Origin of the sequence: Marinobacter shengliensis (assembly GCF_003007715.1) — a bacterium.
GTDB classification, from domain to species: domain Bacteria; phylum Pseudomonadota; class Gammaproteobacteria; order Pseudomonadales; family Oleiphilaceae; genus Marinobacter; species Marinobacter shengliensis.
The window spans coordinates 1-57,671 of record NZ_PXNO01000027.1 but is presented as its reverse complement, the minus strand read 5'-3'; the positions used below and the strand labels follow the sequence as shown (position 1 = coordinate 57,671).

At 56.4% G+C, this 57,671-nt stretch carries 44 protein-coding genes (1 of these 44 running past the window's edge); 23 read left to right on the top strand and 21 right to left on the bottom strand.

Going from position 1 to position 57,671, the window contains the following annotated elements:
* The 4 genes from C7H10_RS13490 to C7H10_RS13475 all read left to right on the top strand — a co-directional run.
* Window positions 1–1,848, top strand: the 3' portion of a protein-coding gene (locus C7H10_RS13490; RefSeq protein ID WP_106695308.1) for an AAA family ATPase. Its footprint begins 135 nt before the window's first position; only the last 1,848 of its 1,983 coding nucleotides appear in the window; the start codon falls outside the window, past its left edge; its stop codon occupies window positions 1,846–1,848.
* Window positions 1,845–3,575, top strand: a complete 1,731-nt coding sequence (locus C7H10_RS13485) for an McrC family protein (RefSeq protein ID WP_106695307.1) — start codon at window positions 1,845–1,847, stop codon at window positions 3,573–3,575. Before C7H10_RS13490 ends, C7H10_RS13485 begins: the two co-directional genes overlap by 4 nt.
* 250 nt (window positions 3,576–3,825) lie before the next feature.
* A complete protein-coding gene (locus tag C7H10_RS13480; RefSeq protein ID WP_244178285.1) occupies window positions 3,826–5,568 on the top strand; it encodes an AAA family ATPase in 1,743 nt (580 codons plus the stop codon).
* Window positions 5,565–7,046, top strand: a complete 1,482-nt coding sequence (locus tag C7H10_RS13475) for a VWA domain-containing protein (protein WP_167392911.1) — start codon at window positions 5,565–5,567, stop codon at window positions 7,044–7,046. The genes C7H10_RS13480 and C7H10_RS13475 overlap by 4 nt, the downstream gene beginning before the upstream one ends.
* Window positions 7,047–7,075: 29 nt before the next feature.
* Here C7H10_RS13475 and C7H10_RS13470 read toward each other — a convergent pair whose 3' ends face one another.
* The 3 genes from C7H10_RS13470 to C7H10_RS13460 form a co-directional block, all read right to left on the bottom strand.
* A complete protein-coding gene (locus C7H10_RS13470; RefSeq protein WP_106695305.1) occupies window positions 7,076–7,636 on the bottom strand; it encodes a HEPN domain-containing protein in 561 nt (186 codons plus the stop codon).
* A gap of 186 nt (window positions 7,637–7,822) precedes the next feature.
* Window positions 7,823–8,548, bottom strand: coding sequence for an Abi-alpha family protein (locus tag C7H10_RS13465; RefSeq protein ID WP_106695304.1), 726 nt, complete (start codon window positions 8,546–8,548; stop codon window positions 7,823–7,825).
* Complete coding sequence (locus C7H10_RS13460; RefSeq protein WP_106695303.1) at window positions 8,541–8,804, bottom strand: type II toxin-antitoxin system Phd/YefM family antitoxin; 264 nt, start codon at window positions 8,802–8,804, stop codon at window positions 8,541–8,543. The genes C7H10_RS13465 and C7H10_RS13460 overlap by 8 nt, the downstream gene beginning before the upstream one ends.
* Before the next feature lie 856 nt (window positions 8,805–9,660).
* On the opposite strand from C7H10_RS13460, the gene C7H10_RS13455 reads away from it, so the two are divergent.
* On the top strand, window positions 9,661–10,929 hold the full coding sequence (locus tag C7H10_RS13455) for a hypothetical protein (RefSeq protein WP_106695302.1): 1,269 nt from the start codon (window positions 9,661–9,663) through the stop codon (window positions 10,927–10,929).
* Between the two features lie 260 nt (window positions 10,930–11,189).
* Here C7H10_RS13455 and C7H10_RS13450 read toward each other — a convergent pair whose 3' ends face one another.
* From C7H10_RS13450 to alkB, 4 genes are all read right to left on the bottom strand, one after another.
* A complete protein-coding gene (locus C7H10_RS13450) occupies window positions 11,190–12,749 on the bottom strand; it encodes a phospholipase D family protein (protein WP_244178284.1) in 1,560 nt (519 codons plus the stop codon).
* A 17-nt stretch (window positions 12,750–12,766) separates the two neighbouring features.
* On the bottom strand, window positions 12,767–13,618 hold the full coding sequence (locus C7H10_RS13445; RefSeq protein ID WP_244178329.1) for a universal stress protein: 852 nt from the start codon (window positions 13,616–13,618) through the stop codon (window positions 12,767–12,769).
* Between the two features lie 77 nt (window positions 13,619–13,695).
* Window positions 13,696–15,183, bottom strand: a complete 1,488-nt coding sequence (locus C7H10_RS13440) for a SulP family inorganic anion transporter (protein WP_106695300.1) — start codon at window positions 15,181–15,183, stop codon at window positions 13,696–13,698.
* Between the two features lie 255 nt (window positions 15,184–15,438).
* The gene (gene alkB / locus C7H10_RS13435; protein ID WP_106695990.1) at window positions 15,439–16,089 is read right to left on the bottom strand and encodes a DNA oxidative demethylase AlkB; all 651 of its coding nucleotides are present in this window, start codon (window positions 16,087–16,089) and stop codon (window positions 15,439–15,441) included.
* 86 nt (window positions 16,090–16,175) lie between these two features.
* Between alkB and C7H10_RS13430 the strand changes: the two genes are divergently transcribed.
* Both C7H10_RS13430 and djlA read left to right on the top strand, forming a co-directional pair.
* Window positions 16,176–18,977 carry an HD domain-containing phosphohydrolase gene (locus C7H10_RS13430; RefSeq protein ID WP_106695299.1) on the top strand — a complete coding sequence of 934 codons (2,802 nt, stop codon included), beginning with the start codon at window positions 16,176–16,178 and terminating at the stop codon, window positions 18,975–18,977.
* Window positions 18,978–19,027: 50 nt separating this feature from the next.
* Window positions 19,028–19,810: a co-chaperone DjlA gene (djlA, locus tag C7H10_RS13425; RefSeq protein WP_058093084.1), complete on the top strand. Its 783-nt coding sequence runs from the start codon at window positions 19,028–19,030 to the stop codon at window positions 19,808–19,810.
* 9 nt (window positions 19,811–19,819) lie between these two features.
* On the opposite strand, the gene C7H10_RS13420 is transcribed toward djlA, so the two are convergent.
* The gene (locus C7H10_RS13420; protein ID WP_106695298.1) at window positions 19,820–20,428 is read right to left on the bottom strand and encodes a methyltransferase family protein; all 609 of its coding nucleotides are present in this window, start codon (window positions 20,426–20,428) and stop codon (window positions 19,820–19,822) included.
* Between the two features lie 184 nt (window positions 20,429–20,612).
* Here C7H10_RS13420 and C7H10_RS13415 point away from each other — a divergent pair, with 184 nt between their 5' ends.
* Window positions 20,613–22,079, top strand: coding sequence for an amidase (locus tag C7H10_RS13415; protein WP_106695297.1), 1,467 nt, complete (start codon window positions 20,613–20,615; stop codon window positions 22,077–22,079).
* On the opposite strand, the gene C7H10_RS13410 is transcribed toward C7H10_RS13415, so the two are convergent.
* The 4 genes from C7H10_RS13410 to C7H10_RS13395 form a co-directional block, all read right to left on the bottom strand.
* Window positions 22,049–23,917 (bottom strand): sensor domain-containing diguanylate cyclase, encoded by a 1,869-nt coding sequence (locus tag C7H10_RS13410; RefSeq protein WP_106695296.1) that lies wholly within the window; start codon window positions 23,915–23,917, stop codon window positions 22,049–22,051. The two genes, C7H10_RS13415 and C7H10_RS13410, sit on opposite strands and share 31 nt — an antisense overlap.
* Before the next feature lie 128 nt (window positions 23,918–24,045).
* On the bottom strand, window positions 24,046–24,804 hold the full coding sequence (locus tag C7H10_RS13405) for a pseudouridine synthase (protein ID WP_106695295.1): 759 nt from the start codon (window positions 24,802–24,804) through the stop codon (window positions 24,046–24,048).
* Complete coding sequence (locus tag C7H10_RS13400; RefSeq protein WP_106695294.1) at window positions 24,804–27,881, bottom strand: efflux RND transporter permease subunit; 3,078 nt, start codon at window positions 27,879–27,881, stop codon at window positions 24,804–24,806. Before C7H10_RS13400 ends, C7H10_RS13405 begins: the two co-directional genes overlap by 1 nt.
* Before the next feature lie 5 nt (window positions 27,882–27,886).
* Window positions 27,887–28,969, bottom strand: coding sequence for an efflux RND transporter periplasmic adaptor subunit (locus C7H10_RS13395; RefSeq protein ID WP_106695293.1), 1,083 nt, complete (start codon window positions 28,967–28,969; stop codon window positions 27,887–27,889).
* Window positions 28,970–29,312: 343 nt separating this feature from the next.
* Here C7H10_RS13395 and ilvG point away from each other — a divergent pair, with 343 nt between their 5' ends.
* The 3 genes from ilvG (at window position 29,313) to ilvD (ending at window position 33,215) form a co-directional block, all read left to right on the top strand.
* Window positions 29,313–31,010 (top strand): acetolactate synthase 2 catalytic subunit, encoded by a 1,698-nt coding sequence (gene ilvG, locus C7H10_RS13390; RefSeq protein ID WP_106695292.1) that lies wholly within the window; start codon window positions 29,313–29,315, stop codon window positions 31,008–31,010.
* Window positions 31,007–31,288 (top strand): ACT domain-containing protein, encoded by a 282-nt coding sequence (locus C7H10_RS13385; RefSeq protein WP_106695291.1) that lies wholly within the window; start codon window positions 31,007–31,009, stop codon window positions 31,286–31,288. The genes ilvG and C7H10_RS13385 overlap by 4 nt, the downstream gene beginning before the upstream one ends.
* Window positions 31,289–31,538: 250 nt before the next feature.
* Entirely contained in the window at window positions 31,539–33,215 is a 1,677-nt protein-coding gene (ilvD, locus tag C7H10_RS13380; protein ID WP_106695989.1) for a dihydroxy-acid dehydratase, read from the top strand.
* A 494-nt stretch (window positions 33,216–33,709) separates the two neighbouring features.
* On the opposite strand, the gene cynS is transcribed toward ilvD, so the two are convergent.
* The 5 genes from cynS to C7H10_RS13360 are packed head-to-tail and all read right to left on the bottom strand — an operon-like array spanning window position 33,710 to window position 37,402.
* Window positions 33,710–34,153, bottom strand: coding sequence for a cyanase (gene cynS, locus C7H10_RS13375; RefSeq protein ID WP_106695290.1), 444 nt, complete (start codon window positions 34,151–34,153; stop codon window positions 33,710–33,712).
* A 28-nt stretch (window positions 34,154–34,181) separates the two neighbouring features.
* Window positions 34,182–35,090 (bottom strand): ABC transporter ATP-binding protein, encoded by a 909-nt coding sequence (locus C7H10_RS13370; RefSeq protein WP_106695289.1) that lies wholly within the window; start codon window positions 35,088–35,090, stop codon window positions 34,182–34,184.
* A 57-nt stretch (window positions 35,091–35,147) separates the two neighbouring features.
* Window positions 35,148–35,975 carry a nitrate ABC transporter permease gene (gene ntrB, locus C7H10_RS13365; protein WP_058093073.1) on the bottom strand — a complete coding sequence of 276 codons (828 nt, stop codon included), beginning with the start codon at window positions 35,973–35,975 and terminating at the stop codon, window positions 35,148–35,150.
* A 2-nt stretch (window positions 35,976–35,977) separates the two neighbouring features.
* The gene (locus C7H10_RS19350; protein ID WP_244178283.1) at window positions 35,978–36,187 is read right to left on the bottom strand and encodes a hypothetical protein; all 210 of its coding nucleotides are present in this window, start codon (window positions 36,185–36,187) and stop codon (window positions 35,978–35,980) included.
* A 12-nt stretch (window positions 36,188–36,199) separates the two neighbouring features.
* The gene (locus tag C7H10_RS13360; protein WP_244178282.1) at window positions 36,200–37,402 is read right to left on the bottom strand and encodes an ABC transporter substrate-binding protein; all 1,203 of its coding nucleotides are present in this window, start codon (window positions 37,400–37,402) and stop codon (window positions 36,200–36,202) included.
* A 302-nt stretch (window positions 37,403–37,704) separates the two neighbouring features.
* On the opposite strand from C7H10_RS13360, the gene C7H10_RS13355 reads away from it, so the two are divergent.
* A complete protein-coding gene (locus tag C7H10_RS13355) occupies window positions 37,705–39,603 on the top strand; it encodes a sigma 54-interacting transcriptional regulator (RefSeq protein ID WP_106695288.1) in 1,899 nt (632 codons plus the stop codon).
* A gap of 451 nt (window positions 39,604–40,054) precedes the next feature.
* Here C7H10_RS13355 and C7H10_RS13350 read toward each other — a convergent pair whose 3' ends face one another.
* On the bottom strand, window positions 40,055–41,386 hold the full coding sequence (locus C7H10_RS13350) for a sodium-dependent transporter (RefSeq protein ID WP_106695287.1): 1,332 nt from the start codon (window positions 41,384–41,386) through the stop codon (window positions 40,055–40,057).
* A 175-nt stretch (window positions 41,387–41,561) separates the two neighbouring features.
* On the opposite strand from C7H10_RS13350, the gene C7H10_RS19115 reads away from it, so the two are divergent.
* Window positions 41,562–41,912 carry a hypothetical protein gene (locus C7H10_RS19115; RefSeq protein WP_146136819.1) on the top strand — a complete coding sequence of 117 codons (351 nt, stop codon included), beginning with the start codon at window positions 41,562–41,564 and terminating at the stop codon, window positions 41,910–41,912.
* 88 nt (window positions 41,913–42,000) lie between these two features.
* Here the strand turns inward: C7H10_RS19115 and C7H10_RS13345 are convergent, their stop codons facing one another.
* The 3 genes from C7H10_RS13345 to C7H10_RS13335 form a co-directional block, all read right to left on the bottom strand.
* On the bottom strand, window positions 42,001–43,179 hold the full coding sequence (locus C7H10_RS13345; protein WP_106695286.1) for an acetyl-CoA C-acyltransferase: 1,179 nt from the start codon (window positions 43,177–43,179) through the stop codon (window positions 42,001–42,003).
* Between the two features lie 395 nt (window positions 43,180–43,574).
* The gene (locus C7H10_RS13340; RefSeq protein WP_061331659.1) at window positions 43,575–44,723 is read right to left on the bottom strand and encodes an acyl-CoA dehydrogenase family protein; all 1,149 of its coding nucleotides are present in this window, start codon (window positions 44,721–44,723) and stop codon (window positions 43,575–43,577) included.
* 80 nt (window positions 44,724–44,803) lie between these two features.
* A complete protein-coding gene (locus C7H10_RS13335; protein ID WP_106695285.1) occupies window positions 44,804–45,565 on the bottom strand; it encodes a 3-hydroxyacyl-CoA dehydrogenase in 762 nt (253 codons plus the stop codon).
* Window positions 45,566–45,669: 104 nt separating this feature from the next.
* Here C7H10_RS13335 and C7H10_RS13330 point away from each other — a divergent pair, with 104 nt between their 5' ends.
* The 10 genes from C7H10_RS13330 to C7H10_RS13280 all read left to right on the top strand — a co-directional run bounded on the left by C7H10_RS13330 (window position 45,670) and on the right by C7H10_RS13280 (window position 57,588).
* Entirely contained in the window at window positions 45,670–46,110 is a 441-nt protein-coding gene (locus C7H10_RS13330; RefSeq protein WP_106695284.1) for a MerR family transcriptional regulator, read from the top strand.
* Window positions 46,111–46,159: 49 nt separating this feature from the next.
* Window positions 46,160–47,326 (top strand): isovaleryl-CoA dehydrogenase, encoded by a 1,167-nt coding sequence (locus tag C7H10_RS13325; protein WP_106695283.1) that lies wholly within the window; start codon window positions 46,160–46,162, stop codon window positions 47,324–47,326.
* Window positions 47,327–47,559: 233 nt separating this feature from the next.
* On the top strand, window positions 47,560–49,167 hold the full coding sequence (locus tag C7H10_RS13320) for a carboxyl transferase domain-containing protein (RefSeq protein WP_106695282.1): 1,608 nt from the start codon (window positions 47,560–47,562) through the stop codon (window positions 49,165–49,167).
* A gap of 14 nt (window positions 49,168–49,181) precedes the next feature.
* Entirely contained in the window at window positions 49,182–49,985 is an 804-nt protein-coding gene (locus C7H10_RS13315) for an enoyl-CoA hydratase-related protein (protein WP_106695988.1), read from the top strand.
* 2 nt (window positions 49,986–49,987) lie between these two features.
* Window positions 49,988–51,985, top strand: coding sequence for an acetyl/propionyl/methylcrotonyl-CoA carboxylase subunit alpha (locus C7H10_RS13310; protein WP_106695281.1), 1,998 nt, complete (start codon window positions 49,988–49,990; stop codon window positions 51,983–51,985).
* Entirely contained in the window at window positions 51,985–52,893 is a 909-nt protein-coding gene (locus C7H10_RS13305) for a hydroxymethylglutaryl-CoA lyase (protein WP_106695280.1), read from the top strand. Before C7H10_RS13310 ends, C7H10_RS13305 begins: the two co-directional genes overlap by 1 nt.
* Window positions 52,894–53,035: 142 nt before the next feature.
* On the top strand, window positions 53,036–53,614 hold the full coding sequence (locus C7H10_RS13300; RefSeq protein ID WP_091991975.1) for a peroxidase-related enzyme: 579 nt from the start codon (window positions 53,036–53,038) through the stop codon (window positions 53,612–53,614).
* Window positions 53,615–53,667: 53 nt separating this feature from the next.
* The gene (locus C7H10_RS13295) at window positions 53,668–55,356 is read left to right on the top strand and encodes an AMP-binding protein (RefSeq protein ID WP_106695279.1); all 1,689 of its coding nucleotides are present in this window, start codon (window positions 53,668–53,670) and stop codon (window positions 55,354–55,356) included.
* An 816-nt stretch (window positions 55,357–56,172) separates the two neighbouring features.
* Window positions 56,173–56,715 (top strand): hypothetical protein, encoded by a 543-nt coding sequence (locus C7H10_RS13285; protein WP_106695277.1) that lies wholly within the window; start codon window positions 56,173–56,175, stop codon window positions 56,713–56,715.
* 93 nt (window positions 56,716–56,808) lie between these two features.
* A complete protein-coding gene (locus C7H10_RS13280; RefSeq protein ID WP_106693775.1) occupies window positions 56,809–57,588 on the top strand; it encodes a hypothetical protein in 780 nt (259 codons plus the stop codon).
* The last annotated feature ends 83 nt before the right edge of the window (window positions 57,589–57,671 follow it).

The window sequence follows — 57,671 nt, the reverse complement described above, 5'->3', positions numbered from 1 at the left end:
AAGAAGGAACCGCTTGTTCTTCCGCCTCGAGGTGGACAGATAGGCCGTGATTTAAGAAATATTGCGGGCCTACATATTTCAGCCCAACCGAGCAAGAACTCCAACTATCGTCGTTTCCCGAGGCGCAATGGGCAGTCACAATTTGGTTATCCCGCAGAGGTAGCTAATGCTGATGTGTTGAAGGAAGTTGTGAGCATTTTAAGAGGCCAGCAAACCGATTCTTCTCTTACAGAGAGAGACGATGTTCAGCCAAATAAGGAAGACGCAATGCAATTTCCTCTCAATCAAATTCTCTTTGGTCCTCCCGGCACTGGAAAGACCTACCGCACAACCGACTTAGCTGTTCAGATCGCCGATCCAAAATGGTATGTGGAGAACGGCAACCAATCTGACTCAGAGGATAATCGGGCTGCTCTCAAAGCGCGATTTGACGAGTTAGTCCAGGAAGAGCGAATCAGGTTTACGACTTTTCACCAGAGCTTCGCCTATGAAGACTTTATCGAGGGTATCCGAGCTGAGAGCGATCCTGAAACGGGCGAACTTCACTATCCAGTGCGAGACGGCGTTTTCAAGACGCTGTGTAAGAACGCCGACAAACGGGTCATCGCCCATCAAACGATTTCACCAGACAGCCTCGCCGATAGAGCTGTCTGGAAAATGTCTTTAGGCAACTCTCAAACGGCAGAAGCCGGTGAGGTTTTCACAGAGTGTCTCGAAAACGACTACGTTCTTCTTGGATGGGGCGAAGATGCGAATTTCTCAGGTTGTGACGATTTCGAATCGGTTAAAAAACGATATCTAGAGCACAACCCGTCTGAAAAGCAGGAGTACGCCTTTCGTGCCGTAAACACCTTCCGAAACCACGTAAAGGAGGGTGACCTGCTGGTTATCTCAGATGGGAACTCCCGCTTCCGAGCCATAGCCGAAGTTACTGGCCCCCATCGAACACTTGAGGAGAAGCCAGATTGCTTCCATCAAGCCCGCAACGTTAAATGGCTTCAGGTTTACGAAAGCTCTCGTCCAGTTAGTGAGTTATATGATAGCCAGTTTACTCAGATGACCTTATACAAACTGAAGCCCTCGAAACTGAAGACAAACCGATTACTGGAGATGGTATCGACAGATTCTCCTGAAGAAAACGCACCACCGCATGTTCTGATCATCGATGAGATCAACCGAGGCAACATCGCCCGAATTTTTGGCGAATTAATAACACTCCTTGAACCGAGCAAACGAGCTGGAGCTTCTGACGCGCAGTCGGTGACACTGCCATATTCAAAAGAGCAGTTCTCAGTGCCGTCCAACGTTTTCGTCATTGGTACGATGAACACAGCCGACAAATCCCTGGCCCAACTGGACCTGGCACTTCGTAGGCGTTTTAGCTTCGTTGAAATGCTTCCTGATCCCGGCAGCTTGTCCGACATCAGGGTTCACGACATTCGGCTTGATACGCTTTTGGATATGATCAACCAGCGCATCGAAGTCCTGCTGGACTCTGACCATCAGATCGGCCACGCCTATTTCATAGAATTAGCAGGCATGGAATCGGAGTCAGAACGACAGGCGGCTCTCCGGCACATATTCCGCGACAAAGTCATCCCTCTGCTTCAGGAATACTTTTTTGAGGATTATGAGCGTATCGGTTGGGTCCTGAACGATCCTGCCAAAGCTCCCGAGCATAAATTCATTATTCCAGGAACAACTGGTGCTAATGCCTTTACGCGCAACTTAACCGATCTTTTCCCAGGGGAAATTGCAGAACAGTTGACCGATAACAGGTTCAAGATCAACGAAAGCGCTTTCGATGAAGCAGAAGCGTATCAACAGATCGTTGGAATGCATCGGTGATTCAGGTTCGCGAGTATGCCGTCCTCACCGCTGATCCTGAGGCCAACGCGAGTATGGATGTTGGGCGGGTCTCAGGTGCAACGTTTGAGTGGCTTATCGACCTGCACAATCAGTGGGAGCAAGATTCCAAGTTTGTCATGCGGAACGGCAAGAAATACCTAAAGCTGGGGAGCTACGTCGGTTACCTCCAAAGCCCCTCCGGTGAAGGCATCGAGATTCTGCCAAAAACTGAATTTGCCTCGCCAGAAGAGCCTGAGTCGCTGCGTATGCTTTTGCAGGATATGCTTGGATGCTCTGCGTCACTGGATGGCCGTGAAGGGGACTCAGCAGATCTCAAGCGCGCTGAGCTACCCATTCACGAATGGATTATTGCCCAGTTTCTCAATCAGCTGACCCACCTCGTGAAGCGAGGTCTCCGATTCGATTACGAAACCGTCGAAGAGGAAAGCAGGTTTATTCGCGGTCAGTTGGATGTAGGCAGACAAAGTCGACAATCCCCAGCACGGGCGACTTGGTTCAATATCCGCCATGACGTATTCACCCCAAATAGAACCGAAAATCGTCTGCTGAGAACCGCACTGGATTACGTGCTAAAGCTCACCAAGAACGGACAGAACTGGCGGGTGGCAAACACGCTGTCTCACCAACTGTCCGTTATCGAGCCTTTCAGAAAGCCCCTGCCACAAATCGGTCAATGGCAGAACACCAAGTTGATGCAGCCTTACAAAGCCATAAAGCCCTGGTGTGTTTTGGTTCTCGAACGGCTAAACCCCAACTTTCAACACGGCCTGCACAGCGGCATTGCGATGCTGTTCCCGATGGAACAGCTTTTCGAAAACTATGTGGCTCACCACATCAAAAAGCGGATGCGCTCTGGTTCGTCACTGACCTCTCAAGCGGCAAGCCAATGGTTGATACAACACTCTTCGGATGGGGGCCCTGAGAAAACCTGGTTCCAGTTGAAACCTGATCTGCTGGTGACTTATCTCAGTCGCAAGAGCGTGATGGACGCCAAATGGAAGCTTTTGGACTCGACTCAGAACACATCGGCTGAGAAGTACGGCATTAAACAGGCTGACCTTTACCAACTTTTCGCTTATGGGCACAAATACCAGAACGGATATGGCCATATGCTTCTGGTTTATCCCAAGCATGCGGCATTTCAGGAACCTTTGCCAAAGTTCAGTTTCAGCGAAGACCTTCACCTATGGTGTGTGCCGTTCGACTTGCATGAAAAGCAGTTAGAGGTTGGCGAGTGGTCTCGTTTTTTCCCGGCGTTGACTCATCGCGAGTCAACGGGGGCGGACAGTGCTCTAAATCAGATGCTGGAATCAATCGACGATGTTGCACGAGCACTGGGAGGGAAAGGTAGCTCAGACCTTGCACACCGGCTCCAGCTTCACCTCGGCCTCGAGGGGACGCTCACTCTGCTTAGAGGGGACCAGATTCACAAACACTCTGGTGATCAATTCAACGACTGGTCAGATCAGAATCAAGTAGTCGGTTTCTTCTATGACGTTCCAGTTCCTACAAGTAACCAGAGCGTTGGGACCGGGATGCTCTTACTCCCTCTCCGAACCGACCAATTGCTCCGCAGGCTGGAGTTGTTGCTCAAACGGTATCAGCGACAGGTTTCGGGCGCGGTCCCAATCAATTTAAACGGCGTCATGGCCAGAGTAGAAGAAGCACTTCGACTTTCGCTCGCTAAGAAAGAGCCGAAATCCTAGACCATACGTCCAATCGGATAGGAGGAACTCTGGCGAGGATATTCTAGGAGTCACCGGTGGAAACGTTGTTGAGCGTGTTTGCAATACACAGCAAAGTGCTTCCCGTGCGCACCCAATATCTGTAAATTCATAGACTTAAATTAGTGATTAATGCCCTGTTACAGCAGGCGGAGCAGCCGTGACGACCGGAGCGCTACGACGGTTAGGAATCTGCTTTATGTAGAACCGAGCAACAAGGATTAATTGAAGTATGGGACTGATGTTTAACGGTAGTTTTGATGAGCTTGCCACCCGACTATCTCCGCTGGATGGCGAATGGGACGAGACTCAACAAGACCGAAAAGTTTTTCGCCTAGATGGCGGCATCATGAATTGGTTCGAGCCTTCCGGAACAATCTCATTCCAGGGCAAGCAGAAAGGTAAATCACTCCTGGAGAGCAAAGTTCCAGAACTGATAAACAAGTGCGAGAAAAGCAAAGGCTTACAAAAACGGATTTATCAGCTGGTTGAAGCCGTCAGTGATGGTATGTTCGAGCGGGAAGAGATTATCGCAGTATCCCTTCTGGGTGCGCTATGCGGTCAGAACACATTTCTTTTCGGCCCTCCCGGTACAGCGAAAAGCCTAATCTCAAGACGCATTGCCTGCGCTTTTCAACGTCCAACGTATTTCGAGTATCTGATGAATCGCTTCAGTACTCCCGAAGAGGTGTTTGGGCCCGTTTCCATCAAAGCTCTCAAAGAAGACCAGTACACACGGAAAACTGAGGCTTACTTGCCAAAAGCCGAGTTCGCATTTCTGGATGAAATCTGGAAGTCGAGCCCGGCAATTCTAAACACTCTTCTAACATTGATAAACGAACGGATTTTCCGCAATGGAGAAGTGACCGAGCCGACTCCACTGAAGGCACTGATTGCAGCCTCTAACGAGACTCCTGAGGCTAACCAAGGGCTGGAGGCATTATACGATCGCTTCATTATTCGACTTCTTGTGGGCCCTATTAGCCAAAACGAGCATTTTGATCGTCTTCTCAAGAGCAAACCTACCGAAGCGAATGTTGCCATTCCCGAGGGACTAGTCGTTAAACCTGACGAGTGGGTCGAGTGGAGGCAACAACTTCATAACGTTCACCTCTCATCAGAAACCCTGACCATCATCCACTTGATCCGAGCAGCTTTGGCTGAGACGTCAGGTGAGTTAGACGTTTACGTTTCTGATCGACGGTGGCAGCGTGCCGCGATGCTGATGAAAGCATCCGCATTTTTCAATGGGCGCGCAGAAACGAACCACAGCGATGCTGTACTTTTGAAACACTGCCTCTGGACTCATGAAAAAAATCGTCAGGCAGTGATGGATGTTGTTACGGATGCGATCAAAAGCTCAGGTTTCGACAGCGGGTTCAATCTTGCTGAAATCGACAGAGAAAAAGAGTCACTTGACAAAGAGATACAGAAAGAGCTGTTTCACTCCTCAGATGTATACGAAACGGTCACTATCCAGCGCAAAAAGTTCTTTAAGCGCCGGGTCGTCTTTGAGTTGTTTTACAACGAAAGAGTCCAAAAAGACATTCTAATTCCAGCAAGCAAACTAAAAACCACCGATAGCTTCACCCCGCTCGACGAACGTGGCAATGAGCTAGAGGACTATACCTGTCAATTCGATGGACAAGGTACTTGTCGGATAAGCTGGAATCGTCGAAGAGATCAAACCGTAAACTTCAAGCCGAAAATTCTTTACCACAAAGGCGACAAAAAAGCGGAGGTCAATACCCGTCTCGTTGATTCCTTGGCTGAATCCGTTGGAGTAATTCGTGCAAACCTAATCGCAATTCTCAAAAAAGTTGAGAAAAAGCGTTCAGGCTATCAAAAAGCCCTTCACTCTCCATTCGTTACAGAAGAGAGTGTCCAACTGGCACTCACCGGCATTGATAATCAAATTGACAGCCTGAAGCTGCGGATCAAGGACTGCGAACGATTGGAAGAGTTATGTCAATGAGACGTGCTGAATATGCCGCTGAGACTATCGGCAACGTTGTCTTTGATCAGTATCCCAAACTTGTGGGAGATTCGCCTACAATTTCAAATTATGTCAACGAACAGCTCGACCAATGGCAGACAGCAACTTCTAAAAGCCTGCAAACAGATTTTCCGTTTAACCATCACGCCACCAAGCTTGATGAATTCGTCACGACTGTTGAAACCGGCGAGTTATCCCAAGCCCATATCAATCGAGCGATAAATGATTTCACTGAATTTTGTCGCGCAGCCAAGCACCCGCCTCAACAGTCATTCTGGAGTCAGATTGGCAAACCCGAAAAGAACGCCGGCAGCCAACCCAAAGAAACTCAAGATGACATTGCCCTCAATGGTCGCCTGTTGCTTGCCTCATGGCAAAAATACATGGACGAAACTCGCAGTGAATGGGAACTTAAAACTATTGAGGCGCGCCGCAAACAGTTTTTGGAACAGTTAAAAGATATTCTCGATAGACTAGAGCTGTTGCAGCAGAAGATCGAGACTCTCGGCCTCAATCCCGGCCTTCTACTGGATCTTTCAAAGGGGAACCTTTCTGCTCAGGACATCGAGCAATTTACTCGTTGGGCAACGTACCTACAAAACGATGAGGGCGCTCAGTCACTTTGCGAATTGCTCGGCAAGATTCGGCAAATAGAGCTATCTGAGAGAATAGAACGGGTCCAGCTCGAAGAAACGCGGATACTCCAATTACCCGATATCAATTCTCGAGAGGAAATCGTAGGCATCCGTTTGGGAAGGGATCTGGAGCACATACTGCCGAGCGAAAAAGCTCTTTTGGCAGACGAGGATACCGCTATTCTATTCGATTTGAAGTTCGTTGAGTCACGTCTCATGTGTTTCGAGATGCAGGGCATCCAAGACGTGAAAGAAACATTAGAGATCGAAGCTGACCGCCAGGTCGAGGACGAAGAACAGGAAGGGCCAATGGTTATTTGTGTCGATACCAGTGGCTCCATGCATGGGATGCCGGAAACCATTGCCAAAGCTGTCGCCATGTACCTCTCATCCAAAGCTCGAGAAAAAAAGCGCCACTGCTACTTGATCAACTTCTCAACGGGCATTCATACACTTGAACTGTCAGACGAGATGGGTATGGCCGCTCTCATAGACTTCTTGAAAATGTCGTTTCATGGCGGCACTGATGTAGCTCCTGCTCTTCAACATGCACTAAAGACCATGAAGCGTGACAAGTATAAGAAAGCGGATCTGCTTATCATCTCTGATTTCATTATGTCAGAGCTTCCTGATGAGATGCTCCCTGCTATCGAAGAACACAGGGCACATGGGAATCGGTTCTACTCATTGGTCATTGGTCCATCTTTTATGAGTCAGAGACTGGAAACGCTCTTCGACCGGGAGTGGATTTATGACCCAGAGCGAAGTCGCATTCAGGAGTTACTGACTTTCCAAAGTCGGATAGTGGAAGATAGAACCTAAGCCCCTCACAAAGAGGGCAAACAAGGTCATTAAGCGGGCTTGGAAAGCAACTCGCCCAGAAAATTATCCGTTGCTTCCACTAGGTCTCTGATAAAACGGATATGTTTTCGTAAATCTTCTCGTGTAACGGCATGGGAACTTGGCTGGCCAGCGACTGGTCGCCAAGACCGATGCGCAATGTCACCGCGCTTTTTCGCAATTTTGTTAAGTTCACTTTTTGCGCGGCCAGCATCGAAGTGATTCCAAACCCACGCTTCAGTAATGTCGATGTCCAGGTACTTTTTGAAAATTGCCTTTATTCGATCTGTGCTTGGTGTATGAAAAAACTTCAGGTCGTTCTCAAGCGATGATCTATAAAACTTCACGAGTGCACTTTGTTCTGATCCCACGCCCGATACTGCATTCGCGGCTTCGACAATTCGATCCTCTACATAGGTCTCCAACGCCGCCAGTGCCATAACAAGGCTTGCGCGCTTCAAAACCTCGGCCTCCGGAGGAGGTGGTTTTTTGTTCAGGGCATCAAATAAGTTAAACAGGTCAGCCGCGTCTTGAATTGCATGTTGGAACGTCTCGAATGCTGAAGATGTCATCTTAAACCTTTAATACGATTGAACAGTTGCGCCTCTCGCTCATCGACGCTTGGAAAATGTCAGCCTTGTCAGAACTCACAGGGCCGGAAACACTCGGAATGAATAATCTGCAATATTGGACAGTTCCAGATGGTTTTATAGCCCATCATTTGGGAGCCAAAGTTCAGGTCGTTGTCCAGTTTCAGTTTATTTGCCTTCATGGCCATGAGAAACCAAAGAATCTCCATCACCGGAACACAGACGAAGCAGCTCTTTTCCCAATTCTGTAATCCTTACGTGGTTCGGGTCGGAAACGCCATCTACTGTATCTGAGATCGAAAGAAGATTTAGCCTCTGTAAATTGCCAACAGCAATCCGGACATCCTGTGTTGGCTCCGGAATTCCGTCCTGAAACTCGTCCATTGCGGCTGCTTTTTCTGGTAGGTAGCCCAGATAAGATCCTGGGTTTAATATGTTCCATTGATAACCAGAGTTTTGACCTGCGACTCCAATGACTTTCAAAATCCGCACATCGAGAGACGTCATGTCTTCCAGAATGCTTATAAATGCCCGTCTGAGCTGAACTTCAACTGTTTCATCCGCAGCGTTCACCAATACCGTAGCCCACATATCTTTAAGGTAGTCGTCCTCTTCAAGCGACGCGGCCTCAACGAGCGGCACAGCGAACTGCAACGAAAGCGTGCGAGAGGGAGCAGATAATCCTCGCTGAGCCAGCTTTTCATTGGCTTTATCTATGAGCCGGACCTGATTTTCCCATCTGATGTAACGTAGTTTGTCTTCGAAGATTCCCACTGCCGTAGCAATGGGAACACCGGCAACATCCGAAATAAACTTTCCCATCCTTTCTAATGCACGAATTGCAGTGTCCGTGGTTTTCGCAACTTCCTGAACTGCCTTCGCCTCCTCAGACATCCTGGCCACCGACAACCTGATTTAACCATGCATCCGACAGATTAAGTTCTTCCTTAACCAAAACAGGATCTTTGATTTGAGCCATTAGGAAAGTGAGGGTTTCGAACAGTTCAGGACTCAGAAGGTAACCGACAGGACGACCTTTAGATACGACAGCAACAGGTGCATCTTCGAAGCAACGAGCTGGACCTCTTGAAAACTCTCGGAGGGTGACGTGATTTTCTGCTGGTAATAACTGCTTGATCGACTTGCTCATGACCGCTCCCTTTCACTTTTCTTGACTGGCAACATATTAATCTCCCAGTGGCTAAGCCTATCACGACTGACGAGCGCTCGATCTCGTGCGAGATGTCCTCAAGCGCGGGCTGGTGGAGGCCAAGACAACTACTTGCTACAACTATAGCTCCGTCATAGACATGAAAGTTGTATTTCTCAGTTCGGATGCAGCCCGAAGCACGAGTGCCCTATTGCCTTGAATCTTGATCGCCAGCGGTGCAAATCGGCCCGAATAGTGACGGGACACAGATCCAACGAAGGACTTGACAAAGACGACCCAATGGATCAATTTACCTTGACAAGACTGATCTGGAGGTAGAAAAATGATCGGCCCAAAAGTTATTTAATTTTAGCAACTTACCAGACAAACACTTCACGAATCTGCGCCTTAAAATTCTCTGAGAATGAAGAGGAGAACTAGAGATGGTTGGTCCACGAGTTTATTAGTTTCCGCAGCTTACACGACACATACTGCACGCAGCAGCCTCTGAAGAAGCTCGCAGAGTCATGCGCTCCACCACTGTCGGTAACGGCGTGGTCAACTTGTTCAGGACCGGCATCTTCTCTCACCTCGCCCCGAGCGACTCCGCGTTAACCCCCTAACCGCTGAGCCTGTCTCGACTGTCAATTGCTCAATTTCGTTCGATTTGGCTTTTCCCGCATTCTGATCTTGGCAACAAAACCTCCTTCTTGTAACTATAGTTTTCTCAGGACAATGGGGTTGTACTGCTCCGTTTGGATACGAGCCAAGACCGCCATGCTGCCATTTAAGAGTTCATTCGAGCCGAAACTACAATCTGTCAGATCTGGCCATTAAGCAAGCGAGGATGTCTCCAATGGAAATCACCCGGCAGGCGCTCTACGAGGCTCTCTGGTCGACCCCGAGGAGAGAGCTTGCAACAGCTTGGGAAGTCGACCCAAACGCAATTACTTATGCCAGTAAGCAGCACAACATTCCTCTGCCGAACCCAGGGCACTGGACCTTAGTGTCTATGGGCAAGTCACCTAGCCAACCGTTCCTGACCGGAGACCCCGAAGAAACCGTCGCTCTCGAGGGTAAAATCCGGAAACCGAATAAGAAAAAGCCAACGCCGGATAACCCAAAAGCTCGCATGCAGAGGGCTAAGACGCCTAACCGGACATCCCCTCCTGCGAGCGAACCTGTCTCCGCGAATCAAAGTCCGGCCATGTCAATTTCAGAGACTCTACCAACCGTTCGAAAAGCCTATAAGACCTACTCTTCACCAAAAGCAGCTCGTGATTACAAGTACCAACATGTATTACCAGGTTCAGCCGATGTGATCCGAATAGCCGTCATGCCAGCAATGGTGGAACGAACACTTTTGCTTATGGACGCCATTCTTCGCGAGTTCCAGAGGAATCAGTGGAAAATCCAGATCCCCTCAGAAAGAGATCGAAGTAAGAACTCATTATTTGTGGATGGAGTAGAGATCCTATTCACGATTACAGAGCATCGTCGACAAGAACGAGTGAAGTCTGAGCGCAGGTGGACGACCTGGGAATACCGCTATCACAGCACTGGTACCTTGAGATTCCAATTCGGCACCGGGTCGTGGATGCACGAAATCAAAGACAACAAACACAAAAAATTGGAAGAGCGAATTCCAGAAATCATCGAAGGTGTTTTGGAAGAGGTAGCGCGAGTAAAACAAGTCGAAATTGACCGAAAAAACAGAGAACGCATTGAGAGGTTGGAAAGTCGCCTATCAGACCTGGTGCGCAAAGCTCTTCATTACAACAACCAGTGTGGGCAGAGACTAAACCACGGTATTGCTCAGCACGAAGAGGCCATGCGGATCAGGAGGTTCGTCGGCGCAATCAGAGAAACTAGCTGTCCTGATCAACGTTCCAACGAACGAGAAGATTGGCTGACCTGGTTGGCAAGCAAGGCAGACACTATGGACCCAATAAAAAACCAAGGTTCTTTCGACTTCTCAGTCCCCAAGGGCTTAGTGGCGCATGTCTCTTCAATGATCGATTCAGACCTTGGCGCATATTCACCACTGAAAGAGTTAGATCTAGAGGCTTCAATCTCAAAAATAGTGCGGCGGATCGATCTCCAGGACAGCTGGAAATACAGATAACACTAGTACCCGCGTACAACCGCCATCCAGTGTTCCAAGACGAGTCTGGTCAACCAAGGTTCAGTTCCTGCCGCTGCCCCGAATCACGACACAGGCATAAAATTACGTAACACGTTGACGTTAATGGATTTATCGATTTATAACAATTATTTTTAAAATGTCTAATTTTGAATTACCAATTATTGGAACTTTTGAATCGACAACCATGCGGCCTAGAGCCGTACAATGTCTAAAAAGGAATTAAGAGGGATCAACCGCCCTCAGAGATACTTCTCGATCGACAGCCATGACAACATCCGGGACGCCGCCCGGCGCCAGAATCCGCTCTCGGGTTCCTGATAAACCTCCCCATCCCGGGATTGCCACACCAGACTACCCTGCTCGTTCAGGCTCACCCGCCAGCTGTTCTCCGGCGCCATGGCGCGCTCAATATCTTCGGCTACCGCATGCGCCAGTTGCGGGCTGCGAATCACCAGCACCGTTTCGCCGTTGAGATAGATCGAACGCAGGTTCACGTTGAACGAGCCAATAAACAACGTTTCCCGGTCAAACACCACGGCTTTGGAATGCAGGCTGACCACACCGTTATCACAGGCTTGTTCATTGGCCACCCAACGTTTACAGGCTGGCGCATCAGGGCGTAACTCGTACAGGTCAAAGCCTTGCTCCAGCATGTCACGCCGCCAGCGGGCGTAGCCGGAATGATTGGTGACCAGATCGTTGGTGGCCAGCGAATTGGTGATCGCCGCTACCTTCAGCCCGTGGTTGCCCAGATTGTCCAGCCCGTTCAGCTGCTCGTCTGCCAGAATCAGGTAGGCAGACTCAATCAGAATTTCCTTCCGGGCCGATTCGATCAGATCAAACAGGGCCTTTGCGGTGTTTCGCGGTTTGTCCGCCGGCGCTTCCAGGTCTTCCGGTGGCGGATCGAACACCAGCTCGGCCTCCGCCTTCACCATGTCAGCGAACCACCCTGCCAGCAGGGATTCCGCCTGGCCCCTGCCCTGGGGCACGGGCGCAGCAAAAGGCAGCGGCTCGGTGGTGGCACGGCTGAGTCCGGATAAGCGGTCACCTGCACGCTCCGATTCCGGCAGCTCATACAATTGCCCCAGCGGGTAGGACCACGGGCTTTGCCAGTAGGCCTCAAAGTTATCGGTCATGGCGCCAGCCAGCGGCCCGAGCACCATGACGTCGCGATCCCGGAAATTCAGTTCCTGGTGCTCGTCAAAGTACTCATCGCCAATGTTGCGGCCGCCGGTGATACCGACATTGCCATCCACCACAAAGGTCTTGTTGTGCATGCGCCGGTTGATGCGGTCGAAGTCGGTGATGAACGACAGCCAACGGCCAACGCCCTTGCGGGAAGGAGACGGATTGAAAATCCGGATGCTGATGGCCGGGTGGGCCTCCATCATGGCAAACAGGGATTCCTTGCCGGCCACATTGATGTCATCCAGCAACAGGCGAACCTGCACGCCCCGGTCTGCCGCGGCTACCAGACGGCCAGCCAGGTACCGGCCGCTGGCATCGTCGTTCCAGATGTAATATTGGGCATCAATGCGCTGACTGGCGGTTTCAATCAGGGCGCTGCGAACCACAAAGGCATCGCGGCCCGTGTCGAGCAGCCCAAACGCAGAGAGTCGGGATTCGGGATCAAGGTGCATCCGGCGCTGATCCGTTGTGAAGGAGTCTGCCACCGAGGATACCGCCAAAACCGGGCCATGGTCGACCGGCGGCAATCCCCTTGCGCAGCCGGCAAGCAGCCCCGCAAACAATAACAGGCTCAGCCTGGCGATCAACGGGACTACTTGCCGGGTCAGCATGGCCGGGGGATTCCTTGTCAGCGAATGATAACCAATGGTTTTTTAGCGGTTTTCAGCATGGTTGTGGTGGTACTGCCCACCAGGAACTGGCGAATTCTGGAATGGCCATAAGCGCCCATCACCAGAATGTCGATGTCATGCTCCTCCTGGTACGCGTGCAATGCAGGTTCTACATCCCCGGCGCGAATGGCCAGGGTGATATCAACGCCCAACCCGGACAACATCTGCTCTGCCTTCTTGAGCTGCTCCCAGCGGTCGGCGGTATCCGGGCCAACCATCACCAGGTGCAGGGGCATGCCTTTGAGTACCGGGCTCTGGGCAATCAGTTCCACACCCCGGAAAGCGGTGGGGCTGCCGTCGAACGCCAGCATGGCACTTTTCGGTTCACTATAGTCATCCGGCACCAGCAGGATGGAGCGATGCACACTTCGGATGACGGTCTCCAGCTGGCTGCCGATGTGGATATCACGGTCAGAACTGCTTTCACCGTGCAGCCCCATGACAAACAGGCGGGTCTCTTTCTCAAGAGCCACCAACGACTCAGTCAGATTACCGTGGCGCTGGCGCTTGACGGCCTCCTCCGCACCGGCGGACTTCACCCTGGTTTCGGCTTCATCCAGCATGTGATGGCCGTGCTCCAGCGCCAGTTTGGCCCGCTTTCGGTCCAGTTGCGCCAGTTCGTCCAGCAACTGCTCACGGCTGCCAAGCCCGATGTTGCCCGCCAGATCCGGCTCCGCCGGGTAGCGTTCTTCGTCCAGAACATGCAAAAGCATCAGGGGCGTTTCCATGTGCCGGCTGGCCCAGGCTGCGTAATCGCATACTGCAGGTGCTGCCCGGGAGCCATCGATACAGGCCACTACTCGTAACATACTTGCCTCGCCTTGGTTGTCCGTCTGCTCGTTATTGTGGCTGCGAATGTCGTTCTTTTCATTGCTGTCGATCATTGTCAGTGACCCATCAGACGGTCGACGGCATCCGGCTTATCATGAACACCGAAGCGGTCAACGATGGTGGCGCTGGCCTGGTTCAGGCCAATTACCTCAACATCAGAGCCTTCACGGCGGAACTTGATCACCGCCTTATCCAGCGCAGCTACGGCGGTGATGTCCCAGAAGTGGGCCCGGCTGAGATCTATTACTACATTATCGACTGCTTCCTTGAAGTCAAAGGATTCCAGGAACTTCTCTGACGAGCTGAAGAACACCTGACCTACCACGGTGTAGCGACGGGTCTCGGTGTTTTCATCCAGCTCGGAGGTTACCAGCATGTAGTGGCCAATCTTGTTGGCAAAGAACAGCGCCGCCAGCAGCACGCCCGCCAGCACACCAAAGGCCAGGTTGTGGGTAGCCACCACCACAATCACCGTTACCAGCATCACGATGTTGGTAGACAACGGGTGCTCCCTGAGATTGCGGATGGAATCCCAGCTAAAGGTACCAATGGAGACCATGATCATCACCGCCACCAGCGCGGCCATGGGAATCTGTACCAGCCACTTGTCCAGAACCAGCACCAGAATCAGCAGGAAGACACCGGCGGTGAGGGTCGACAAACGGGTGCGCCCACCGGATTTCACGTTGATGATGGACTGACCAATCATCGCGCAACCGGCCATGCCACCCAACAAACCAGAGCCGATGTTGGCAATACCCTGGCCCTTGCACTCACGGTCACGGTCACTGGTGGTGTCGGTCAGGTCATCCACGATGGTGGCTGTCATCAGCGATTCGAGCAGGCCGACGACGGCCAGAGCTACCGAATACGGCAGGATGATCATCAGGGTTTCAAGGGTCAGCGGCACGTCCGGCCACAGGAAGATGGGCAGGGTATCCGGCAGTTCGCCCATATCCCCAACCGTGCGGATATCCAGGCCCATCACCATGGCCACAAGGGTCAGGCCAACAATACACACCAGAGGCGATGGAATCAGCTTGCCCACGGTGGGGATCAGCGGGAACAGGTAGATAATGCCAAGGCCAGCGGCGGTCATGGCATACACATGCCAGGTCACATTGGTCAGTTCCGGCAACTGGGCCATAAAGATCAGGATAGCCAGTGCGTTCACAAACCCCGTGACCACAGACCGGGACACAAAGCGCATCAATCCACCCAGTCTCAGGTAGCCTGCGGCAATCTGGATCACACCTGTCAACAGGGTTGCCGCCAGCAGGTACTCAAGGCCATGCTCCTTGACCAGGGTCACCATCAGCAAGGCCATGGCGCCGGTTGCTGCCGAGATCATGCCTGGCCGGCCGCCCACGAAGGCGATAATCACGGCGATACAGAAGGAGGCATAGAGCCCCACTTTCGGGTCGACGCCGGCAATGATAGAAAAGGCAATGGCTTCCGGTATCAGCGCCAGCGCGACAACGATACCGGCGAGCAGGTCGCCTCTAATATTGGAAAACCAGTTTTGCTTGAGTGATTGCACCATGATTGGGGATATCCAACTGAACAATGAAAAATAAACGACTGCCATGCACACGGGCACGGGCGGGTGTCAGGAAACCTGAAAAAGAAGTCTGGGCGAGGCCAGTTAAGGGAGCATGAACGCTATGGCGGAAGGATCGTCACGGTTTTGAAAGGCTTCGTGTTGATGAAAGTCAGATTACTGTCGAATCGGGGCGGCGAAGCTTACCAGAAGCGGGACAGGAAAGTAAGGCCGCTCATCCCCTCGCAGCCTTGCACCTCAGCCGGCCTTGCGAAAGGTCAGGTTATACCGGCAGGTTCCGGTCAAAGGGTGGTGGCCCGCTTTGAGTGTCAGCACGCCGTGATAGAACAGCCGGGCCGGCCCTCCCCAAACCACCACATCGCCGTGCTCCAAGGGGATTTTCAGGGGCTTGTCTGATCGCCTCGGCCCGCCAAACTGGAAGGTTATCGGCAAACCGAGGGAAACGGAGACAATGGGCCAGGAGAAATCCTGCTCGTCTTTGTCCTGGTGCAACCCCATGCGGGCGCCGCGCTGATAACGGTTGATCAGGCAGGCATCCGGCACAAATCCCCGATACCCCGCCGCCTCGGCAGAGTTCCGCGCCAGCGTTATAAAGGACTCGGGGATCTCAGGCCAGGGCAGACCGGATTCCGGATCTGTCGACTGGTACCGGTAACCCGACCGGTCTGTCACCCAGCCCAGTTCGCCGGCACAGGTCATGGCGGCCGACATGCTGTGGCCGCCGGGCGTTACCATATGCCGAAACGGCGCTTTGCTGGCCACCTCACCAATGGCCTGCACCAGATCCGGGGCCGTGTTCCGGGCAAACCGGCGCAATACCACAACGCCCTCACCCACCAGTTCCTGCCAGGGTTCAGCATCACTGAAATCAAACAGATCTGTTGTCATAACCTGATCATTTTCATCAACATTCAAAACACCTCGGCGGTCAGGGTCTACACTCAGGATACCTGTTTTCCATTTAAGGCTCGCCCATGCTGCCGAACCGCCAGACCGCACAGGTGTCGCTCGCTTTTCTGATCGCGTCCGCCATCACTCTGGGCATGCTCATTCTCACCCTTGTGCTGGTGGGCCAGAGCTTTCGCGGCATGGAGCAGGCCAAACTAACAGCGGCAGAGGCCACGGCACGGCAACTGGCCACCAGCGTGGATGACCGCATCAACGCCATTACCCAACCGCCCTCCACCGCGCTGGCGGTGCTCCGACATGACCCGTTAACGGCGGCAACCACACTGGATCAGCGCCTTGAGCGGCTGCCGGTACTGGCCGACATCCTGTCCAGCAGCGCCATCGTCAGTGCTATTTACGCCGGCTTTGGCGACGGCGATTTCTTTCTCTTCCGCACCTTGAGCAGTTCAGGGTCCGTGCAGTTTCCGGACGCCCCCACTGGCAGCCACTTCCTGTTGCAAAGCCTCGAACGGGAAGGTGAGCAACGGGTTGGGGTATGGCGTTTCTATGATCAGGGGCTAAACCTGATTGAGCATCGGGTGCTGGAAAGTTATGACTACGATCCCCGCCAACGGCCATGGTATCAGGCAGCCCAGAGCGTCAGCGAACTGCAGCTATCCGCGCCATACGTCTTCTTTACCACTCAGGAAACCGGGCTGACACTGTCTCAGCGGGCCAGTGCACAGCCTTCCACGGTCCTTGGCATTGACGTTACGGTGAATGATCTTGGCGCCCAGCTCGCCCAACTGCGCCAGACGCCTGGCAGCCAGCTCGCCATCATCAATGATCAAGGGCAGTTACTGGCCAGTTCAGAGTTTGAGCAAGAGGCCGGTGCCGTTATCCAAACGGCCCGGCTGCAGCAAACGGAACGGGGCGTCGGCGGTTTTTCCGCAGAGGGGCGTGATTGGTATGGCGTTGCCGTGGCACTGGATGCCCTGCCGGATGAGTCACTGTCGATTGTGATTGCCATTCCCTCTGATGAACTGCTTGCAGAAGTCTGGGCCGCATTGGCCAGGCAAACCCTCATTGCTGGAGCCATCGCCCTGCTGTTGCTGGTCATCGGCTGGTTTATGGGGCGCCAGGTGGGCAAGCCGCTGGAGCAGCTGACAGACAGAGTCAGCCAGCTGTCACGCTTCCGATTCGATACCAAGGTTCGTTCCGAGTCTCACATCCGCGAGGCGTCGCAGTTGAGCATTGCGCTGGACGACATGGCCCATACCATCCGCAGCTTCCAGAACATTTCCACCGTACTGAACCGCGGCCAGGACCTGAACCAGCTGCTGCAGGATATTCTCGAGCAGATCGTTAGTATCGTGGGCCAGAAACGCGGTGCGATCTACCTGTTCAACATTCACGATCACAAACTAGAACTGACCGTGAATGGCGGCCTTGAAATACCCAAGGCACTCAGGTCTATTCCCCCTGCCGCCGATGACAACGAACTGATCCGTATTCTGCGCAGCCACATTCCCGGCCACTCGGTGTTTGCCATTCTCCGCAACCGCCGCCGCAAACTGATTGGCGTGTTGATTATCGAGATCGAGCACGGAGACAAAACAGAACTGAGCGATGATCTGATCCAGTTTGTCGACGAGATTGCCGGTTCTGCCGCCGTTGCCATCGAAACCCGTGAGCTGATCGAAAGCCAGCAGACCCTGCTGGACGGCATCATTCAACTGGTGGCCAACGCCATCGACGCCAAATCACCCTACACCGGGGGCCACTGCGAGCGGGTGCCCAAATTGGCACAGATGCTGGCTGAACAGGCTGAGAGCGCCAGTGACGGCCCGTTTGCACGCTTCAGGATGTCCGAAGACGAACGTTATGAATTCCGCCTGGCCGCCTGGCTCCACGACTGCGGAAAGATAACCAGCCCAGAATATGTGGTTGATAAGGCGGTCAAGCTTGAGACCATTCACAACCGGATACATGAAATCAGAACCCGTTTTGAGGTATTACACAGGGATGCCGACATCCAGTTCCTGAAGGCGTGCCTGGAAGGGAAAGATTCTGACGAGGCGCGGCAACAACGGGATCAGTTGCAAGAAACCCTGCAGGAGGAATTCGCCTTTCTTGCGCGGGTCAATCAAGGCAGCGAATCCATGTCGGATGACGATGTCGCGCGCATTCACCAGACTGGCAGCCGCACCTGGCTACGGAACTTTAACGACCGCCTGGGCTTGTCCGACGACGAACAGCAAGCGCTTGAACACCAGCCAACACCCGAGCTACCCGTTATGGAAACCTTGCTGGCAGACAAACCCGGCCACTTGCGCAGTTGGGGCGACCGTATTCCCCCGGTGCGCAAAGACGATCCCCGCAACCGCTGGGGGTTCGATATGACCTTGCCGGAGCACGCTTACAATCGGGGTGAGCTACACAACCTCACGGTGCGTTATGGCACCCTCACCGACGAAGAGCGATTCAAGATCAACGAGCATATCGTGCAGACCATTTGTATGCTGGATGCCCTGCCGCTGCCAGATCGGCTGGCCAACGTGCCGAGGCTCGCCGGCACCCACCACGAGCGAATGGACGGTCATGGCTACCCCTGCAGGCTGACAGGTGAAAAGATGAGCATTCCGGAAAAAATCATGGCAATCGCTGATGTATTCGAAGCCCTCACCGCGGTAGACCGCCCCTACAAACGCGGTAAAACCCTCTCCGAATCCTTGGGGCTGATGGCGGTTATGGTGGACAAGGGGCACCTGGACAAGGACACCTTTAACCTGTTTTTGCAGTCCCGTATCTGGCTGACCTACGCGCAACAGCACCTGCGGCCGGAACAGATTGATCCGGTGGATGAAAGCCTGTTCATGAAGCTCTGACCAAAAACACGTATATTCTACGGACTGATTTACTCGCTAAGGATATCTGAATGCTGTTCGCAATGATTTTCGGTGGCCTGATCGGTTATGCCTTTGGCCGGTTTCCGGGATTTCTGGTGGGGGCTGCCATTGGCGCATTCCTGTTCCAACGGATGAAAAGCCGGCTGATAGGCAAGATTCAGAGCCTGCAAAACAACTTCGTTGAATCTGTGTTTGCCGTCATGGGCGCCCTGTGCAAGGCCGACGGCGTGGTGACCCGGGACGAGATTCAACTGGCGGAGGCGATGTTTGAACGGTTTCGTTTGAACGAAGAGCAAAAAGCCATCGCCCGGGACGCCTTCAACCGTGGCAAGCAACCGGATTTCGACCTGGACGCGGAGCTCAACCGCTTTTTGCAGAACTCCGGCCGCCAGCCCGCGTTTCTGCAGATGTTCCTGCAGGTTCAGGTGTCGGCGGTGGCCGCGGATGGCCAGGTGCACCCGGCCGAGCACGAGATGCTGGTGCGTATTGCCCGGGGCCTTGGCCTGCCAGAAAGCCAGGTAGACCAACTGGAAGCCATGCTGCGCGGCGCCCATGCCGGGCATGCCGGCGGCAGCCCGAACTACTCCTCGGGGCAGCAGATTGAGGACGCCTACAAGGTATTGGGGGTATCCGCCTCTGCCTCCGATGCCGAGATCAAACGCGCTTACCGCAAGCTGATGAGTGAGAACCACCCGGATAAACTGGCCGGGCGCGGCATGCCCGAGAGCATGCGGGAGATGGCGGAAGAGCGCACTCGTGAAATCAGCCACGCCTACGATGTGATCAAAGACGCCCGAAAACAGGCATCCTGACGACAGACGTCAGAACCAGCGGGGCACCCTTGCCCGGTATACCTCATAGTCCTGGCCAAAGCGCTGAGCCAGGGCTTTTTCTTCCTCTTTTGCCTGGCGGGTAATCACCAGCACACCCGCCACCAGGCAAACCAGCGAAAACGCACTGGGCAATGCCAGAAAAAAGCCCAGCTGCCCGGTCATAACCGCCAGAAACAACGGATTTCGGGAATAGCTGTAGGGGCCTTGAGTCAGCAGCCTGGCCTTATCTGCAGTGGGTGCGATACCGGAGCGCCAGTCTTCGTGCATATACGCCTGCAGGTAATTCACCGCCGTGAACGATGCCAGCAGTAACACCGCACCGGCCAACAGAACCGGCCCGTGATACAGCCAGGCAAATACCCCGAGCCAGCCATCCAGGTCGACAAAAATCCGCGCCAGACACACCAGAAGAATCGCCGCCCGAAAGACATTGAAGATGTGGCGATGCCACCAGGTCGCTTTACCCCGGGCACCGTAATGAATGTGACTGAACCCCATACGGGCGTATAAGCCCAGTGTTCTGGCGGAGAACTGCAGGCCAATCATCAGAAAAAAGATGCCGAGAAACGTTCGGACAGCGGGTTCAATCAGATCCATTTATGCATTCTGGTTCAACAGGTTGGCTATCAGCTTACTGTCTGATTCCGGTTATTGAAAGTGATCAGAATCAATCACCCGTTCGCTGGTTTTAACGGAGCATGTGACGCGATACCCAAAATGACATGCCATCACGTTTTCAGGTGAGTTATCGTTAGACGATCTGATCAGTCTGGAGTACACCATGCAGTCCGAACACCAAGGTCCATTCCATTGCTTTCGTGATGATGCCATGGGTGAGGATGACGCAACCGCCCTGGCGGCGCGCATTCGTGCTGGTGAAGTGTCAGCGCTGGACGTCACGAAAGCCGCCATTGAACGGGCTGAAATGGCACAGCCGGTGATCAACGGACTGGTTGCCACGGATTACGACCGAAGCCTTTCACTTGCCCGGAGCCTCGAAAAGCCTGAGGCCCCGTTTGCCGGTGTGCCCACGTTTATCAAAGACAACACCGACGTTCAGGGCCTGCCAACGCGCCATGGCTCGGCGGCCGTGCCCAGCAATACCGCCAGCAAAACCAGCCCGTTCGCTGAGCAGATGCTGGCACAGGGCTACCTGTGTCTGGGCAAGAGCACGCTGCCGGAATTCGGCTTTAATGCCACCACCGAGCCAGCCCATGGCGCCGCCACCCGTAACCCCTGGAATCTGCAATATTCCTCTGGCGCCTCCTCGGGTGGCGCTGCGGCCCTGGTGGCCGCCGGCGTTGTGCCTGTGGCCCATGCCAACGATGGTGGCGGGTCTATCCGAATCCCGGCGGCCTGCTGTGGGCTGATTGGGCTGAAACCCACCCGGGGCCGTGTGGTGGATAACGAGGCCGCCAAAACCCTGCCCATCAATATTGTCAGTGATGGAGTGGTCACCCGCTCTGTACGGGATTCCGCAGGCTTCATTGCAGCCGCGGACGAGTATTTACGCAACCCGGCCCTTCCCCGGGTGGGCCATGTGCAGGGTCCGTCAGGAAAGCAGCTGAGGATCGGAGTGGTTCTGGACTCGGTGACCGGCCACAAAACAGACCCGAAAACCCGCAAAACCGTGGAGGCCACCGCGCGCTATCTCGAGAAACTCGGGCATATCATCGAGCCGATGGATGCGCCCATTCCAGCGTCTTTTCCGGACGACTTTGCACTGTACTGGGGATTGCTGGCCTTCGGCGTGAAACTGCAGGGGCACAAGTTGATGCACCCTCAGTTCGATAAGCGGCAAGTTGACGGACTGACCAACGGCCTGGAGAGAATGTTCCGGAAGAAACTCTGGAAATTGCCTGCGGCGCTCTGGCGACTCAAGCGCTCGCAGCACGACTATGCGCGGCATATGTCCCAATACGATGCCGTGCTGACCCCGGTACTCGGCCAGACGACACCGCCACTGGGGCACCTGAGCCCGACAGTGCCGTTTGACCAGCTGTTTGACAGGCTGACCCGGTACGTCTGTTTCACTCCGTTAGCCAACACCACCGGGGCACCGGCCATCTCCGTACCCATGGCACTCACAGACGCGGGCCTGCCCGTTTCCGTTCAGTTCATGGCTCGACACGGTGATGAGCGCACCCTGCTGGAACTGGCTTACGCGCTTGAAGCCGACCATCCGCTGCCCCTCATCTCACGCCTGGGCGATATTCGCTATGCGGGTGATGTGGCACTGATGGCCTGACCCTGATGCCGGTTAGCCACTACCCGGTTTCTGCCCTGCCCCTTGGCCTCGTAGAGTGCCTCGTCGGCGCAGGAAAAGATGTCCTTGGTGGCATCGGCACGGGAAGGTGACACACTGCACACGCCAATACTGACGGTCAGGTGGAGCATTTCACCGGACACCCGGAAGGCGGTCTTCTCGATTTCCTTCCGAATCCGCTCTGCTACGCGCTCGGCACCATCTCCGGGAGTATCCGGCAGCAGTACCACAAACTCTTCCCCGCCATAGCGGGCAGCGAGATCCTGGGGGCGCGTCACGTGGCGCTTGATGCACTGGGCCACCATTTTCAGACAATCATCACCCACCAGATGGCCGTAGGTATCGTTGAATTTCTTGAAGTGATCAATATCCAGCACCAGCAGTGACACGACTTCCTCAAACCGGTAGGCATGAACAACCGATGACTGGAACGCCTTGTCGAAATGCCCCCGGTTTTTCAGGCCCGTTAGCGGGTCTGTGGCATTCAATTCCAGCAACTGCTCGTTCAGGGTTTCCAGATCTCGGGTACGTTCCTGCACCCGCTCTTCCAGCATGGCGTTGGCCTCCTGCTGCACCCGCAGCGACTTCTCCTGAGCCAGGCGAGCCTTGCGTTCTTCACGCAGGAGCCTCTGCTGCGCGGCAAATGAACGCTTCTTCTCCCGGTTCAGGCGGTCTGCCAGGGCCAGTGAGAGCAGGATGACACCGAGTGCCGAGCCCACCTGAGTGGCATTCTCTGTCAGCAGGTTGCGCGGCAGGAAGGTGAACTTGTTCAGGGCCAGTACAATTCCCCCAGACAGCATGAACACCCAGGCAACGGTGTAATAGCGAGCCGCCGGGTCTTTCTTGATCCAACGCACCACGCTCAGCACCAGCATGGTCGAACAGCCCACCGCAGCGATCAGAATGGTGGGCAGAATCATGTGCTTGTAGGGAATAAACAGACCTGCCCCAGCCATCAGGCCAGCGGCCATGATCATCGCCATGGTCCACCGGTTCAACAACGGGTGATTCTCACGGGTAACGCTGATAAAGCGGATACTGAAGGCCCCACCAAATACAATCACCAGATTCAGAAACACAATAATGGACTGATCGTTCCACCAGGTGCCTTCCGGCCAAAGGTACTGGAAACCAACCCCGTGAAGACTGGCCAGAAACAGGGGCATGGTGGTGATGTAGCCAACGTAATAGAGAAAACTGCGCTCGCCGACGGCCATGAACACAAACAGGTTGTACAGGATCATCACCAGGACAATGCCGTAATAGATGCCTTCGAGCATACTTCGGCCCTGGTCTGCCGCATAAAATGCATCCCGCTCCCAGAGTGTCAGTGGCACCTGCATGGAGCTGGTGGTTTCCACCCGGAGGTATACCGTAACTGTTTCATTGGCTGGCAACAGCAAAGGCACAACGAAATTACGGTGGTGAATTGGGCGGTCGTAGAAGGGCCGTTTGTCGCCGAGCAGCAGGGGTTCCTGGGCGTCAGGGAGATAGACCTCGATGTGGTCCAGCACCGGGTAACCGATTTCCATGAAATTGACGGCTTCCACTCCGGCGACATTGGTCACGCGGAAACGAAACCAGTAGATGTCATTGCCATAGCCGAAGTTTGGGCTTTCACTGCTGCCACCGGTCCAGGCCCCATCGGGTAACTGGGACACCTCAGCAAAAGAGACTGGCCCGCTCTCCAGCCAGTAATCCACGTGCGGGGCCAGCTCCAGACGCTTCGAGTGCTTGTCCCAGATGGCAGCCTCTGCCAGCACTGACGATGGCAGCAAAAGACTGAGGGCAAGAATGAGCAGTAACGAGAGTCTTGGCACAGTGGGCCTCGGGTATAAGCGTTTAGTGTAGTTATGTGCTTATCAACGAGTATGCACCAAGCTTGGGCGCGGCGCCTGCCACTTCTACCAATCGACGCAAAATGACAAAAAAAGATACACAATGGTTATTAATCAAACACTTTTGACAAATTGTTAAATTGGTCATCAGGAAAAATTTCAAGTACGCGCAGGAAGTTCTGCTGCGGGCTCGAAACCAGTGTAAGCGGTTTACCGGTAACCGGGTGTTTCAGGGATAAACGGGTGGCCGCCAGCATCAATCTGCCCTCGCCAAACCGCTCGGCAAAATACCGGTTATGGCGCCCACGACCATGGTTGGCGTCGCCAATAATGGGATGGTTGATGTGCTTCATGTGGCGCCGCAACTGATGCTTTCGGCCGGTTTTCGGGTATAGCTCCACCAGGCTGTACCGGCTGGAGGGATAGCGTTCAATGGCCACCGGGATCTCAGTGGTCGCCAGCCTTCGGAAGTGAGTGAGCGCTTCCCGCACAGGCTGTTCGGCTCCACGTAAACGCCGGTCTTCCGGCTCATCTTTCAGCGGGTGGTCAATCACCCCGGTCTCGGGCGCCCACCCCCTCACCATCGCCAGATACGTTTTCTCCACCTCACCCGCCATCATGGCCTGCCCAACCAGCCGGGCAGTCTCCGGATCTCTGGCAAACAGCAAAACACCCGAGGTAGGCCGGTCCAGGCGATGCACCGGGTAAACATGCTCGCCGCCATTCAGCGCACGGGCGTATTGCAGGGCAAACTCGGTTTCGTGTTTGTCGATGGGGCTTCTATGAACCAGAAGCCCCGCCGGTTTGTGGACCGCCAGCAGCCACTGATCGCGATAAAGTTCGACAAGAGGGTTGTCGGCGAATGTCATCAGGACTCCCGACCGAACAACGCCCTAACCCGCTGGCCGGCTTTCTCACCCAATACCAGCAACGCCGGCGTCAGGAGCAATGTCAGCAGGGTGGCAAAGGCAAGGCCACCGGCAATGGCGCTGGACAGCTGTGTCCACCACTGCGTTGAAGGGGCGCCCAGCCCGAGCGATGGCTCCAGCAGGTTGACGTTGACGCCCAGCACCATGGGCATCAGGCCCAGAATGGTGGTAATGGCAGTCAGCAGCACCGGCCGTAAACGCAGGCAACCGGTTTCCAGAGCGGCCTCGTAGGCGGCCTTGCCCTCCTTCTTCATCTGGTTGAAGGTATCAATCAGGATGATGTTGTTGTTCACCACAATGCCCGCCAGGGCAATGATTCCCATACCCACCATCACCACCCCGAAGGACTGGCCGTTGACCAGCAAGCCCAGCAGCACGCCGGCGGTCGACAGCACAATCGCCGACAGGATCAGGAAAGTCTGGTAGAGGGAATTGAACTGGGTTACCAATATCAGCAGCATCAGGCCCACGGCCACCAGGAACGCTGTGGTCAAGAAAGTGGCCGCCTGCTGCTGGTCTTCGTTTTCGCCGGCGAAGCGAACGCTTACCCCCTCGGGCGGCTCTGGCATTTCGGCCTGCAGGCTGCGCAAAACCTCATCCATGCGTCGGCCCGGGGCAACATCGGATTTGATGGTGATGGTGCGCTGGCCGTCTACCCGGACAATGGAGCCGGTTTTATCACCCGGTTCGAGGCTGACAAATTCCGACAGTGGCACCTGGCCGCGCGGGGTGTGGATGGTCTGGCGTTGCAGGTGGTCCAGCTCCCGCCAGTTGTTTGGAACCCGCACGGCAATGTCGACTTCATCCCGGACATCTTCCGGCCGGTAGGTGGCCAGCACCAGGCCATTGGTGACCAGGCGCACGGCACTGCCTATACTCAACACGTCGGTACCGAAGCGGGCCGCCGCTTCCCGGTCTACCTGCAGGCGCCACTCGATACCCGGCAGGCTGCGGTCATCCTCGATATCGGCGAAGCCACCCAATGCTCGCATCTGCCGCTGAATCTCATCCACATACTCATTCAGCTCGTCACTGTTCATACTGCTGACCTGAAGCTCTATGGGCTTGCCCTCTGCCGGGCCACCTTCCTGCTTGCGAAACTCCAGCTCGATACCAGGGATATCCCTGGTTCGTTCTCGAAAATCCTCCAGAATGTCGGTGGCGGTGCGGCGGGTAAACCAATCGTTGAACTGGAACTGCAAAACCCCGATGACATCCGGCGCCAGCTGGCTGCTGGTTGACAGCATGGAACGCGCATACAGAGCTTTTACTTCCGGCATATTCTGCAAGCGCTGCTCCACCTGGCGCACAATGGCGTCTCTCTCCCACACAGACAGATCGCCCCGGGCGCGCACCTGCACCTGGGCAGAATCCGGTTCCACGCTGGGGAAAAATTCCACGCCGTGGTTGAAACGGCCATAGGCCGCGTAGATCAGGATAATCACTCCCAACGCACCCAACAGGGTCAACCCCGGGCGGCGCAGTAAGGTGCCAAGGGTATTGCGGTAAATGATCATGAACCGCCCTTCCGTGGCGTCCTGGTGCACACGCCGGCCGCCACTGACACCGCCCATCACTGGCAGGAACACCAGAGCCATGGCCAGCGAAGCGATCAGACAAATCAGCACCGTCATCGGCAGGAACTTCATGAACTCGCCCACAACTCCAGGCCAGAACAACAGGGGTACGAACACCGCAAGCGTGGTGGCGGTTGAGGCTATAACCGGCCAGGCCATTCGCGAGGCTGCTTCTACCCAGGCGGTTTTCACCGGCTGACCATCGCTGAGGTTCCGATCCGCCAGCTCAGACACCACAATGGCGCCATCCACCAGCATGCCCGCTACCAGAATCAGGCTAAACAGCACCACGATATTGAGGGTCAGCCCCATACTCCAAATCACTAGAATACCGGTCAGGAATGCGCCCGGAATGGTCAGACCCACCAGGAACGCGGAGCGGGGCCCCATGGTGGCAATGACTACAATGATGACCAGCACGATGGCGGTCATCACGTTGTTCAGGAGGTCAGACAGAATATCCCGAACTTCATCGGACTGATCCATGATGTAACGAATGTCCAGAGTGTCTGGCAGACGTGGTCTGGCATCGTCGATCAGCGCGCGGATTTTCTCGATGGTTTCAATGATGTTGGCGCCTGAGCGTTTGGACACTTCCAGCACCAGTGCCGGCTCGCCGTTAATTCGAGCAAAACCGGTAGGGTCTTTGAAGGTGCGCTGCAGCATGGCCACATCGCCAAAGGTGACCACCGAATCGCCGTCTACCTTCACCGGCATCGACATCACATCCTCGATGGTTTCGATCACTCCCGGTACTTTCAGGGCCATCCGGCCATTGCCGGTGTCCAGGGAGCCAGCGGCAACCAGCTGATTATTGCGCGTGACCAGAGAGGCCAACTGGTCGAAGTCAATGCCGTAGCTCTCCAACACCTGGGCATCCACCACAATTTCCAGAAGATCCTCGCGGTCACCGCCAATGTCGACTTCCAGAACTTCCGGAATCGCTTCGATGGCATCCTGCAGGCGACGGGCAATGGTGATGAGCTCACGCTCGGAGAGTGGGCCAGACAAACCGATCGACAGCACGGGAAACAGGGAGACGTTGATCTCATTTACCCGGGGCTCGTCGGCTTCCTGGGGCAACTTGGTGCGGGCTGTGTCCACCTTTTCTCGGACATCCTGCAGCGCTTTGTCGGGATTGAAGCCTGCATCGAACTCCAGCATCACCGAGGCGTGACCTTCCGAGGCATTGCCCCGCATCTCCTTGATGCCCTCCAGAGATCGCAGTTCCTGTTCCATCGGCCGCACCAATAGCCGTTCGGCGTCTTCGGGGCTGATGCCCTCCAGGGTCATGGATACATAGATCATGGGTATGGTGACGTCAGGGTTGGATTCCTTGGGAATCGCCTGATAGGCCGCCATGCCGCCCAGTAACAGAAACAGGAACAGCAACAAGGTGGTGCGGCTGCGGTCCATGGCCGCCGAAATCAGCGCTCGCATGGCCGTTAACCCCGCCGATCCGAGCGATCAACGGGCTCGACCTGTTCACCCTCGGCCACAAAACCGCCACCACGGGTAATCAGGCGAATCCGCTCCGGCAGGCCAGACACCCAGGCACCGTTGGTGGATACGCTCAACAGCTGAACGTTCTGGAAGACCACAGCGTTGCTGTCATTCACATACTTCACGCCGGGCCGGCCGTCATCGTCCAGGCTCAGATACGCCGGTGAGATAAAAATCGCATCCTGCTCGGGCAACCGGATATTCAGGTTGGCGGTGCCCCCGGCCGCGCGTTTCTGTTCGGGATTCTCCACTACAATTTCAACGGCAAAACTGCGGGTTTCGGGGCTTGCCGCGCTGGCAACAAAACTGACCACGCCGGCCAGCCGTGTGCCATCCAGAAGATTAACCTCCACGGCCTGCCCCGGCTGAACAACTTTCACAGTTTGCTGTGGAATCCTGCCGGTGGCTTTCAGCCGGTCAATCTGCACCAGCTCCAGCATCGGCGTACCCACCTGCACCAGATCGCCCTGCTCCACATCTTTACGGTTAACCACGCCGTCAAACGGGGCCTCGGGCCGAAGGTGCCTAACCGCAAGTTCCGCAGCCGCCAGCTCCGCCCGGGCCGCCGCCAGGTCACTCTGCAGCCTGAGAATGTCGGTCTCCGCCGCCAGGTTGTTGGCCCTCAACCGGCGCGCGGCGGCAAGATCAGCCTCCAGCTTTTGAATGTTGGCGCGCCAGCGCTCTACAACGGCGTCCCGGCCATCAACAGACAGCTGCAACAACTCCTGCCCGGCACGAACGCTTTGCCCCAGCTCTACCTGCATTCGCTCAACCGTGCCGGCTACCCGCGCACCCACCATCACCGAACGCCAGGGCTCAAGCTGGCCCTGTAGTTTCAGGGTTGGTTGGTAACGGGTTGCTTCAAGGGTCTCAATTTCAACCCGAATCCTATCTGCATCCTGCACCTGTGGCTCATCCGGTGCCTCTTTACTGGCTACCTTTACATCGCCAGTCGCCATCCAGACAACCAGCAGCACAAGTATCAGAAGTGACAGCCCGAGAGAGCCCAATTTTGCTTTCGTCATGTAACACTCGCCACGGAATCGTTCTTATTGGTGGCCCTGACAACCCACGCTCGGCGGGCGAGGCCACATTTCCGGCAATAAACGGTTGCAACCGGATTTAAACGTGGGTTAGATTCTACACACATTGTTTGAATCAATTCAGAGCAGACTGTCGATTTTATGAATCTCAACGCAATGGTTGTCATCGTGAAGCTAGTCCTGGTGGTCGTGGTACCGTCCGGGGGCTTTTGCGTGGACAATCGGGTGAGATAGCGACAACCTGACAAAGACACCAGAAACCCCCGGCACCGAAAGGTCCCGGGGGTTTCTTTTTTTGCGGCAAAGAAAAAAGGGAAAAACGAGCATGAACGGCGCACAGCACATTCTTGAAGCGTTCCACCGCCACAACATCCATACCGTATTCGGCTATCCGGGTGGCTGCATCATGCCGCTATACGATGCCCTGGTGGACGATGTGGGTGTGGAGCACGTGCTGTGCCGCCACGAACAGGCGTGCGCCCTGGCTGCCGATGGATATGCTCGGGCCAGTGGCGAGATCGGCGTTTGCATTGCCACCTCTGGCCCCGGCGCCACCAACCTGATCACCGGCGTTGCCAATGCCTATATGGATTCCATCCCCATGCTGGTGATCACCGGGCAGGTTCCATCCGGATTGATTGGCACCGATGCCTTCCAGGAAACCGACATTCTGGGTATGACCCTGGGCATCGTGAAACACAGTTACCTGGTGGACGATGCCGAGGCCCTGCCCGCCATCATGGAAGAAGCCATTAACCTGGCCCAGAGCGGCCGGCCAGGACCGGTATGGATTGATATTCCCAAAGACATTCAGTTAACGGAGATCGAGGCGCCGGCTGCTGCAACCTGCGCTCAGCCAGATCCGCTTTGCCCGGAGATTTCCGACGCCCTGGCCATGCTTTACTCAGCCAAACGCCCCCTGCTCTACAGTGGCGGCGGCGTATCTCTGGGCCGTGCTGAAGACAGCTTCCGTGAATTTGCCAACACTTCTGCCTTGCCGGATGTTGTGACCCTCAAGGGGATTGGCAACCCGGGCAAGAACAATCCTCACAGCCTCGGCATGTTGGGCATGCACGGCTCCCGGGCGGCCAATAAAGCGGTTGATGAATGCGACCTGCTGCTGGTTATCGGCGCCCGCCTGGACGACCGTGCCACCGGCAAACTGGACGGCTTCGCGCCCAACGCCCGGATGATTCACATCGACGCCGACGCCGCCGAGATCAACAAGCTGCGCCCGGCAGACCTGGCCCTGCGGGGTGACCTGAACCGGATATTACCTGCGTTCACCGAGGCTTTGAAGGAAAAGCCACTGGCCATTGCCCACTGGCAAAAGCAATGCAGAACCTGGCACACCACCAGCGGCTTCCAGGCGGCGGACAACGAGGAAGCCCTGGCGCCGATCACCGGCCCCGCGTTTATCCGCCAGCTTTCACGGATTACGCCGGATGATACGGTCATCGCCTGTGACGTTGGCCAGCACCAGATGTGGGTTGCCCAACATTACGAATTCGACCACCCACGCCACCATCTGACCAGTGGCGGCCTGGGCACCATGGGCTTCGGCCTGCCGGCGGCCATTGGCGCCCAGTTTGCGAATCGTCGCGGCACGGTCATCAATGTCACCGGTGATGGCTCGTTCATGATGAACGCCCAGGAGCTGGCCACCATTCGCCGCTATAACCTGCCGCTGAAGCTGATCATTCTGGATAACCAGTGTCTGGGCATGGTGCGCCAGCAGCAGGAGTTGTTCTACAACAACCGGGAAAGCCACATCAATCTGGACGACAACCCGGATTTTGTGGCTATGGCGCGGGCGTTTGATATCCCGGCCCTGCACATTGAGCGCACCGATCAGATTCGCCGGGGCATTGAGACGATCCTGGCTTACGACGGCCCGATGTTGCTGCACGTGGCCATCAGCCGGGAGGAGAATGTCTGGCCGATTGTGAAACCCGGCGCCAGTAACCGAGAGATGATTGACGAGAACCGTCGCACTTCCACCAGCAAGGAGCACGTAGCATGAGCGCGCAAGCACAAACAGCGTTACCGAGTTATACCTTGAACTGTCGGATGAACCAGGAGGCGGCGGCGCTGGAGCGGCTTTGCCAGGTGGTTCGGGTTCGGGGGTTCCAGATTTCGCGTATGTCTATGGAGTCTGCCGATGACTACCTGGATATCGCCCTGACCCTTTCCGGCAGTCGGCCTATTGCCATGTTACGCTCTCAGTTGGAGAAGCTGCATACGGTTGTGGATGTGGGCCTTCAGGAACAGGCGGCTTCGGCTCGCGCTGTTTCTGCCTAAGGGTCTGCTTGGGCTCCCAGACTTCCGGTTGTGGGGGCGGGCTTGCGGGGTGGCTGTTGGATTTTTTTTGGAAAAACAACTCGCTTCGCTCAGACATCTTTTTCCGGCAAAAAATCCAACAGCCACCCCGCGCCGACGGGCAGTTCTGGTATAGGGATTTTTGCCTGCGGCGTTTGTTGGAATTGTTGCACTTCTGGGTTTTGTGGTTTTTGCTGGTTGGATGACTTTTCTTTTGATGGGAGGCACTTTTATGACCACGGACAAACGACGTCGTTATTCCGCACCGGTGGTGGATGGTATTAACAAGTCTGCCAGTCGCGCGATGTTGCGTGCGGTGGGGTTTCAGGATGAGGACTTTCGGAAGCCGCAGGTGGGTATTGCCTCTACCTGGAGTAATCTGACGCCCTGTAATATGCACATCGACGGTCTGGCCCGGGAGGCGGCCAAGGGTGCAGATGCAGCGGGAGGCAAGAGCCTGATTTTCAATACCATCACGATTTCAGACGGCATTGCCAACGGCACGGAGGGGATGAAGTATTCGCTGGTGTCGCGGGAGGTGATTGCGGACTCTATTGAGACTGTGGCCGGTTGTGAGGGTTTTGACGGGCTGGTGGCGATTGGTGGCTGTGACAAGAACATGCCGGGTTGCCTGATGGGGCTGGCGCGGCTTAACCGGCCGTCGGTGTTTGTTTACGGCGGTACCATCATGCCCGGTGAGAATCACACCGATATCATTTCGGTGTTCGAAGCGGTGGGTGCCCATGCCCGCGGCAATATGGACCTGATTGAGGTGAAGCAGATCGAGGAAACCGCCATTCCGGGGCCGGGTTCCTGTGGGGGTATGTACACGGCCAATACCATGGCCTCGGCCATTGAGGCCATGGGCATGAGCCTGCCGGGCAGTTCGGCGCAGAATGCGGTGTCTGACACCAAACTGGCTGACTGCGAAGCCGCTGGTGCAGCGGTACTGAAGCTCCTGGAAGCAGACATCAAGCCTTCCGACATCATGACTCGTGAGGCTTTCGAGAATGCTATTACAGTCGTCATTGCCCTGGGCGGTTCCACCAACGCGGTGCTGCACCTGCTGGGCATGGCCAGTACCGTAGGTGTGGAGTTGTCGCTGGATGACTTCGTGCGCATTGGTAAACAGGTGCCGGTACTGGCCGATTTGCGCCCGTCTGGCCATTACATGATGTCGGAGCTGGTGGCCATCGGCGGTATCCAGCCGTTGATGAAGATGCTGATGGAGCGGGGCCTGCTGCACGGCGACTGCATGACGGTGACCGGAAAAACCCTGGCTGAAAACCTCGCGACAGTTACCCCCTACCCGGAAGACCAGCAAATCATCCGGGCCTTTGAAAACCCCATCAAAGCAGACAGTCACTTGCGCATTCTGTTTGGCAACCTGGCGCCGGAAGGCTCCGTGGCGAAAATCACCGGCAAGGAAGGCACCCACTTCTCCGGCAGGGCACGGGTATTCCATTCAGAAGAAGAAGCGCAGGAACGCATCCTCGACGGTACCGTGGTGGCCGGCGATGTGCTAGTGATCCGCTACGAAGGCCCCAAAGGCGGCCCCGGCATGCGGGAAATGCTCAGCCCAACTTCCGCCATCATGGGCAAGGGCCTGGGCAGCGATGTTGCCCTGATCACCGACGGCCGGTTCTCCGGCGGCAGCCACGGCTTCGTGGTTGGTCACATCACCCCGGAGGCGGCCGTTGGTGGGCCGATTGCTCTGGTAGAAGATGGCGACACCATCACCATTGATGCAGTCAACAACTCCATCATCCTGGAGATCTCCGACGAGGAAATGGAGAAACGCCGCCAAGCCTGGACGCCGCCCGAGCCAAGATTCACTCGGGGTGTTCTCGCCAAGTATGCCCGGGTGGTCAGCTCTGCATCTACGGGGGCCGTTACTGACCTGCCCTAGTCCCGCTTGGGCTGCTAGCCTTCCCGGTTTGCGGGGTGGGTTTGGCTTGGGCTCCTAGCCTGCTGGTTTTACCGGTACCGTCTGGCTTGGGCTCCCAGCCTTCCGGTTTGCGGGCGGGCTTGCGGGGTGGCTGTTGGATTTTTTTTGGAAAAACAACTCGCTTCGCTCAGACATCTTTTTCCGGCAAAAAATCCAACAACCACCCCGCGCCGACGGGCATTGGCGGGTATTCGCTTGGTAATAGCACCGGTATTTTTTGTACCAAACAAGGAAATGATCGAATTAGTGCAACGCTCTCTTCAAACCTGAGGTTGCTTTAGATTCTTTTTGCCCTTGGTATTCCTGTGCTGCACGTCGGTAGGGGGGTATGGGGTATTTTTCTGGCAGGGAAAAAGATGTCTGAGCGAAGCGAGTTGTTTTTCCCAGAAGAAAAATACCCCATACCCCGCGTACCCGCCCCATAACCAGAAGGCTAGGAGCGGGCAAACTCAAAATTACCAGGCCTTATAGGGCAGGAACTTCCCGTTAAGTGTAACCACCACCCGGTCACCCTTGGGGTTCTCTTCCTTCTCGATATCCATGGTGAAATCAATCGCACTCATAATGCCATCACCAAACTTCTCATGGATCAGCTCCTTCATGGTGTCGCCATACACACCCACAATCTCGTACAAACGGTAAATCAGCGGGTCCTGGGGTACACCGCCTTCCCAGGCTTTCTTCGGGCAAACCTGCAATGCTTCTGCCACCGGCTTGTCCAGGCCCAGGGTTTCGCACAGGGCGAACGCCTTGTCTTCGGTGAAGCTGTTCATGCCCAGGCAGGCTGAGGTGGTGAACACCGGGGACATGCCAATGGATTCAGCAATCGCTTCCCAGGTCATGCCCTTGCTAACTTTGGCTTCCAGGATTTTTGCAGTCATCAGTTCTTTGTTCATCATGGTTATTTCCTCTTGTGGACAATCAACATCAAGCATTCACCGCTCGCGCGGTGGTTTCGGTTTTGGTCTCGGATTCGGCCGGCACCGGCTCGGACGTCAGCTCATCGGTGCTGGGGTCTACTACTCTCGGGCTGCCATCCTGCTCCGGCAGCGCTGAACCACTTCGATTCACCAGAAAATCCACCAGGTAATGGCGAATCTTCTGGTGGGCAGGGTTCTGGAAGATCGTGGCCCGGGAACGCGGGTGCGGCAGGTTTACCTTCACGCTTTCGGCAATGCGGGCATTGGGGCCGTTGGACATCAGGAAGATGCGGTCAGACAGCAGGATGGCCTCGTCCACATCGTGGGTGATCATGAACACGGTCTGGCGGGTTTCTTCCCAGATTTTTACCAGCTCGTCCTGAATCACCCCGCGGGTGAGGGCATCCAGAGCCCCAAAGGGTTCATCCAGCAACAGCAGCTCTGGCTGGGTGGCGAAGGCGCGGGCGATGCTCACCCGCTGGCGCATACCGCCAGACAGCTGGGAGGGCTTGCGGTCCATGGCGTGGTCCAGACCGACCATTTTCAGGTATCGCTCGCTGTGTTCTCGCACCTTCTCTTTGGACCAGCTGGGCCAGCGAGCCTTCACAGCAAAGATGATGTTGTTCAGGGCGGTTTTCCAGGGCAACAGGCTGTAGTTCTGGAACACCACGCCGCGCTCAAGGCCCGGGCCTTTCACTTCTTTACTGTTCATCACCACGTTACCGGTACTGGCCTCGTCCAGGCCGGCCAACACGTTAAGGATGGTGGATTTGCCGCAGCCGGAATGGCCGATGATGCACACAAACTCACCTTTCTGAAGGGCGAATCGGATATCTTCGAAGACCGTCAACTCACCGCCCTGCCTGTCCGGGTATACCTTCGACAATCCATCTACTTCCAGGAATGACTTACTCATATCAATTCTCCAGTCGGAGGGTTCTGGCGGGCGCCAGACAACCGGCGCCCTGCCCGATCATTCTTTGTATTCAACCAGCTTCTGAGCCTTGCCCAGGGCCAGGTCCAGCAGCATGCCCACCACCCCGATCATCAGGATGGAGAAGATCACACTGGCGAGGTCCAGGTTGTTCCACTCGTTCCACACGTAGTAGCCAATGCCGGTTCCGCCCACGAGCATTTCGGCCGCCACAATCACCAGCCAGGCGATACCGATGGAGATGCGCATGCCGGTGAGGATGGTTGGCGCTGCTGCAGGTAGAATCACCGTAATCGCAGTCTTGAACGGATTGAGCTCGTGGGTGCGGGCCACGTTGACCCAGTCCGACCGCACGTTGGCCACGCCGAAGGCGGTGTTCAGCAGCATGGGCCAGATGGAGCAGATGAAGATCACGAAGATGGCCGACGCATCCGAATCCTGGATGATGAACAGGGCCAGCGGCATCCAGGCCAGGGGCGAGATGGGCCGAAGCACCTGAATGTACGGGTTGAGCGCTTTGTACATCAGCGGCGACATGCCAATCAGAAAGCCCAATGGCAGGGCAATCGCCATGGCCGCCAGATACCCCGTCAGCACCCGGTAAACCGAGTAGGCCAGCTGAATGCCGATGCCTTTGTCGTTGGCGCCGGCGTCGTAAAACGGGTTAGACAGCTCCGCCCAGGCCACTTTGATGACTGCTGATGGCGGCGGCACACGAGATTCTGACCCCGAGACGCCCATCAGCAATTCATACTCTGACGTAGCCTCCGTCGCCGCGGGCGGCTGGGTGGCCATTTCCCACATGCCAAGTGCCAGGATCAGGAAAGACACCGACAGCAGTGCTGCCCTCACGTTCAACGAGGCCATGATCAAATCCTCCCGATGGCGAAGCTACGGGCATACTCTTCCGGGGTTTCCGGATCAAAGGTTTTGCCCATGATGGTGTGGGTTTTGTAGGTTTCGGTGGGTGCGCTGTACCCCATCTCGCGCATCAGCTTGCCGGTTTCACCTGCCAGGTAGACCTGCTCAGCGATGCCCTTGTAATCCACATCGCCCTCAATGTAGCCCCAGCGTTTCATCTGGGTGAGAATCTACACGCCCATGGAATGCCACGGGAACGGGTCGAAATCGATGCGGTCGGGCACGTTCTGCACCTCGCCCAGGCCATCGGCGTAGCGGCCTGTCAGCACTTGCTGGATCACCGGTACCGGCTGGTTCAGGTAGTTCCGCGGGGCAATGGCCTCGGCGATCTCTTTGCGATTTTCAGGCTCATTGGAGTACTGGGTGGCGTCGATGATGGCGCGCAACAGAGCGCCGTAGGTGTTCGGGTTCTGGCTGGCAAACTTCTGGCTGCAGGCGAAGGCGCAGCATGGGTGCCCTTCCCAGATATCCTTGGTGAGCATGTGAATGAAGCCAACCTTCTCCCAAACCGCTCGCTGGTTGAACGGGTCTGGTGACAAGTAGCCATCCAGGTTACCTGCGCGCAGGTTGGCGACCATCTCAGGTGGCGGAACCACCCGGATCTGAACGTCTTTATCCGGATCAATGCCGTTTTCAGCCAGGTAATAGCGCAACAGGAAGTTGTGCATGGAGTATTCGAACGGCACACCAAACTTGAAGCCCTTCCATTGCTTTGGGTCACGCTTGTCCATGTGATCCACGTGCAGCACGATGGCCTGGCCATTGATGTTCTCCACCGCGGGCATGATGAACGGCTCCGGCGTGGAACCGGCGCCCATGGTCATGGCCAGGGGCATGGGAGTGAGCATGTGTGAGGCGTCGTATTCGCCCGCCAGTGACTTATCTCGGGCGACCGCCCAACCGGCGGTTTTGGTGACGGTGACATCCAGGCCATAGCGCTCATAGAACCCCATCGGAGCGGCCATAATGATGGGCGTGGCACAGGTGATCGGCACAAAGCCAACGTTCAGCTTGGTTTTCTCCAGCTTGCCGAGCGACTCCTTCACAGCCGCCTTGGCTTTGTCCATGGGGAACACAGAGCCCAGCAAAGCGGCTGCGGTGCCTGCCCCCATCATCTTCATAAAGCTGCGGCGGCTGTGATCGTTATGGCCGAACACGGAGCGCACCACAGCGCTTTCGATGGCACGGTCCATCATGGCTTCGGAATCCATCCCGGCCGCAGAGCCTGTGGCTTGCTCGCCCCCTGTCTGGCGAAGGTTCAGCGATACAGACGGCAGGCTGTCACCAGGCTTACATTCCGGGCAACCACAGGTTTTCGCGTGGATCAGTGACTGGTCGCCGTCAAACGGGTTTCCAAGGCTTTTGGTTGTCATGGTGCACTCTCCCTACTCTCAGATAGTTTTTTGCACTCTTGCGGTGCAACTAAGACTCTGGTTCTGCCCGGCCAGGATTTGGCCTTGGCAAACAGCACGTTCTGAGATGACTATTGCGGGGTTCGTGCCAACTTTATGAAAACCTCTACCTCATTGTTTTTATGGGGTTAAATACAAACGACTGCTAACCCGGCGAACTACGATATTTCGTAGACCACGATTTCTCGTAGCGAGCGCTTCGATTTTTCGTAGTTGGCACAGGCTTTGTTTGGGTTTTACCGTCACTCAAGCGGAAGCCCGGCATGAACCAGCCCGAACGCATCGAAACACACCAATGGATCAACCACCTACCAGAGGCTGCCCTTCTGGTGGACGCGGGCCAGGACCTGATCCTCGCCGCTAACAGCGCCATGGCACGAATGGCGGGCACAGACCGACAATCCATTGCGAGCATGGCATGTACCCAGCTGTTTGCTGACCAGCGGCCCCAGCTGATCAATTTCACCGAAGAAACCCTGTTCCGCAGCCACAGCTGGAGCCGTGACTTCCACCTGAAACACCGGGACGGCCACACGGTTGAACTGGAAATTTCTTCTTCCTGCGTGGGAGAAGCCGAATCGCAAACCCTGTTATTGTTACTGCGCGACCGACGCCAACTGAGAACCCTACGCGAACGCCACGAAGCCAATCACTACCACCGGGGCGGTTTGCTGGAGTGGCGGCGAGTGGAAGAACTGTTCAAGGATATGGAGCGGGAGAACCAGCTGATTCTCCACGCCGTGGGCGAAGGCATTTACGGGGTAGACGCCGAAGGCCGCACCACCTTCGCCAACCCTGCCGCCGAGCGCATGCTGGGCTGGCGAATGGATGAACTCATGGGGCGGGTAATACACCGCGTGGTGCACCACTCCCACGAAGACGGCAGCCTGTTCCCACTGAAAGAATGCCCCATCTACGGCGCTTTCCGGGACGGCAGTATTAAGCGCGTTGGCGACGACTGGTTCTGGCGCAAAGACGGCACCGGGTTTCCGGTGGAATACACCAGCACCCCGATCATGGACAACGGCCACCCGGTGGGTGCGGTGGTGGTTTTCCGGGACATCTCCGCAAGGTTGCAGGCCCAGAAGGAACTGCAATCAGCACTGGAAGAAGTCGAAAGCCTGAAACGCCGGCTGGAAATGGAAAACGCCTACCTGCAGGAAGAACTCAGCGCGGAGTTCCACTTCCACGAAATCCTCGGCCAGAGCGACGCCATCAAAGCCATCGTGCGGCGCATCGGCATGGTGGCCCCGACAGATGCCAACGTTCTGATTACCGGCGAATCTGGCACTGGCAAGGAGTTGATTGCCCGCGCCATCCACCAGGCCAGCACCCGACGCGACCGCCCGCTGATCCGGGTAAACTGCGCGGCCATTCCAAAAGACCTGTTTGAGAGCGAATTCTTCGGCCACATCAAAGGCGCCTTCACCGGCGCCGTGAACGACAGAATCGGCCGATTCGAACTGGCCGACGGCGGCACCCTGTTTCTGGATGAAGTGGGTGAAATCCCTTTGGAATTGCAGGGCAAGCTTTTGCGGGTGCTTCAGGATCAACAGTTTGAACGCGTGGGTGAGAACAAGACTCGCGCCGTCGATGTAAGAGTGATTGCCGCCACCAACCGGGATCTAAAAACAGAGGTACAGGAGAAGACCTTCCGGGAAGACCTGTATTTTCGCCTCAACGTCTTCCCTATCGAATCCATTCCCCTGCGCAGGCGGCTTGAAGATATTCCCATGCTGGCCCAGGAATTCCTGAACCGGGCCTGCCAGAAGTTCAACAGGCCGCCGCTGATTCTGACAGAGCGAGATGTGGTTACCCTCAAGGCCTACCACTGGCCGGGCAACGTCCGCGAGCTGGAAAACGTCATCGAACGCCAGGTGATTACCGCCGATGGCCGCCTGGATCTGGACCTTCCCGGTTCCGAGACTCCCGCGCATGCCGCAGCAAACTCAACGCCATCGCGCCACTACGACAGTGAGTTGTTGACCGAGGTAGACTTGAAGGAGCTGGAGAAACAGAACCTGATCAAGGCGCTGAAAATGACGGGCGGGCGCATCTTCGGAGACGACGGCGCGGCGGCACTTCTTGGCATCAAGCCAACGACCCTCAATTCCCGCTTGGGCAAACTTAAGCTCGATGCCCGGCAGTTTCGGACTTCTTGAGTGTTGACTTGGGTTTCTGGGTTGGGCTCCTAGCCTGTTTGGTTGGCGGGCGGGTACGCGGGGTATGGGGCATTTTTCTTCTGGGAAAAACAACTCGCTGCGCTCAGACATCTTTTTCCCTGCCAGAAAAATACCCCATACCCCCCTACCGACGGGCAGCACAGGAATACCGAGGGTAAAAGAAAAGAAGGTATCCCGAAGTGCGCGTGACCGTTGCACCGAGTCGAGCCTTTCCTTTCCTGAGTGCAAAAACGACAAGTGCTTTTATCAAGCGGATGCCCGCCAATGCCCGTCGGCGCGGGGTGGCTGTTGGATTTTTTGCCGGAAAAAGATGTCTGAGCGCAGCGAGTTATTTTTCCAAAAAAAATCCAACAGCCACCCCGCAAGCCCGCCCGCAAATTCGAAAGGCTGGGAGCCCAAATAAGACCTCACCTCCACACCCAGAGGGCTACTAACCAAAACCAAGCTGGCTGAGCGCGTAGGTGACTACAATCCAGAGCAACACCAGCACCGGCAGAAACCGCCCGACCAGGTACATACGCCACTCCCACCAACGGCTTTCTGTTCCAAGAACAGTGCGAATGCGTTGGGGCGGGATGAACCAGCAGAACAATGCGGCACCGAATACTCCGGAGAAGATAATCACGTTGCCACCAGCCACACGATCAATAACGTCCAGCACCGGCTCACCAGCAATGGTCCATTCAAGGGGCGTGAAACTGAGTGCTGAGGCGGTACCGAGCACTAGCATGACAACCGTTACGATACTCACTGCGACAACGTTACTCAGCCGGAATTCCTCCGCCACCGCGGCAATCATTACCTTCAGGCCCGCCAGGCTGGAGCTGAATGCGGCCATGAAGAACAGCGCGAAGAAGAGCACGCCAACCCAGTAACCACCACGCATGTCTTCGAACACTTGCGGCATGGTCACAAACGCCAGCTGACTGCCTTCGGTAGGCTCCATGCCCAGACTGAACACAAACGGGAAGATCATCCACCCCGCCAGCAAGGCAACACTGGTCTCAGTACCGGCAACGACCAGGCAAGCTCGGGGCACGTGGGTTTTGCGGGGAATAAAACTGCCATAGGTGACCAGATATCCCTGCCCAATGGCGAGAGTATAAAAGGCTTGCCCGAAGGCAAACGCCCACAGACGACCGTCTGCAAGCCGGCTCCAGTCCACGTCAAAGAAGAAGGACTTGGTTTGCTCCCAACCCGGCGTCGTCGAGGCAAACAGCATCAGCCCTATCATCACTACAAGCAGCACGGGCATCAGCATTTTCGAGAAGACCTCAATAGCCTTCACATCCCGAGCCAGGATGATGGCGGCCAGTACCGTTACGATCAGGAAGTACCATAGCGAGTTGTAACCGGCACTGTATTCACTGAACACGCGAAGGTCGTCCGTGGCAGCATCCACCGCATAGCCCAGCGTCCAGCCGGTAATCACCAGGTAATAGCTGGTGATGGCCATGGTGATCAGCACCACAAACCAGCCGTAGATGGCCCCAAACCGGTTCACCTGCCGGAAAGTCTGAACGGTACTGCCCTCAGACAACCGCCCGGCTGCGACCTCCAGAATCATGATCGGCAGAACGACAACCACAAGCGCCAGCAAGTAGGCCACCACGAAAGCCCCGCCACCGTTCTCCCCAACCATGTAGGGAAACCGCCAGAGGTTCCCGAGGCCGACGGCTGCAGCGGCCATGGAGAAAACAAATGCGGGCTCGGAACTCCATTGCTTTCGGGATTCCTCGATAAACTCGTGGCGCTTGTTCAACGGTGCCTGGCTCCCCGTGATATGGCTTATTTGCACGGAAGCCTAACAAATCAGCCGTTACGATTCATGACTGGGGTCAACGCGTTCTTGGTTCCTGGTCATCGGGCTTGGGCTTGGGCTTGGGCTTGGGCTTGGGCTTGGGCGCCCAGCCTTCCGGATGTGCGGGCGGGCTTGCATGGTGGCTGTTGGATTTTTTTTGGAAAAACAACTCGCTTCGCTCAGACATCTTTTTCCGGCAAAAAACCCAACAACCACCCCACGCCGACGGGCATTGGCGGGTATTCGCTTGATAACAGAGCCAATATATTTGGCACTTAAAATTGCAAAAGATCGATTCAGTACGATGGTCGCGCTTATTTCAGGGTGCTTTCGTTGTTTTTTCCTTGGTATTCCTGTGCTGCACGTCGGTAGGGGGGTGTGGGGTATTTTTCTGGCAGGGAAAAAGATGTCTGAGCGCAGCGAGTTGTTTTTCCCAGAAGAAAAATACCCCATACCCCGCGTACCCGCCCGCCAACCACCAGGCTAGGAGCCGAAGCCATACCCAGCCCGCAAACCGGGAAGGCCAGGAGCCCAAACCAAACCCCACACCAAAACCAGAAGGCTCAGAACGGAACTCAGACCACCTCGATGGCCACCGCAGTCGCTTCACCGCCACCAATACACAGCGATGCCACACCACGCTTCAGGCCACGTTGTTTGAGGGCGTTGATCAGGGTAATGATGATACGGGAGCCAGAGGAGCCGATGGGGTGGCCCAGGGCGCAGGCGCCGCCGTGCACGTTGACCTTTTCCGCAGGTAATTTCAGCTCATTGATGGCGGCCAGGGTGACCACCGCGAAGGCTTCGTTGATCTCGAACAGGTCGACATCATCCAACGTCCAGCCGGCTTTCTTGACCACTTTCTCAATGGAGCCAATCGGGGCCAGCGTGAACTCTGCCGGCAAGCGGGCATGGGTGGCGTGGGCCACGATTCTGGCTTGGGGAATCAGGCCACGGGCATCGGCTTCGGCGGCAGATGCCAACACCAGCGCGGAGGCGCCGTCGCTGATGGAGCTGGAGTTGGCGGCGGTTACCGAGCCATCTTTGGCGAAGGCGGGTTTCAACTGGCGGATTTTTTCGGGTTTGGCGTTGCCCGGTTGTTCGTCGGTGTCTACTTCCGTGTCACCACCCCGGCCAGAGACGGTAACCGGAACGATTTCATCCCGGAACCAGCCGTTTTCGATGGCCGCCAGGGCCTTTTGCAGGGAACCGATGGCGAACTCGTCCATGGCCTGGCGGGTGATGTTGAATTTATCGGCGGTGCGCTGGGCAAATACGCCCATCAGCCCGCCTTCGTAGGCGTCTTCCAGGCCGTCCAGGAACATGCTGTCCATCACCTGGCCGTGGCCCATGCGCATGCCGGCGCGGGCTTTCGGTAACAGATACGGTGCCTGGCTCATGTTCTCCATACCACCGGCAATCATGATGGTGTTGGTGCCGGCTTTGATCTGGTCGTGGGCCATGATGACGGCTTGCATGCCGGAGCCGCACATTTTGTTGATGGTGGTGCAGCCACTGCTGTCCGGAATACCAGCAGCGCGGGATGCCTGCCGCGCAGGTGCCTGGCCGAGGCCGGCGGGCAGCACGCAGCCCATGATGATTTCCTGTATATCTGCCGGCTGCAGCCCGGCACGTTCAATGGCCGCCTTGATGGAAACGGCGCCCAGTTCCGGTGAACGCACAGAGCTCAAAGAACCCATCATCCCACCCATCGGGGTTCTGGCGGAACCGGCTATTACGATATCGTTGTTCATGTTTTATGTTCTCCTGCAACGGAATCTGATTGGTGTTCTGGTTTTGTTAATCGGTCTTATTTGGGCTCCTAGCCTTCCGGATGTGCGGGCGGGCTTGCGGGGTGGCTGTTGGATTTTTTTTGGAAAAACAACTCGCTTCGCTCAGACATCTTTTTCCGGCAAAAAATCCAACAACCACCCCGCGCCGACGGGCATTGGCGGGTAGTCGCTAAATAACTGCATTTGTTTTTTTCCTTGGTATTCCCGTGCTGCACGTCGGTAGGGGGGTATGGAGTATTTTTCTGGCAGGGAAAAAGATGTCTGAGCGAAGCGAGTTGTTTTTCCCAGAAGAAAAATACCCCATACCCCCCGTACCCGCCCGCCAACCATCAGGCTAGGAGCCGAAGCCAGACTCCTCAGCGCCCAAGTACCGAACGGGCAATAATCTCTTTCATCACCTCTGAAGTACCGCCGTAAATCCTCTGCACCCGAGCATCGATAAAGTTCCGGGAAATCGGATATTCGGTGGTGTAACCGTAGCCCCCAAATAACTGCAAACAACCATCGGCCACGCGGCACTGCATCTCCGTGGCGCTGTACTTGGCCATGGACGCCGTGGGCGCATCCAGTTTGCCGTCTTCGTATTCGCGGATGCACTGGTCAACAAACGCCTTGTTGATGCGGTAGTCCGTCTCCATGCGGGCGATTTCGAAGCGGGTGTTCTGCAGCTGGCTGAGCTTCTGGCCGAACAGCACCCGCTCCTGGGCGTAGGCAATGGTCAGGTCCAGGGAGCCTCGGGCAGCGGCGACGCCCAAGGCGCCGATCACCAGGCGTTCGCGGGGCAGTTCGCGCATCAGGTACATGAAGCCCTGCCCTTCCTCGCCTAGCAAAGCCGATGAGGGAATGCGCATGTCAGAGAAGAACAGCTCGGAGGTATCACCCGAGTGCTGGCCGATTTTGTCCAGGTTGCGGCCTTTGCTGAAGCCCGGCAATGAGGTGTCCACCAGGAACAAACTGATGCCCCGGGCGCCGGCTTTCGGGTCGGTTTTGGCGGCGACGATCACCATGTCGGCGTGCTGGCCATTGGTGATGAAGGTTTTGGAGCCGTTGAGGATGTAGTCGTCACCATCCTTTACCGCGCTGGTGCGCATGGCCTGCAGGTCGCTGCCGGCACCGGGTTCGGTCATGGCGATGGCGCCGACGGCTTCGCCGGAGACCATTTTGGGCAACCATTGCTGGCGTTGGGCCTCGTTGCCGATGTGGCTGAGGTAAGGCGCCACGATGTCGGAATGCACCATCACATTGGTAGACAACGCCCCGAAGCCCATGCGGGCCATTTCTTCGCCCACCACCACAGAAAACTGGAAAGGCGCCCCAATGCCGCCGCAGTCTTCCGGCACGTCGACACACAGCAAACTGGCGTTGCCCAAGGTGTTCCAGAGCTCCCGTGGCACGATGCCGCTTTTCTCCCAGGCTTCGTAGTGTGGTTTCACCTCGGCTTCCAGGGCCTTGATCACCGACTCCCGAAACATGGCCAATTCTTCTTGATCGACGTGGTTGGTCATATTACTCACCTGTTGTTATTCGTTCGCTTGTGGCGAATCCAATTGCCTGAACCCGCTTGTGGCGGGTGGTTTGCATCAATTCACTTTGGCGCCATGCGCAGGGCGCAGTCCAGACGAATCACTTCGCCGTTCAGAATCGGGTTGCGCACCATCTGGTCTACCATCATGCCGAACTCTTCCGGCTTACCCAATCGCTTGGGAAACGGCAGTGTCGCCGCCAGGCTGTCCTGAACTTCTTCCGGCATACCGGCCATCATCGGTGTCATAAACAGGCCGGGGGCGATGGTGTTCACGCGGATACCTTCACGGGCCAGCTCGCGGGCCGATTGCAGAGTTAACGCCACCACACCGCCCTTGGAGGCGCTGTAGGCGGCCTGGCCAATCTGGCCTTCGTAAGCCGCCACAGAAGCGGTGTTGATGATCACACCCCGCTCGCCATCGGCGTTGGGCTCACGCTGGGCCATGTCCGCTGCGGCCAGGCGAAGGATGTTGAAGGTACCAATCAGGTTTACCTGAACCACCTTGCTGAAGCTATCCAGCGGCATGACACCTTCCCGGCCCAGGATCTTGGCCGCCGGCGCGATACCGGCGCAGTTAACCGCAACACCACAGGGGCCATGGGCCTCCCGCGCAGCATTGATGGCGGCTTCGGCACTTTCCGCAGAGCTCACATCGCACTCGACAAAGATCCCGCCAATGTCTGCGGCTACTTTTTCGCCCTGCTCTTTTTGAAGATCCAGGATGGCCACCTTGCACCCGGCCGCCGACAGCGCACGCGCGGCGCCCTCGCCCAGCCCAGACGCTCCGCCTGTTACAATGGCCGCCACATTCTTGAATTCCATCATGCACTCCTATTCTCAGGATTGTATTTGTTGAAAATCGGACCCGAAAACTACTTTACGTTTACGTAAACTTTATCTAACCTTGGTCTAAAAAGGAAATCGTGATGAACGAAAAAAGAACCTTCAGCATCAGCGAGCTCTCCCAGGAGTTCGATGTAACTACCCGAAGCATCCGATTCTACGAGGATCAGGGCCTGCTCAAGCCCACCCGAAGGGGCCAAACCCGGATCTTCAGCACCAAAGACCGGGTTCGGTTGAAGCTTATTCTCCGGGGCAAGCGCATGGGCTTCTCCCTGGCAGAGACCAGGGAACTGTTCGACCTGTGGGACGAAACCCTCACCGGTAACGAAAAACAGCTTTTGAAGATGCTGGAAATCCTCGCCGACAGGCGTGCCCAGCTGGAACAACAGAAAAACGACATCGCCCAGGCGGAAATGGAAATCGAAACCGCCGAAACCCGGTGCCGCGAAGCACTGGAAGAGCTGCAGAAGAAAAAGAAACAACAGGGCGCAGGGCAAAAAGCATCCAAACAAACCGTCACCTGAACGTGACGAAGCACACAGACCCAATTCAAGAACAACAAGGTAGCCAACGATGAAATCACAATACTCAGAACTCAATTTCGGTCTCGGCGAAACCCTCGACATGCTGCGCGAACAGGTCAACGGCTTCGCCGCCGCTGAAATCGCACCGCGCGCTGAAGAGATCGACCGCAACAACGAGTTCCCCATGGACCTGTGGCGGAAAATGGGCGACATGGGCCTGCTGGGTATCACCGTGGGCGAACAATACGGCGGCTCCGATATGGGCTACCTGGCGCACGTCATCGCCATGGAAGAAATCAGCCGCGCCTCCGCCTCCGTTGGCTTGTCTTACGGTGCCCACTCCAACCTGTGTGTTAACCAGATTCACCGCAACGGCACCGAAGAACAGAAACAGAAATACCTGCCCAAACTGGTCAGCGGCGAACACATCGGCGCCCTCGCCATGTCTGAGCCCAACGCCGGCTCCGACGTTATCTCCATGAAACTCAGTGCCCGTGACGAAGGCGACCACTACGTCCTCAACGGCAACAAAATGTGGATCACCAACGGCCCGGACGCCAACACCTACGTGATCTACGCCAAAACCGACGTAAAAGCCGGCTCCAAAGGCGTCACCGCCTTCATCGTAGAACGCGACTACCCAGGCTTCAGCCGCCACCAGAAACTCGACAAACTCGGCATGCGCGGCTCCAACACCTGTGAACTGGTGTTCGAAGACTGCAAAGTACCCAAAGAAAACGTCCTCGGCGGCGAAGGCAACGGCGCCCGCGTTCTCATGAGTGGCCTCGACTACGAACGCCTCGTCCTCTCCGGCGGCCCACTGGGCATCATGCAAGCCGCCATGGACGTGGTCGTACCCTACATTCGCGAACGCAAACAATTCGGCCAGGCCATCGGCGAATTCGAACTGGTACAGGGCAAAGTCGCTGACATGTACACCTGGATGAACACCGCCAAATCCTACGTCTACATGGTCGCCATGTCTGCCGACCGCGGCGAAACCACCCGCAAAGACGCCGCCGGCGCCATCCTCTACTCCGCCGAGATGGCCACCAAACTGGCCCTGGACGCCATCCAGCTGCTCGGCGGCAACGGCTACATCAACGAATACCCCACAGGCCGCCTGCTGCGAGACGCCAAACTCTATGAAATCGGTGCCGGCACGTCTGAGATCCGACGGATGCTGATCGGGCGAGAATTGTTCCTGAACAAGTAACGTTTTGCGCGGAAATCACTGACCAACTCAAACGAGGCCCTGCGGAAAGCACAATTGCCCCAGACGGCCAGCACCTACAGTCAGACTAGGTGCTGGCAGGATGCCCTTCCGGGAATCTCGAAGGCCATGGATGGCCGGAGCGAAGCGCACATGGACGTGCTCGTAGCGTTTCCCGGAAGGGCATCCTGCCAGCGCCGCGCCCCCTCAAAAGGGCCGATGCACGGACTATTAAAATGACGATACTCCAAAGCAAAATAAACCCGAGGTCCGATGAGTTCCTGGCCAACCAGAACGCCATGGCCAAAGCCGTCGCAGACCTGAAAGAAAAAGTCGCCACCATCCAGCAAGGCGGCGGCCCCAGCTACCAGGAACGCCACATCGCCCGCGGCAAACTGCTGCCCAGAGAGCGCATCAACCGCCTCCTCGATGACGGCTCCCCGTTCCTCGAAATCGGCCAGTTCGCCGCCTACAACGTCTACGACGAAGAAGTCCCGGCAGCTGGCGTAGTCGCCGGCGTGGGCCGCGTCTCCGGCACCGAATGCATGATCATCGCCAACGACGCCACCGTCAAAGGCGGCAGCTACTACCCGCTCACGGTCAAAAAACACCTGCGCGCCCAGGAAATCGCCCTGGAAAACCGCCTGCCCTGCATCTACCTGGTGGACTCCGGCGGCGCCAACCTGCCAAGGCAGGACGAAGTCTTCCCAGACCGCGACCACTTCGGCCGCATCTTCTACAACCAGGCCCGCATGAGCGCCGACGACATCCCCCAGATCGCCGTCGTTATGGGCCTGTGCACCGCCGGTGGCGCCTACGTGCCCGCCATGGCGGATGAATCCATCATCGTGCGCGACCAGGGCACCATCTTCCTGGCCGGCCCGCCCCTGGTGAAAGCCGCCACCGGCGAAGTGGTCAGCGCCGAAGACCTGGGCGGCGCAGACGTACACTGCAAAATCTCCGGCGTGGCCGACCACTACGCCGAAAACGACGCCCACGCCCTGGACATCGCCCGGCGCTGCATCTCCAACCTCAACCGCCGCAAACCGGTGGACGTGGAAATCCGCAAACCCAAAGCGCCCCTGTACAGCGCCGAAGAAATCTACGGCATCGTCGGCACCGACTTGCGCAAACAGTTCGACGTGCGCGATGTGATCGCCCGCATCGTCGACGGCTCCGAATTCGACGAATTCAAACGCTATTACGGCCAGACCCTGGTCACCGGCTTTGCCCACATTCACGGCTACCCGGTGGGCATCATCGCCAACAACGGCATCCTGTTCAGCGAATCCGCGCAAAAAGGCGCGCACTTCATCGAGCTGTGCTGCCAGCGCAACATCCCGCTGCTGTTCCTGCAGAACATCACCGGCTTTATGGTGGGCCAGAAATACGAAGCCGAAGGCATCGCCAAGCACGGCGCCAAAATGGTCATGGCCGTGGCCTGTGCCAACGTACCGAAAATCACCGTGCTGATCGGCGGTTCTTTCGGCGCGGGCAACTACGGCATGTGCGGCCGCGCCTACAGCCCGGACTTCTTGTGGATGTGGCCGAACGCCCGCATTTCCGTGATGGGCGGTGAACAGGCCGCCGGCGTGCTCGCCACCGTCAAAAGGGAAGGCATGGAGCGCAAAGGCCAGGACTGGAGCAGCGACGAAGAAGCCAAATTCAAGCAGCCGATCATCGACACCTACGAACACCAGGGCCACCCCTACTACGCCAGCGCGCGCCTCTGGGACGACGGCGTGATCGACCCGGCCCAGACCCGCGAAGTGGTTGCCCTGAGCCTGTCTGCCACCCTCAACCGACCCGCCAAGCCAACACGCTTCGGCGTGTTCCGGATGTGATGGAGGACATCGCCATGACCGATCAGGAACCAGCGGTTCGCCTCAATCACCGCGCCAAGGGTGTCACCGAGGTTGTCCTCAACCGCCCGGACAAACGCAACGCCTTTGATGATGTGATCATCCAGCAACTGATCAAGGCGCTGGAACAGGTAGACGCAGACAACAACACCCACGTTGTCATCCTTCGCTCCGAAGGCAAACACTTCTCCGCCGGGGCGGATCTGGGCTGGATGCGCCGCATGGCCGACAACAGCCGACAGGAAAACCTGGACGACTCGCGGCAACTGGCGCGGTTGATGAACGTGCTCAACCACCTGTCCAAGCCGGTGATCGGCCTGGTTCAGGGTGCCGCCTTCGGAGGCGCCGTTGGCCTGGCCGCCTGCTGCGACATCGTACTTGCCACCGAGAAGGCCAGCTTCTGCCTGAGCGAAGTCAAACTCGGCCTGATTCCCGCCGTGATCAGCCCCTACGTGGTGCGCGCCATCGGCGAGCGCCAGGCCCGGCGCTACTTTATCAGCGCCGAAGTTTTCACCGCCCGGCAAGCCGAGCACTTCGGCCTGGTGCATGAGGTGTGTGAAGATGAAAGCGCCATGGAACGCCGCTGCGACGAACTGCTTTTGCAGCTTGCCCTCAACGGGCCAGAAGCCATGAAAGCCGCCAAAAATCTGGTATTTGCCGTCAGCCACAAGGTGATCGGCCAGGACGTGATCGACGACACCGCACAACGCATCGCGGACATCCGGGTGGGTGAAGAAGGTCAGGAAGGGCTCAACGCGTTCCTGAACAAACGCAAGGCCAACTGGGTTCCGGAGGAATAATAATGTTCAGTAAGATACTCATCGCCAACCGCGGCGAAATCGCCTGCCGGATCATACATACCGCCCATCGCATGGGCATCCGCTGCGTTGCCGTGTATTCCGATGCAGACGCAGACGCCCGGCATGTGGCCATGGCAGACGAAGCCTTCCACATTGGCCCGGCCCCCAGCTCCGAGAGCTACCTGAAAGCCGACAAGATCATCGAAATTGCCAAGGAAAGCGGTGCCCAGGCCATCCACCCAGGCTACGGATTCCTGTCTGAGAACACCCAGTTCGCCGAGGCCTGCGAAGCCAACAACATCGTGTTCATCGGCCCGCCCTCCTCGGCCATCGCCGCCATGGGTTCCAAATCCGCCGCCAAGGCCATCATGGAAAAAGCCGGCGTACCGCTGGTGCCCGGCTACCACGGCGACGACCAGTCCCCGGAAACCCTGCGCAAGGAAGCCGAGAAGTGCGGCTTCCCGCTGCTGCTGAAAGCCGTCGCCGGTGGCGGTGGAAAAGGCATGCGGGTGGTGGAACGCATGGAAGACTTCGACGACGCCCTGGCCGCCGCCAAACGGGAATCGAAGAACGCCTTCGGCAACCCGGACATGCTCATCGAACGCTACCTGACCCAGCCACGGCACGTGGAGATCCAGGTGTTCTGCGACCAGAGCGGCAAGGGCGTGTACCTGGCGGAACGGGACTGTTCCGTGCAGCGCCGCCACCAGAAAGTACTGGAAGAAGCCCCGGCACCGGGCCTGAGTGACGAAACCCGCAAAGCCATGGGCGAAGCCGCCGTTAGAGCCGCCCAGGCCATCAACTACGTGGGTGCCGGCACCGTGGAATTTCTCTACGATGTCGACGGCTCTTTCTTCTTCATGGAAATGAACACCCGCCTGCAGGTGGAACACCCGGTCACCGAAATGGTCACCGGCCAGGATCTGGTGGAGTGGCAGCTGAAAGTGGCCTGGGGCGAGCCCCTGCCGCTGGAGCAATCCCAGGTAAAAACCCGGGGCCACGCCCTGGAAGCGCGCATCTACGCCGAAGACCCGGACCAGGACTTCCTGCCCGCCACCGGCAACCTGCGCTACCTGAGCACCCCGGATGAAAGCGCCCATGTGCGGGTGGATACCGGCGTCACCGAAGGCGACGACATCAGCATCCACTACGACCCGATGATCGCCAAGCTGATCGTGTGGGACGAAACCAGGGACCAGGCCATCAACCGTATGGTGCAGGCCCTGGAGCACTACCGCATCGCTGGCGTGAAAACCAACATCCGCTTCCTGCACGCCCTGGCCGACGCCCAGCCGTTCCGGGAAGCGGACCTGACCACCGGTTTCATAGACGACCACCGGGAACTGCTGTTCCCGAAATCCAGGCTGGATACCCACAAAGCCCTGGTGCTGGCCGCCGGCTTTGTGCTGGAACAACGCAAATCCCGGGAAGTGATCAGCACAGACCCCTGGTCGCCCTTCGCCCGCCAGAACAGCTGGCGCATGAACTCCGAATACGCCCAGCCGCTGCAGTTACAGGTAGGCGACGACATCCATGACCTTAAAATTCTGGAGCGCGACGACCGCTACCAGGTTTACGTGGGCGGCAGCGTGTACAACCTCACCATGCGCCTGGACGACGACTACCTGCAAGCGGTGATTAACGGCCACCGCATCAGCGTTCACGGCAACCTGCACAACGACCAGCTGGTGCTCTTCTACGAAGGCGACACCTTCAACTGCACCCTCTACAAAGAAAGCTACGGCTTTGAAGAAATGGCCGGCGAAGGCAGCCTGGCCGCCCCCATGAACGGCGCCATCGTGGCGGTACAGGCCAAAGTCGGCGACAAGGTAAAAGCCGGCCAGAGCCTGGTAATCATGGAGGCCATGAAAATGGAACACGCCATCAAGGCCCCGGCCGACGGCGTGGTTACCGAGATCTTCTTCGCCGAAGGCGACCAGGTCTCCGAAGGCGCCGAGCTGATTGCCATTGAAGTCACCGAAACCGAGGAGGCAGGCTGATGGCCTTTCCCAAACAGGTACGCCTGGTTGAGATGAGCCCCCGGGACGGACTCCAGAACGAGCCCGGCCCGGTGATTGCCACCGACATCAAGACCGGGCTGATCGACCGCCTGGCCGACACCGGCCTGAGCCACATCGAAGCCGCCAGCTTCGTGTCCCCGAAATGGGTGCCACAGATGGGCGATGCGGCAGAGGTTATGGCCGGCATCCACCGCAAGGCCGGCGTTCGCTACTCCGCCCTCACCCCGAACCTCAAAGGCTTCGAGGGTGCCCTCGCAGCCAACGTGGACGAAGTGGCTGTATTCGGCGCCGCCTCCGAATCCTTCACCAAAAAGAACATCAACTGCACCATCGCTGAAAGCCTCGAGCGCTTCGCCCCGGTGGTGGAAGAAGCCCGCAAACACGGCATCCCCGTGCGCGGCTACGTGTCCACCGTGATGGGCTGCCCGTACGAAGGCGACATCGCGCCGGAACAGGTGGCCACCGTGGCCAAAGCCCTGTACGACATGGGCTGCCACGAAATCTCCCTGGGCGACACCATCGGCGTGGGCACACCGCTGAAAGCCAAACGCATGGTCGAAGCCGTCGCCGCCCACGTGCCCATGGACAAACTGGCCGCCCACTTCCACGACACCTACGGCCAGGCCCTGGCCAACCTGTACGCGGTGCTGGAAGAAGGCGTGAGCGTTATTGATGCCTCCGTCGCCGGCCTCGGCGGCTGCCCTTACGCCAAAGGCGCCTCCGGCAACGTCGCCACCGAAGACGTGCTATACCTGCTGAACGGTCTGGGCATCGAAACTGGCGTTGATCTGAACAAGCTCGTCGCCACCGGCGACTGGATATGCGGCCAACTGAATCGCCACAACGGCTCCAAGGTCGGTCAGGCACTAGGCGGCAACTGCCAATGATCGAACTGGTGGGCGGGAACAACCTCCCAGGACTGTCTGCAGCATGGATGCTGCAGCCAAGCCTACATGGATGTATTAACGGCGTGTCCTGGGAGGTTGTTCCCGCCCACCAAGGCACCGAAATAGCAGGCTAGGAGCAGTCATGAACCAGAACAAAAATGTGGTAGCCCTGGACCTCCCGATTCCGGAGATCAAGGACCTACCAGAAGACACCCAGAAGTACTTCCAGATCTGCCAGGAAAAACTCGGCATGATCCCGAACGTACTCACCGCCTACAGCCAGAACCTCAAACAGCTGGAAGGCTTCACCCGCCTCTACAACGAGCTGATGCTGGGCGAAGGTGAACTCTCCAAACTGGAGCGGGAAATGGTGGCCGTGGTGGTCTCCTCCGAGAACAAATGCTTCTACTGCCTGGTAGCCCACGGCGCCGCCGTGCGGGTACTCAGTGGCGATCCGCAACTGGGCGAGCACATGGTGATGAACTACCGCAGCGCCAAACTCGACAAGCGCCAACGGGCCATGCTCGATTTTGCATCGCACCTCACCCGCTCGCCGGCCACGGTGACCGAAGAGCACATCCAGGCCCTGCGCGACGCCGGATTCAGCGACCGCGCCATCTGGGACCTGAGCAACCTGGTGGGTTTCTACAACATGTCCAACCGCGTGGCGATTGCCAGCGATATGCAACCTAATCCCGAGTATCACAATCAGAGTCGCTAGCAGGTGATATCCCCCTGCTCGCCCTCGACTACAAAAACAATGGAGGCAGAGAAATGAGCAAGACTCTACCGAGCTATACCAGCGGAACCGCAGAAGTGCCCCTGCTGGGCATGACCATCGGCGAAATGCTCGACCGCACCGCCGAAAAATACCCGAGCACAGAGGCCCTGGTGTGCCTGCACCAGGACATTCGCTGGACCTACAAAGAGTTCGTGGAAAAGGTGAACGAAGCTGCCCGCGCCTTCATGGCCATCGGCGTCAAGCGCGGTGACCGCGTGGGCATCTGGTCGCCGAACCGCTACGAGTGGACCGTTACGCAGTTCGCCACCGCCAAGGTGGGCGCCATCCTGGTGAACATCAACCCGGCGTACGGCATGCACGAACTTCAGTATGCCCTCAACCTGGCCGGCATCTCGGTGCTGGTTACCGCCGACAGCTTCAAGGCCTCCAACTACCGCCAGATGATCTACGACCTGGCCCCGGAGCTGAAGCACAGCGCCCCCGGCAAGCTCAAGGCGGAACACGTGCCTGAACTCCGTGCCGTCATCAACGTACACGAAGACAAGCACGACGGCATGTGGACCTGGCAGGAATTCCTCGGCTTTGCCAGCGACGTCACCGAAACGCAGCTGTACGAGCGCCAGGACCAGCTGCAGTTTGATGACCCCATCAACATCCAGTTTACCTCCGGCACCACCGGCAACCCCAAGGGCGCCACCCTCACCCACCACAACATCCTCAACAACGGCTACTTTGTGGGTGAAAGCCAACGCCTGACCGAGAACGACCGCCTGGTTATCCCTGTGCCCCTGTACCACTGCTTCGGCATGGTGATGGGCAACCTGGGCTGCATTACCCACGGCACCGCCATGATCTACCCGGGCGAAGGCTTTGACCCGAAAACCGTACTGCAGGCCGTGCACCAGGAAAAAGCCACCGCCCTGTACGGCGTGCCCACCATGTTCATCGCCGAACTGGCCGACCCGGAGTTCGACACCTACGACCTCTCCAGCTTGCGCACCGGCATCATGGCCGGCTCCATCTGCCCGGCGGAGGTGATGAAGAAGGTCAACGGCAAGATGAACATGAAGGAAGTGCAGATCGCCTACGGCATGACCGAAACCAGCCCGGTCTCCACCCAGACCAGCTCCGAAGACCCGTTCGAAAAACAGGTGACCACCGTGGGCCGAACACAGCCGCACCTGGAAACCAAGATTGTCGACCCCGGCACCGGCAACGTGGTGCCCCGTGGTGAGATTGGCGAACTCTGCACCCGTGGCTACAGCGTGATGCTGAAGTACTGGAACAACGAAGAGAAAACCCGTGAAGCCATAGACGACGGCGGCTGGATGCACACCGGCGACCTGGCCACCATGGACGAAGAGGGCTACATCCAGATCGTTGGCCGCATCAAAGACATGGTGATTCGCGGCGGCGAGAACATCTACCCGAAAGAAATCGAAGAATTCCTCTACACCCACCCCGCCATCGAAGATGTGCAGGTAACCGGCATACCCGATGAGAAATACGGCGAAGAACTGATTGCCTGGGTAAAACTCCGCCCAGACACAGACCCGGTAACCGGTGAGGACTTGCAGGCCTTCTGCAAAGGCAAAATCGCCCACTTCAAGATTCCGAAGAACTATAAGTTTGTGGATGCCTTCCCGATGACCGTCACCGGGAAAATTCAGAAGTTCAAGATGCGGGAGATTTCGATTGAGGAGATGGGGTTGAAGAGGTAAACGACCTTCTTGCTGCATCGCTCCGGCCCAGGGTCACACTGGGCCGGCCTCCCTGCCCGGCTGTATACGCCCGAGTTCAAACAGGGCGTGGGCCACTGCAAATTCACGGTCGATAGTGGAAATAGACGACAACTGTCGTAAAACTCTGTGAACGTGGTCTCTCTTGGCTTGTAACCTAATGAAAATCATGGAATAGTCAGAGCGTTAAATTGTAAATAGACGCTCCACTGATTCGGGGAGAAACCGACAACTGGCGCTTATTTCCCGGTGCGTCATATTTGGTGGGCCGGTAGTAGTTTGATTTTGAAAATAATTTGATGAATGACCTTCCTGGTGCCTCGGGATAAGCGTATTTTGGATAGATGTAATTTGTCGTTGAATTAGCTGTTAAGTTTTCGAGGAGAGAAGAAATGTCGCAAAGGTTATTATCCGGAGCTTTTCTCTTCTGGATTTTGATTCCCTCAGCTTTCGCTCTCACTGGAAACGAGTATCGTAACCTCGGTGATACAGAACGGTCTGCATGGGTCACGGGAGTCGCTGACGGTCTACTCACGGAACAGTTGATCCGTACAGGTGAGCAACCAGCACTTGCCAGATGCTTGGCGCAGTACACAACCAATCAAATTGTGGCTATTTTCGATAAGCATTTGCGCGAGAACCCTGAAAGCTGGAATCATCCGGCAGCGTTCTCTTTCAGGTTTAAATTTCATGGCCTCTGCAACATAGGGGACTAGAACTTAACCTGGTGGTCAACGGGACGCCTACTGCGCTGCGCTCCGTAGCCGCCCGTTACCACGGCGTTAAAGGTCATTACCCATGAGAGAGATCGAAGGTCTTGAGCATGCGCTAGAGGTGCTGAAACCAAAGTGGGAAGACTTCAATCGGCATTTCGAAGAAGAGAATGCAAAATTTTTAGCTCTTCTTGAGGCTGATCACGACTCGTTGGGGCGTATCCTGAAGGCTCACTTGATACTGGAACACTACCTAACGAGATATTTGGAAAGCTATTTTAGCATCGAGAGCATTGATGCAATTCGGTTGAGCTTTGCACAAAAAGCTGAATTGTTACCTTCTACTGGTAGTGCTGCCTCTGTCATCAAACTCGGTGTCAAAAGGTTGAACGCAGTAAGAAACCGGTTCGCTCATCGACTAGATGTAGATCTCGATGATCTGGACGTGAACGCTATGGAAGAGGTGATTAGGATATTTCGGCCCGAGGCCAAATTTGAGGGCAATCTTCAGCGCATCGAAGCCTTTATGACTATCGCCGTAACCTTCCTAATCGTTCCGCCGCCCGATTTGCAGCAGACTTTCGCCGATGCGTTTTCTCAGGTGCGAGCCATCGATCATGAACTTTAACAAGTCGCTTAAGTTTGTTCCCGGCCTGACGGCCGTCCACCGGACGCCCTTGTCAGGGCGCCGCTTAGCTTCGCGTTAGGCAAGGAGAATAAGTTGTTCTTTCGTGCTCTGAACAAGGCTTTAGAGAAGCCAGCTCCTCAGCGTTTTACTACCAGCTGGCCAGGAGCACAGGAAAACGACTTCTACTCAGTAAAGCTGGAAGATTCTGATTCAAATACACGGATATTGATCCGGAATCGCAAGACAACTGGGTATGAAGCGTTGGTTTGGAGAGGCGAGCAGTCCGGGAAGGAGAAAACTCTGACCGAAAGAGATATCGACCCGGCAACATTTGATCTAAGAATTGAGCACTATTACCAAGGATACCAGTTCAACTATACCGACCCCGGTAAATTCCTGCTGATGGAGCTTATCCGCTGGCACAAAATCGTGAAGTATCGAGATCGGGTGAGCCAGTCTTTGTACAATAAAAAGCGCTTGGTTCGTGAAGAGAGAATGGAACTGCTTAGGCACCTTGTCGAGCGCAAAATCGATAACCCACGGGATGAAATATATCCTCTTATGCTGGCAGTACAAAAATACTCGCGTAAATGGCTCTATCATCCAGATAAAGACAAGCACAAAGCACACCTTGAGCTTGTTCTTGATTCGTTTGTGGATTCCGGAGAGTTGACTAAGAATGGTACGAATTACGTCGTAACGGGCAAAGCCTTGGTTACCCTTTCGGAATTTGAGCTGAATGTTCAGCGCCACCAGGATCAGATCAAAACGGCAAAAGTAGGTAATCGCCTGACTTGGGCGATCGTTATTGTCGGTATCGCAGGGATCTTATCTCAAGCGTGGATGTGGGCTATCGAACAAGGGGTAATGTGATGCCTAACCAGTGCAGGCATGGCGACGCCCACTACATTGCGCCTTCGGCTCCATTCCGTAGGCGCGCATGCTGCAAGCGTTAT

Bases quoted from the DNA above. Each gene is read 5' to 3' on its own strand.
- C7H10_RS13345 (WP_106695286.1), bottom strand. From the start codon at position 43,179: ATGAACAACGATATCGTAATAGCCGGTTCCGCCAGAACCCCGATGGGT.
- C7H10_RS19350 (WP_244178283.1), bottom strand. From the start codon at position 36,187: ATGAAACGCTGGGGCTACATTGAGGGCGATGTGGATTACAAGGGCATC.
- C7H10_RS13420 (WP_106695298.1), bottom strand. From the start codon at position 20,428: ATGGATCTGATTGAACCCGCTGTCCGAACGTTTCTCGGCATCTTTTTT.
- C7H10_RS13335 (WP_106695285.1), bottom strand. From the start codon at position 45,565: ATGGAATTCAAGAATGTGGCGGCCATTGTAACAGGCGGAGCGTCTGGG.
- djlA (WP_058093084.1), top strand. From the start codon at position 19,028: ATGCTGTTCGCAATGATTTTCGGTGGCCTGATCGGTTATGCCTTTGGC.
- C7H10_RS13430 (WP_106695299.1), top strand. From the start codon at position 16,176: ATGCTGCCGAACCGCCAGACCGCACAGGTGTCGCTCGCTTTTCTGATC.
- C7H10_RS13330 (WP_106695284.1), top strand. From the start codon at position 45,670: ATGAACGAAAAAAGAACCTTCAGCATCAGCGAGCTCTCCCAGGAGTTC.
- C7H10_RS13460 (WP_106695303.1), bottom strand. From the start codon at position 8,804: ATGAGCAAGTCGATCAAGCAGTTATTACCAGCAGAAAATCACGTCACC.
- C7H10_RS13355 (WP_106695288.1), top strand. From the start codon at position 37,705: ATGAACCAGCCCGAACGCATCGAAACACACCAATGGATCAACCACCTA.
- C7H10_RS13475 (WP_167392911.1), top strand. From the start codon at position 5,565: ATGAGACGTGCTGAATATGCCGCTGAGACTATCGGCAACGTTGTCTTT.
- C7H10_RS13310 (WP_106695281.1), top strand. From the start codon at position 49,988: ATGTTCAGTAAGATACTCATCGCCAACCGCGGCGAAATCGCCTGCCGG.
- C7H10_RS13450 (WP_244178284.1), bottom strand. From the start codon at position 12,749: ATGCTGACCCGGCAAGTAGTCCCGTTGATCGCCAGGCTGAGCCTGTTA.
- C7H10_RS13405 (WP_106695295.1), bottom strand. From the start codon at position 24,804: ATGACATTCGCCGACAACCCTCTTGTCGAACTTTATCGCGATCAGTGG.
- C7H10_RS13340 (WP_061331659.1), bottom strand. From the start codon at position 44,723: ATGACCAACCACGTCGATCAAGAAGAATTGGCCATGTTTCGGGAGTCG.
- C7H10_RS13395 (WP_106695293.1), bottom strand. From the start codon at position 28,969: ATGACGAAAGCAAAATTGGGCTCTCTCGGGCTGTCACTTCTGATACTT.
- C7H10_RS19115 (WP_146136819.1), top strand. From the start codon at position 41,562: ATGGTGGCTGTTGGATTTTTTTTGGAAAAACAACTCGCTTCGCTCAGA.
- C7H10_RS13315 (WP_106695988.1), top strand. From the start codon at position 49,182: ATGACCGATCAGGAACCAGCGGTTCGCCTCAATCACCGCGCCAAGGGT.
- C7H10_RS13445 (WP_244178329.1), bottom strand. From the start codon at position 13,618: ATGTTACGAGTAGTGGCCTGTATCGATGGCTCCCGGGCAGCACCTGCA.
- cynS (WP_106695290.1), bottom strand. From the start codon at position 34,153: ATGATGAACAAAGAACTGATGACTGCAAAAATCCTGGAAGCCAAAGTT.
- ntrB (WP_058093073.1), bottom strand. From the start codon at position 35,975: ATGGCCTCGTTGAACGTGAGGGCAGCACTGCTGTCGGTGTCTTTCCTG.
- C7H10_RS13300 (WP_091991975.1), top strand. From the start codon at position 53,036: ATGAACCAGAACAAAAATGTGGTAGCCCTGGACCTCCCGATTCCGGAG.
- ilvD (WP_106695989.1), top strand. From the start codon at position 31,539: ATGACCACGGACAAACGACGTCGTTATTCCGCACCGGTGGTGGATGGT.
- C7H10_RS13440 (WP_106695300.1), bottom strand. From the start codon at position 15,183: ATGGTGCAATCACTCAAGCAAAACTGGTTTTCCAATATTAGAGGCGAC.
- C7H10_RS13295 (WP_106695279.1), top strand. From the start codon at position 53,668: ATGAGCAAGACTCTACCGAGCTATACCAGCGGAACCGCAGAAGTGCCC.
- C7H10_RS13360 (WP_244178282.1), bottom strand. From the start codon at position 37,402: ATGACAACCAAAAGCCTTGGAAACCCGTTTGACGGCGACCAGTCACTG.
- C7H10_RS13325 (WP_106695283.1), top strand. From the start codon at position 46,160: ATGAAATCACAATACTCAGAACTCAATTTCGGTCTCGGCGAAACCCTC.
- C7H10_RS13370 (WP_106695289.1), bottom strand. From the start codon at position 35,090: ATGAGTAAGTCATTCCTGGAAGTAGATGGATTGTCGAAGGTATACCCG.
- C7H10_RS13285 (WP_106695277.1), top strand. From the start codon at position 56,173: ATGAGAGAGATCGAAGGTCTTGAGCATGCGCTAGAGGTGCTGAAACCA.
- C7H10_RS13400 (WP_106695294.1), bottom strand. From the start codon at position 27,881: ATGCGAGCGCTGATTTCGGCGGCCATGGACCGCAGCCGCACCACCTTG.
- C7H10_RS13415 (WP_106695297.1), top strand. From the start codon at position 20,613: ATGCAGTCCGAACACCAAGGTCCATTCCATTGCTTTCGTGATGATGCC.
- alkB (WP_106695990.1), bottom strand. From the start codon at position 16,089: ATGACAACAGATCTGTTTGATTTCAGTGATGCTGAACCCTGGCAGGAA.
- C7H10_RS13455 (WP_106695302.1), top strand. From the start codon at position 9,661: ATGGAAATCACCCGGCAGGCGCTCTACGAGGCTCTCTGGTCGACCCCG.
- C7H10_RS13385 (WP_106695291.1), top strand. From the start codon at position 31,007: ATGAGCGCGCAAGCACAAACAGCGTTACCGAGTTATACCTTGAACTGT.
- C7H10_RS13305 (WP_106695280.1), top strand. From the start codon at position 51,985: ATGGCCTTTCCCAAACAGGTACGCCTGGTTGAGATGAGCCCCCGGGAC.
- C7H10_RS13320 (WP_106695282.1), top strand. From the start codon at position 47,560: ATGACGATACTCCAAAGCAAAATAAACCCGAGGTCCGATGAGTTCCTG.
- C7H10_RS13470 (WP_106695305.1), bottom strand. From the start codon at position 7,636: ATGACATCTTCAGCATTCGAGACGTTCCAACATGCAATTCAAGACGCG.
- C7H10_RS13480 (WP_244178285.1), top strand. From the start codon at position 3,826: ATGGGACTGATGTTTAACGGTAGTTTTGATGAGCTTGCCACCCGACTA.
- C7H10_RS13465 (WP_106695304.1), bottom strand. From the start codon at position 8,548: ATGTCTGAGGAGGCGAAGGCAGTTCAGGAAGTTGCGAAAACCACGGAC.
- ilvG (WP_106695292.1), top strand. From the start codon at position 29,313: ATGAACGGCGCACAGCACATTCTTGAAGCGTTCCACCGCCACAACATC.